This is a genomic window from Chloroflexota bacterium, assembly GCA_011322445.1.
Lineage (GTDB): Bacteria > Chloroflexota > Anaerolineae > Anaerolineales > DRMV01 > DRMV01.
In genome coordinates this window covers 1-40,373 of the sequence record DRMV01000027.1, presented here as the reverse complement: position 1 = coordinate 40,373, position 40,373 = coordinate 1, and the positions used below count along the sequence as shown (strand labels likewise).

Below are 40,373 nucleotides of genomic sequence, written 5' to 3'. Positions count from 1 at the left end.
GCGGAGCCAGTGAAAGCACTGGTGAGTTACTACACCCACAACAAAACGCGGATGCGCTATCGGGAATTTCGGGAAGCAGGGTATCTGATAGGAAGTGGGACGGTGGAAAGCGCATGTAAACAAGTGGTGACTCACCGGCTCAAACGAGCCGGTGCTCGATGGACGCCATACGGGGCTGAAATGACCGCCAAAGCGCGAGCAGCCTGGTTGAGCGATGCTTGGTCCCCCACCACCGGCTGGCCCCTTGCTGCCTGATTCTACAACTTATGAGTGCTCCCAGCCGCACACGGGCAAACCGGCCTACCGGAATTTACGGTAAAATACTCCCATGCCTCCTTTGCCTTTTCGCCCTCCGGCGCAAATGGTGCTGGCCGCCGATGCGCGCCTGACCGACACGCCGCCCGATGACGACCATGTGTGGGCGCTGCACGCCGCGTGGGGGGAGCGCGATGCCCTTGCGCTGGTGACCACTTATGGGTTGCGGGTGCAATCCATGGCCCTTTTCCCCTTTGTGGTGCGGGAAGGCCAGCCCCGTTGGGCCGCGCCGGCTTTTGCCCGTTTGCCCCAGGTGCACGACCTGGCCCCGGCTTACGCCCGCCTGACGTGCGAACCGTTCCCCGATTTGGCGCTGCATTGCGAATATTGGGTGGCGCACCCCAATGCGGTGATTGGCCGCCTGACGCTGGAAAACCGCGCCGCCGCACCCCGCACCGGCACCCTTGGGCTGGCTGCTGTGTTGCGCCCCTTCACCGATGCCGAGCACGGCATGGCACCCCAAGAGCGCCACGCCGTGCATGTTTTGCAGGGGGAAGCCGGGGGGCTGCAACCGGTGGTGTTCCTGACCGGTGGGGCGGAGGCGGTGCTGAGCCCTTTCCCTTCGTTGACGGTGGATTTCGACTTGCCCGTCGAGGGTCGCCGCCGCCTGACCTGGGTGCAAACCGCCCTGGCCGATGCCGAAGCCGGTTTCGAGTTGGCCCGCAAACTGGCAGCGCGCCCCTGGCCCCCTTTCCTTGCCCGCCTGGCCCTGCTGGAAAACCAGCATCCGCGTCTGGAAAGCACGCCGCCCGCGCGCACCTGGGCCTTCCTGCGTGCCCGCCAGACGGCCCAGAGCCTGCTTGCCCGGTTGCCCGGCCTGCCGCGCCCCTTCTTGCTCACCGCGCGTTCCCCCGACCACGGCAGCCCTGCCGACCCGTTGGCCCTCAATCGGGCGGCGTCGGTGCTGGAGGCGTATCACCTCGCGGTGAGTGCCTTCTTGCCGACCAACCCGCAGCCGGTGCAAGGGTGGGTGGCCGCCTTCCTCGCCCGCCAGGAGGCCGATGGTTTCATCCCCTGGAGGCCGGCGCAGCCCGAAAGCCACCGTTTGGCCTCGCCCCTGCTGGTAGAACTGGCTTACCGGGCTTATGCCCACGACCCCGCGGGGCTGGCCGGACTTTATCGCCCGCTGCATCGTTTCATCGAAGCGTGGTATGCCCGGGGTGATGCCAATCGCGATGGCTTTCCTGAATGGTCGCATCCTTTGCAAATGGGGCTGGCCGACCTGCCCGGCTTTGCCCCCTGGCGCCGCGATTCGGTTGGCGCCGATCTCGCCCAGGCCGAAAGCCCCGCGCTGTACGCGCTGCTCTATCGGGCATTGGGGCGGCTGGAAACTCTGGCCGAGGCCGCAGGTGAGACCCCGCCGCCCGACTTGCGCACCCGCCGCCGACGGCTGCGGCAGGCCGTCGCTGCCATGTGGGATGCCCACCGTCGCGCGCCCCTCTACCGCGATTACGAAACCCACGAGCGCCCCCCGCACCTGACGTTGGGCAAACATCGCGGCCCCGGCACGCTGGCGATTGCCGAAACTTTTCCTTTGCCCAGCCGCGTGGTGGTGCATCTTTTCCCCGAGGGGGGGCAGGTGGTGCCTGCCACGGTGACCTTGCGGGGCAGCGACGCCCGCGGCAAGCCGCTCGAAGAGACCCTCAGCGGCGGGCGCATTCGCTGGCACGAAGGCCGCGGGGTGGCGGTTTCCCGCGGGGTGTTTCGCCATCTCGCCACGGTGACGGTGGAAGGCGAGAAACTGCGCAGCCGCAGCCGCTTTGTGGTGCTGACGCCCGACTACACCACGCCCGACATCAGCCTGTTGTTGCCTTTTTGGGCTGAAATGTTGGAAGACGACGCAGCCCAGGCGGTGCGGCGAGCGTTGGTTTCGGCGCGCGAATACGGGCGGCCTTATGGCGCCCCCCTTTCGCCGCGCGGCGGGCAAAAGGCAGCCCCCTGGCGACGCGCCGTGCACATGCCGTGGAATCTCTTTGCGGTGGAAGGCTTGCTTGCCCACGGCTTTGTGGCCGAGGCGGCCCACCTGTTGGAAAGCCTGGCCGCGGCCGCCCAAGGTGCGTTGGCCGCCCAGGGCACGTTTGCCGAAACTTATCACGCCGATACCGGCGAGGGCATGGGCGGGCGCGATGTCCTTGGCGGCCTGTTGCCGGTGGGGCTGTGGCTGCGGACGGCCGGCATCGTCCCTGTCAACCCGCATAGAGTGCGGTTTACCTGGCCGACGCCCTTTGAAGAAGAAATGAGGGTCTCGTTTTGGGGCTGGCACATCCGTCGCAGCCCGGGCCGCACTTTGATCACCACCCCTGATGGTGAAACCCGCACCTTGACGACACCCGAGCCCTGCGAAGTGGAAATCGCGCCGTAGGGCATTCCCGTGCATCGGTTGCCCGGCCATCACGTGCATTGCAGCATCGGCACACCGGGGCATGGCAACATCAACATACGGAGCGTTGCTTCCCCATGTCGTACTCTATCATTTTTCTCGAAGAGGTGGTCATTTCGCTGCTGACCGTGGCGGTGCTGGTTGGCATCTTCAGCCGCCGCCTGCGGATGCCTTATACCCTCGGCCTGGTGCTCATTGGGCTGGCGCTGGCGATTTTCGCCGAGGTGGAAGTTCACATCACCAGCGAACTGATTTTGGGGGTGCTGGTGCCGCCGTTGATTTTCGAAGCGGCTTTCCACATTCGGTGGGAAGACCTGCGCCGCGATCTGGGCTTGATTTTGGCGCTGGCCGTGGCCGGTGTGGTGCTGGCGACGGGGGTGGTTGGCGGCATTGTGCATTATGGTTTGGGCATGCCCCTGGCCGCGGCGCTGGTTTTTGGCGCACTGGTGGCGGCTACCGATCCTGTCGCGGTGGTGGCGCTGTTCCGCTCGCTGGGCGCGCCCAAACGGCTGCAAGTGTTGCTGGAAGGGGAAAGTCTGTTCAACGACGGCACCGCCATTGTGGTTTTCAATCTGCTGCTGGGCGTGCTGGTGACCGGCACGTACAGCATTACCGGCGGCCTGATTGATTTCGTGCGCGTTGCGGGCGGCGGCTTCCTGGTGGGTGGCTTGCTGGGGGCGTTGGTTTCGGCCATCATTGCCCGCGTTGACGATTACCTGCTGGAAACCGCCCTCACCGCGGTGCTGGCTTACGGTGCTTTTCTGGTCGCCGAGCAGGCGCATGTCAGCGGTGTGCTCGCGGTGGTGGCGGCGGGGCTCATCAACGGCAATATCGGCCCTCGCGGCATGTCGGCTACAACCCGCATTGTGGTCGTCAATTTTTGGGAATTCACGGCTTTTCTGGCTAACTCGTTCATCTTTCTGCTCATTGGGCTGCAAATTCGCCCTGAAGTGCTGTTGAGCAACTGGTACGCTGTGCTGTGGGCGGTGTTGGCGATCATCGTGGCGCGCGCTTTGAGCGTGTATGGCCTTTCGTGGATTGGCCGAGACCTGCCCTCGAAGTGGCGGCACGTGCTGTACTGGGGCGGCTTGCGGGGTGCGGTTTCCCTGGCTCTGGCGCTGGGCATCCCCGAGAGCGTGGGGCCGCTGCGCGACCAGATCAGCGTGATGGCCTTTGGGGTGGTGCTCTTTACCCTGCTGGTGCAGGGCGGCTCGATGCCGTGGGTGTTGAAGTGGCTGGGCATTGGCAGTAACGACGAAGAGCGGCTTGAGTTTGAGCGCCGCCATGCGCGTGCGGTGGCCGCGCGGGCCGGCCATGAATACCTTACCCGCGCCTACCGGCAGGGCGTGATTTCGGCGCACACCTGGGAGGTGCTCCGCCCCTTGCTGGAGCAGCGCAACCAGCGGCTTCAGCGGGCCGTGGAGCAGATTTTGCGCCAGCACCCCGCCCTGCAAATGGAAGAGTTGCACAAAGCCCGGCTGGAAATTCTGCGTGCCCAGCGCATTGCGCTGCAAGAACTCTTCCACGCGGGCGTCATCGGCGAAGAAACCTTTGCCACCCTGGCCGCTGAGGTGGATAGCGCCCTCAGCGATACCCTTCCGGCCTGGCCTGGCATGTTGCTGCGCCGCTCGCCCGATGCCCCGCCCATCCGTCATCTGCTGATGGCGATTGTGCAGGAACGCACCCCGCACGCGGTTGCTGAGGCGCTGGGCAAGTTGGGCATTCCGGTGGTGCCGGTGGAAAGCAGCGGTGGCTTCCTGAAGCGCCCCAACATCACCATGCTTATTGGCGTGCCTGAAGGCCAGATCGAGACGGTGGTCGAAATTCTCAAGACCACGTCGCGCCGCCGGGTGGAGTTTGTGGCCGATAAAATCGGTGGGGTGCTGCCCCTGCCGCGCCCCAAGCCGGTGCATGTCGGTGGGGCGACTGTTTTCCTCTTTGATGTGGATGAGTATATTGAGCTTTGAGCCGTTGCCATGACCGAGGCTGAGTGGGTTCGCGCCGCCCAGGGCGGTGACCTGGAGGCTTTCAACCGCCTGGTGCTGGCTTATCAGGATGCGGTTTACAACGTGGCCTACCGCATCTTGGGCGAGCGCGTCGCGGCCGAGGACGCCACGCAAGAGACCTTTCTGCGGGCGTGGCAGCACATTCGCCGTTATCGGGGCGGCTCGTGGCGCGGCTGGCTGTTTCGTATTGCCACCAATGCGTGTTACGACCACCTGCGCCGCCGCAAGCGCCGCCCGACGGTGCCGCTGGAACCCGCCGATGCCGAAGGCGATGCGGTGGAAGATGCCCCCTGGCTGGCTGACACCAACCCCCAAACGCAACCTGAAGCCGAAGCCGAGCGTGCGGCCCTGCGGCGCGCCCTGGAAACCTGCTTCCAGGCGCTCCCTGCCGAGCAGCGCGCCGCCCTTGCCTTGGTGGATGTGGGGGGCTTTCCCTATGCCGAGGCCGCACAAGCCCTTGGTGTGGCGTTGGGCACGCTGAAAAGCCGCCTGGCGCGTGGGCGGTTGCGGATGCAGGCGTGCCTGCGCCGTTTTCCGGAACTTTTGGGCGCTTTGGCGCGTCTAAACCCCGGAGGGCGTTCCTCATGAGCCGCGCAAACCTTTCTGCCCGCGACCTGCGTCTGTTGACCGCTTACCTGGATGGCGAGTTGCCCCCCAGGGAAACGGCGCGTGTGGCCCAGCGCGTGGCCGCCGACCCGGCCTGGCAGGAAGCCTACGCTGCTATGCAGGCTGTCAAGCAGGGGCTGCACACGCTGCCCCGCCAGCGCGCCCCGCGTGCGTTTACCCTGCGTGCGGGCGATGTGGTCACCCAACGGCCGTGGGGGACGAGGCGGGTTTACCGCTGGGCCAGTGCGGCTGCGCTGATGTTGTTGCTTTTGGTATTTGCAGGCGACTTCCTTTCCCACACCATGTTGCTCGGCGCGACGGCTGCTCCGCCGCCGCGTGCGCTTTCGGCTGCGCCGGTGGAGCAGCCGGCCGCCGAGAGTGCCAAGGCTGCTGGCGCGGCGGTGGGGATGGCCACCCCTACCCTTTCGCCGCAACCGCGGGCTTTGGCTCCTGCCCACGTGGAAGAGAACGCGCTCGAACCGGTCACAGCCACCCCCACCCCCACCCCCACCCCCACCCCCACGCCGTTTCCTGTGCCATCGGCGGCGCCCTCTGCGCCGACGCCTTCGCCTTGGGGCTGGCGTCTTGTGGAAGGGGCGTTGGCGTGCCTGGCGGTGGTGCTGGCTTTCTTGGGATGGCGGCGATAGCGCGGCTTGCGCCCGTTTTGAGGTGGGCTGTGCTGGTATGGCCGCTGTGGGCCGTGGTCTGAGGGGGTTCCTGGCTAAGCACACGCGCGGCCGCGCGCAACCTTAGGGCAAAAGTCGCGAGGCACACGCGCGCGGGGGAATTCCCCTAAACCTCCCAAAACCTGGGTGAAAGCCCAATTTTCGGATAGTCCTTCCCAGATATGGGGGTGTGGCGCGAAGGCGCGCCCATAGAAAGGCGCACATTTTTTCGACTTGTCGTGAGGGGGGGCTGACTGCACAGGGCAAGATTTAAAGAACAGTTCCTTAAAAAAGCGGATGTTTTTAAAGTTTCGTAGGTTTCTTCCCATTGCTCCCGCGGCTTTCTCCATGTAGAATAACTCTCGCACAGGGGGCGTTCAGCCGCCGGATGCATGAAAAGCAGGGTCAACAAACTTTGCAGCCTCACCTTCGCCGATGCCCCACCAGGGGGCGTGGGATGCTGGAGCATACGAGGAGGACAGCGTGGAAAAGCAAGCCGTTCAAGTCTGGCAAACCGTGTTGGGCCAGCTCCAGATGGAGATGCCCAAAGCCGCTTTTGATACCTGGGTGCGCGACACCCGGCCAGTTGATTTGCACGATGGCAAACTGGTGGTCGGCGTTCATAACGCTTATGCTCGCGATTGGCTGGAAAGCCGTTTGCGCAGCACGGTGCGCCGCAAGTTGGCCGGGCTGCTTGCCAAGCCTGTGGATGTGGATTTCGTGGTGTGGACGGAGGAATCTTTGACGAGACGGTCGGGGGAAGAAGCCGTGGCCTTGAACCCCAACGGCCATGCTCAGGGGCCGCAGCCGCGCTCGCGCGCCCGCACGGCTGCGCTGCCGCCTTCCCACAGCGCGGCGGCCATCAACCCGCGCTACACGTTCGAGAACTTCGTGGTGGGTTCCAACAACCGCCTGGCCCATGCAGCCAGCATGGCCGTGGCTGAGAATCCTGCCAATGCTTACAACCCTCTCTTCCTCTACGGCGGCGTCGGTTTGGGCAAAACTCACCTCCTCCACGCCATCGGCAACGCCTGCCTCGCCCAGGGGCTGGTGGTGCGCTACGTTTCCTCGGAAGAGTTCACCAACGACCTTATCAATGCCATTCGCATCCACGACACCGAGGCTTTCCGCGACAAATACCGCAAGGTAGATGTGCTCCTCATTGACGATATTCAGTTCATTGCCGGTAAAGAATCCACGCAGGAAGAGTTTTTCCACACTTTCAACACCCTGCACGGCCAGAACAAGCAGGTTGTGCTGACCTCCGACCGTCCTCCGAAGGCGCTGGTGACGCTGGAAGAGCGGCTGCGTTCTCGCTTTGAATGGGGGCTGACCGCCGATATTCAGCCGCCCGATTTCGAAACCCGTGTGGCGATTTTGCGTTTCAAGGCTGAAGAGGCGGGTAAGACCGTGCCGATGGAGATTTTGGAAACCATTGCCCGCTACATGCACACCAACATCCGTGAGCTGGAAGGTGCGCTCACGCGGGTGCTGGCTTATGCCGAGTTGCGGGGGATGCCGCTGACGCCCCAACTGGTGGAAGCCGCCCTGGCCGACATGCTGCCTCGCCGTCAGGAAATTGCCCCCGAGCGCATTTTGCAGGCCGTAGCCGAGGCTTTTGGTGTCAGTGTAGAGCGCCTGCGCAGCAAAAGCCGCGCCCACAAAGTAGCGCTGCCCCGCCAGGTGGCGATGTATCTGCTGCGGGAAGACGCGAAGCTTTCCCTGCCGCAAATCGGTGAACTGCTGGGCGGCCGCGACCACACCACGGTGAAGTACGGCTACGAAAAAATTGCCGATAAAATCGAAAGCGACGAGCGTTTGCGCCGCGATGTGCTGCTGCTGCGGGAAAAACTTTACCGCCGCAGCACGCCGTTGAGGGCGTGAAAACCCCTTTACCCTGTCGGAAGCGCTGCTGCACGCGCATGAGCCTTGCCAGGGGGCTTCCCCGTAGCGGGCGGCTTGGCGGTGTCAGCATTGACAAATATCCCCAGGGTGGCTAAAATTAGCCCCGCACTGCGGGCGTCGCCAAGTGGTAAGGCAGTAGCTTCCCAAGCTACCATTCGCGGGTTCGAATCCCGTCGCCCGCTCTCGGGTTGTCACCCCTTCTTGGGTGTGGTAAAATACCCTCCGCTCCGGGAGGGATGGCCGAGTGGACGAAGGCAACGGTCTTGAAAACCGTAGTGGGCTTACGCCCACCGGGGGTTCGAATCCCTCTCCCTCCGCCTGAACCACAGGCGGGAAGCCCCCAGGGTAGCCCATCCTCCCCAGGGGCGGTTGCACCCACACAATTCGGGGAGGTGCCGGAGTTGGACGATCGGGGCCGCCTGCTAAGCGGTTGTGGGGGCTAAAACCTCCACCGCGGGTTCGAATCCCGCCCTCCCCGCCTGTGAATATCTGCCCTCGTAGCTCAGTGGAGAGAGCACTTGCTTGCGGAGCAAGGGGTCGCGTGTTCGAATCACGCCGAGGGCGCCATACGGGAGCGGCAATCGCCGCTCCCCTTTCGTTTCCATACAATGAACACCGTCGACGTCCTGATCATCGGCGGCGGCCCGGCCGGACTAAGCACCGCCCTTCACCTGTTGCGCGCGGCCCCATCCTGGGCCTCGCGCCTTCTGGTGCTGGAAAAGGCGCATCACCCTCGTCCCAAGTTGTGCGGCGGTGGGGTGACGCCCCTGGGGAGGGACGTTTTGCGCCGGCTGGGCTTCCCCTGGCCGTTGCCGCTGCCCCAGGTGCCGGTTTTCACCAGCCGCTTCAACTACCGCGGCAACGTCGTGACGCTGCGAGGCGCCGAGCCCCTTTTCACCGTCTTCCATCGCCCGGCGCTGGATGCTTACCTGGCTGCCGAGGCGCGTCGCCGGGGCGTCAACCTGCGGGAAGGCGTTCCCGTGCGGCGGCTGGTGCCCGAAGCCGGTGGTTGGCGGGTGTTGACGCCCGCGGGTGAATATCGCGCCCGGGTGGTGGTGGGGGCAGACGGCTCGCGTGGCATGACCCGCAACGCGGTGATCGACCGCCGCCGCCATCACGCCACGGCCCGACTGTTGGAAGCCATCACCCCCGCGGCTGCCGATGACGACTTGCCGCCAGGCACGGCTTTTTTCGATTTCTCGGCGGTGGCGCGCGGCCTGCAGGGTTACACCTGGCGCTTCCCGCTGCGATTGCAAGAGAGCCCTTACCGCAATCGCGGCATCTACGATGCTCGCATAGCCCGCAAAGCGCCCCGGGCCCCTTTGCTTTCCCTGCTGCGGGAAGCCTTCCCTGACATGCCGCAGCCGCAAGGGCACCCCATTCACCTTTTCAGCCCCTTGCAACGGCTGGCGCGGCCTGGCCTGTTGCTGGTGGGTGATGCCGCAGGCGCCGACCCGCTTTTTGGCGAAGGCATTGGCCCGGCGCTGGCCTATGGCGAAGTGGCTGCGCTGACCATTCTGGCGGCTTTCCGGCAGAACGATTTTGCCTTCCGCAATTATCGGTGGCGTTTGTTGATTTCCCCTCTGGGGCGATACCTCACGCTGCGCTGGGCGGTGGCGTGGTGGGCTTACCGCCTGGCCCCGCACCGAGCGCCGATGCGGGTCATCTGGTGGATTGCTCACGCCCTTGCGGCGTATGCTAATTTTCGCACGAGGTAAACCATGCACATTTTGCTTACCAACGACGACGGCATCCGTTCCCCCGGCCTGTGGGCCGCAGCGGAAGCCCTTTCCGAACTGGGCTGGGTGACTGTGGCGGCCCCCCGCGAACAGTCTTCCGGCGCAGGGCGAAGCCTGCCTTCCACTTCTGATGGCATCATCACCGAAGAAACGATCACCGTGCACGGCCAGCGTTGGACGGTGTATGCTGTGGGCGGCACGCCTGCCCAGGCTGTGCAGCATGGCGTGCTGGAAATCATGTCTGAGCCGCCCGACCTGGTGGTGGCGGGCATCAACTACGGGGAGAACCTTGCCACTGGCGTCACGGTTTCCGGCACGGTGGGGGCTGCACTGGAAGGCGCGGCGTTGGGCTTCCCGGCCTTGGCGGTTTCGCTGGAAACCCCGAAAGACTATCACTTTTCCTATTCCCGCGACGTCGATTTCAGCGCCGCGGCGCATTTCACCCGCTATTTTGCCGAGCGGATGTTGCAAACCCGCTTGCCCGACGATGTGTACGTGCTCAAAGTTGATGTGCCCTGGCACGGCACGGTGGAAACCCCCTGGCGGGTCACGCGGCTGGCGCGCAAGCGTTATTACCGCACCGTGCCGCCTAAGCGCCGCAGTTGGCAGGAGCCTGGCACGATGGGGTATGGCCCTGGCGACCCGCCGGAAACTTTCGACCCCCACAGCGATGTTTACGCGGTGCGCGTGGACAAGGTGGTTTCCGTTACTCCCCTGAGCCTGGATTTGACCTCGCGGGTGGATTTGAAGATGCTGGAGCGCCAATTGCGGGGGAATCGGGCGATTGACGTTTAGCGCGTTGCGCTATATCATCAGAGTATGATACGGTCGTTCAGAGATAAAGAGACGGAAAAGATTTTCGGGCGGACGCGCTCGCGGAAATTACCCCCTGTCAGCAAGTGGCTTATCGTAAACTCCGAATGCTGAACAATGCTATGAATCTCAATGATTTGCGAATACCCCCGGCGAACAGGTTAGAGGAACTTAGTGGCGACCGTAAAGGGCAATATAGCATTCGAATTAACGACGGATGGCGTATTTGTTTTGAATGGCATGATGGTGACGCTTATCACGTGGAAATCGTAGATTACCACTAACGTGAGGAAGGACATTTGCAATGGCAACCGAAAAGCTGAAGCCGGTGCACCCTGGTGAGGTATTGTTGGAAGAATTTCTCAAACCCATGGGGCTGAGCCAACATCAATTGGCATTGAGCATCGGTGTTGACGCGCGCCGCATCAATGAAATAGTGCTGGGGAAACGGCGTATTACTGCCGATACGGCGTTGCGCTTGGCACGTTTCTTTGGCACCACCCCTCAGTTTTGGATGGGATTGCAAAGCGATTACGACTTGGATGTAGCAGAAGATAAATTGGGGGATCGGTTAGAAAAAGAAGTACGTGCTTACTCTGTGGCACGGTAAGCGCGCTGTTAGCCTGGCACCCATTGCAGGTGGGCCAGGCCAAAATGGAGCGCAAGGGCATACACCGCCGCGACATAGAGCAGCCAGGCCAGCAGAAAGAGCACGTCGCCGCGGCGGATGACCATTTGCCGGTAATAGGTGCGTTGCGGCAGCGCACCAAAGGCTTTGGCGTCCATTGCCAGCGCGGTGCGCTCCGATTTCCGCACCGCCGCCGCCAGCAGGGGGATAGCATAACGGCGGGTTTTTTCGATCCATCCCCGTAAGCCCTGACCTTCCCCGACGCCGCGCACGCGATGCGCCAGGCGGATGGTTTCGTATTCCCGTTTGAGCAACGGCAGAAAGCGGTAAGAGACCAACACGCCATAGCCGAAGCGGGGCGGTATTTTCAGGTTTTGCACCAGGCTGAGGGCAAAGTCGGTAGGGTCGGTGGTGGCAATGAACAGCAGGGAAGCCGCCACAAACACTGCCACCCGCAGGCCCATGCCCAGGCCGTTCCACAGCCCTTCGGTGCTCAAAGTCCAGATGCCCCAGTGCCAGAGAATGTGAGGATGGGCATAGCGGCTGAGGTCGGTGTAGAGGGCATTGAAAAGCGCAATGGGCAGGGGCAACAGCGCGAGGGGAATGCTCCACCGTAGCATTTGCAAGAAGGGCACCCGCCCCAACCGCCAGGCTGTGAGCCAGAGGGCTATCAGCAACATGGCTGGGATGAAAGGGTCGAATGCCGCGGTGGCTGCCAGCGCTACCACCGCGATGGCGGCGAGTTTCATCGCCGGGTTGAGCCGGTGGAGGGGCGAGGCGTGGGCGAGGTAGGTGAACATAGGGAAGTCAGGTAGTCGGGTAGTCAGGTAGTCAGGTGATCGGGTAGTCGGGGGCGTTATTGGCGGTGTTTTTCCTGGCGGGCTTCGGCTTCCATTTCAAGTAGCACCCGCACGACTTCTTCCAGCGCGATGCGTTGCTTGCGGTAGAAGTTGGCTTCCGAAAGCGCCAGCCGTTGGGCGACTTCCCGCACTTTGCGCCCTTGCAGGAATTTCATTTCCAGGATGTTGTAGAGCAGCCATTCGGTGGTAAAACGCCGCTCGCCTTCGGGGCGCAGCCGCTCGACCGCGTCGCGCAGCACCGAGCGGACGGCTTGCGAAGCGTCTTCGTGGCCGTCTTCCATCGCTTGCTGGATGACCTGGAGCCGTGTGAGGGGGCTGCGGGAGAGTTTGGGCCCGCCCCAGTAGTGGCTGAGTGCATCTTTGACCCACTGCGCCAGTTCCGCCGAGGGGGGCAGTTCTTCAGGGGTGGCGAGCACTTTCTGCTGGTCGTAGCGTGCCACTGCCCGCAAGCGGGGGATGAAGTCGTCGGGGCGGGTGAGGGCTTGCAGGGCGTGGGCGGCGGCGCGGCCCCGGGCGTGGTAGGTCAGGGCCAGGGCGGCTCGCTCGGCCAGGGCGCGCAGGGTGGCGCGGGCTTCGGCGTCCAGGTTGGCGTCGCTGGGGAACCCCAGCACCCCCAGCAGTGCCCCGCTTTCCCGGTGGTGGAGCGGCGTCAGCAGGTAGCCATCCCAGCGCAGCAGCCCTCGCTGGGAGGCCGCTTCGGCCAGCAAGTGCGGCGGTGTTTCGGGCAGCGGCGGGCCTTCCCCTACCGCTACCAACAGGCTGAGGTTGCCTTCCTCCACCACGGCGATGAAGGCGGTCGGCACGCGCAACTGGTCGCACAGGGCGGCCAGCACGGCTTCCAGGAACTGCGCGACATCTTCCTGTGTGAACAGGTGGTCTTCCAGTCGGTGTAGCGCGGCGAGCAGGGAGTTGCTTTGCCAGCCGCCCAACAGTGGCTCCCACAGGGGCGCGGTCGCGCCGATGAGGTGCTCGACCAGCAGGAAACTGAGCACCATTGTCAGCGGCACGAGCACCGTGTAGGGCTGGCCGAGATAGCGCGCACCCATTCGGCGGACGGCGGTGGTCAGTGCCAGGGCTGTGGAAGCCGCCACCGGCCCCCGCAACAGCCAGTGCACCAGCCGCACCCGCACCACCCGGTCGGGCCAGGCCACGCCGAAGAAGGCGACCGCGTAGGCCATCAGCACCAACAGCAGGGTGGTGAAGAGGTTGCTGAGCGTCGCCAGCAGCCAGAAAAAGTGTGGCGCGCTGGCGGTCAGGTTTCCCAGGAAGGTCGCGTAAGGGAAGGCCCCTAAAGTCGGGGCGAGCGCGCCAAGCAACAGGTAAGCCATGCGGCGGCGACTGGCGCGTACCACGGTGCGGCGATAGGCGCGCACGAAATTGACCCACGCCCACGCCATCGTGCCGAGGTAATAAAGGGCAAACAGCGCCGTCCACCGGGTGGCTGTGTGGTAGGGCAGCGGCGCATCGGCGATGAACGGCCCTAACAGGCGGTTGGAACCCAACAGCGCGGCGAACCCACCGGCTGCGGCGTAAAGCAGCCGTACACTGAGCCGTCGCCGCCCGCGCGAGGGGCGGCCGGTGGTGGCCAGAAGCGCGTCGGCAAAGTGAACGTAAGCCGCCGGCAGCAAAATAGCCCCCAGCCATTGCAGCCGATACCACAGGTCGGCCAGGGCAGGGCTGGCCGACGCGCTGCCCAACGATTCTCCCCCAAAGGTGAGCGCCACCGCAAGCAGCACCACCGAATAAGCGAACGTCACCCGGTTGCGCAGGTTGAAGGTAAGCGCGTACAGCCACAGGGAAAGCGCTGTGATGCCGATCCCCGCGGCCAGCACTTGATTGAGGGCGCGCAGGAACGCCGTGAAAGTCATGGGGGCCTTAGTGTATCCTCAAACGAGAGTTAGGCAATTCAGGGGTGCAGTTTTCTTTTGGAGTGCGGCGACGGGTCGCTGCTTTCCAACAGGCTTGATTTTGCCTTAGGTCAGCGGGAGGGCGAAGAACAGCGCGACGTCGCCATTGGGGTAGTAGCCGTACTGAAAGCCGCTGAAGGTGAAGCCGAGGTGCTGGGCAAAGACGATGGCCGGGCCGTTGCGGAAAGAGGCTTCCAGCACCATCTGACGCAGGCCGCGCTCGCTGCCCCATTCCCCCGCGGTCAGCACCAGCGCGCTGCCGATGCCTTTCCGCCGCCAGGGGGCATGGACGACGACGTCGGTCAGCCAGAGGCCGTGTTGCGGGCGGTCGGGTTCGGCAGCCAGGTAGCCAATGGGGAGGCCGTCGTGCACGGCCACCAGCAGCAGCCCCCGCCGCTGCCAGGTATCGAGCAGGTTTTGAGGGTCGTGAGGGTAAGGTAACTTGAGCGGGCGCGGCAACGGCGCGGGCTGGAAGGTGGCTCCCAGCCCGCCGTTTTCTGCCCATGCCATCTTCCACACGGTTTCTGAAACGCTGTGATGGTCGATTTTAGGCAGGTAGGGAATATCGGTTGCCAGGGCGGTGCGAATTTCGATTTGCGGCATGGTCGGTCTCTGGTCGTGGCGGCAATGGGGTGGCGGGGCGTCCCGCCGCGCGGGTTGCAGGCGCTATGAAGGCGGCGCGATGTGGATGCGAATGCGACAGGGCGGCAGGGCTTTGCCCTGGTTGTCCACCACCACCAGTTGCAGCACATAGTCGCCGGGGGGGATGGCCGCTGTATCCCATTTTTCGACCAGCGTGCCTTCTTTCACCGGCGTGTGGCTGGCGAAGATGGTGAGGAAGAGCGCCTGGTCCACGGGGGCAATGTCAACCTTGTAAAAGCCGAAGTTGGGAATCAGCGCCGACCCCTCGATGTTCACCTCCCCGCTGATGGTCTTGCCGTTCTGGGGGGAGGTGATTTCGACCTTGGCGGGCACGCAACCCTCGGGGTTGATGGTCGGTGGCGGGATGGGCGTGGCGGTTTCCTGCGGTGCAGGGGAAGCCTGTGGCGTGCCGGTGCCGGGGGTTGCCAGCACGTTGACGGTGGGGGTGGGCAGCAGCACGGCGCTGCGGTAGGGGGCGACGTAGGTCGCCAGGGAAAACACCACCAACGCAGCCAGGAAGGTCAGCCCCAGGCCCCACAGGTTGCGCCGAAAGCGCTGCTCGGCATGCTGCCGCTCCAGCCCAAAGATGGCATCTTGCAGCCGCCGGTAGGCCTGGGCGGTGCGCAAGGCATAGAGCAGGAATGCCACCCCCAGGAAAAGATAAATGAGCGTTTCGTAAGTTTGCAGGAAGCCCAACAGGGGTTGCATGACGCCTCGGTAAAGGGAGGGGAAGGGGCGTTAAAGCGCTTGCAGCACGCCGCGCAGCAGCGTCAGCAGTTTGGGCACGATGATGCGTCCGGCTTCCAGCACCTCTTCGTGGGTGGTGATGGTGCTGCCGTCGAGGTTGGCTTTGTTGCTGATGCCCGAGATACCGAGCACCCGCGTGCCGCCGTGGCGGGCGACGATGACTTCTGGCACGGTGGACATGCCCACCGCGTCCACGCCGGCCCCGCGCAGGAAACGCAAATCAGCGGGGGTTTCAAAGGAAGGCCCGGCCAGCGAGGCGTAGACGCCTTCCCGCAGCAAGATGCCGGCCTCATGGGCTACCCGCCGCGCCAGGGCTTGCAGTTCGCGATCGTAAGCCTGGCTCATATCGGGGAAGCGGGGGCCGAGTTCATCCAGGTTGGGGCCGCGCAGGGGGTTCAGCCCCGCCATGCCGATCAGGTTGAGGTGGTCAGTAATCAGCATCAGGTCGCCCGGCACGAACTCGGGGTTGACAGCCCCCGCCGCGTTGGTGACGATGAGCGTTTCCACGCCCAGGCGCTGCATCACCCGCACCGGCAGGCCGACCTGCGCCATGGTGTAGCCTTCGTAATAGTGCACCCGCCCTTGCAAAATCAACACCGGTTGGGAAGCCAGCGTGCCCAGCACCAGCCTTCCGGCATGGCCCGGCACGGTGGAAACCGGCCAGTCGGGAATTTCGGCTGTGGGAATGACGGCGACGGCTTCGGCCTCTTCGGCCAGCGCGCCCAGGCCGGAGCCTAAAATCAGCCCTACACGCGGTTGAAAGCCTTGCGCCCGCCGGCGGATGACGTCGGCCAGGGCATCGATGTCTTGCAGTGAGAAGTAGTCGGGTTTTTGAAGCATGGGGAACCTCGTGGCGAAAAGATGATTATTCAGCAGGGGTGTCGAGGGTGGGCAATTCGGCAGGCGGGGTGTTGCCGCAGGAGGTTTGCAGGCGACGCACCAGCAAGGTTGTTGAAAGGGGGTTGGTGTGCCCCAGCGCCATGCCGATGGTTTTCAGGGGCACCTGACGGGCAAGCAGCCGGTGGGCTGCTGTGGCGCGCAGCACACGCGGGGTGAGCGGGGTTTCCAGGCCGGCCTTTTGCCCCCAGCGGCGCAGGCTGTGCCACACGCTCTGGCGAGAGAGCGGTTTCCCTTGTTGGCTGATGAAGAGATGGGTTTCGCCCTCTTTGGGGGAAAGCCCATCGCGCCCCTGTTCCAGGTAGCGCTTCAACGGCTCGAAAGCGCCTTCGAGTTTCCAGGAAAGCATGGTGCCCGAGGGCGTGGGCAGCCAGAGGGCGTGTTGGGCTTTGTCTAGGTGCTGCAGGTGCAGTTCCAGCAGGGCGCTGACGGGGAAGCCCCATTCGACCAGCAAAGCCATCAGCGCGAGGTCGCGCAGGGCCTGCCGTTTGGGGGAAGTCAGCAGCGTTTGCCACAGGCGTTGCAGGTCTTCCGTGCGCAGGCAGGTTGTGGGGCGCGGCGCGCGGCTTTGGCTGAGCGTCTCTTCCAGCAAAAGTTCGGTGGGCATGAAAGGTTTTTCAATGCGGTGGGTGAGCAGCAGGCAACGCTCCAGCACCCGCAGCGAAGCCGTGCGGCGCTGGACTGTGGCGCGGCTGCGCCCCGCGGCCACTTCGTGGGCCAGGAAGCCCACCACATCGTCGGCGCTCAGGCTGGTGGGGGGCACTTCTTTGCCCTCTTCGGCCAGGTAGGCCAGAAAACGGCGAATGTCGCTTGCGTAGGCCGTCGCGGTCGTGGGACTGTAACCAAGCAGCCGTTGCACTTCGTCGACGAAGTTGGGAAGCCAGGTTTCCATGGAAAACTCTCTCGATGTGTCAGGATGGCCAAGAACGGCGCTATTGTATTACATCTTTTGGAAAGATGACAGGTTTTGGCTGCGGCGGGGTGGCTGGCGTTCAGGCCTTGTTCTCCACCAGCGAGCGCAGCGGCGCCACGGCGCCGGGCTCGGCGACGAAGGTCAGCCGATCGTTGGGCAGCAACAGCGTATCGCCGTGCGGGATGAGCAACTGATGCCCTCGCTGAACACGCACCAACACCGCGCCTTCCGGCCAGGGCACTTCGGCCACCGTTTTGCCCGCCACCGGCGCGTCTTCCACAACGGTCATTTCCAGCACGGGCGCTTCGGTGATGGCTTCCAGCCGCATTTGTTCGCCGCGGTGTTCCAGGGAAGCCCGGCGGGCAAGGGCGAGTTCGTAGGCGCGGATGATGGAAGCCCTGTTGATCCAGCCCAGCAGGCGGTCGGGGTGAGCCGGGTCGACCACCGGCAGGCGGCCGATTTCGTGCACACTCATCTTGTGTAAGGCGTCTTTGATGCTCTCTTCGGGGTAAACCACCACCAACCGCTTGCGACAGACTTCGCCTGCCGTGCGCTGAGGGTTCTCTGGGTCTTCGGCCAGGGCGCGTTGCAGGTCTTGCAACGTGATGATGCCGATGAGGCGGCCTTCGTCATCCACCACCGGCAGGCCGTGGGTATGGAACTGGTCGAACATGGCGCTCACGGTGAGCAGCGGCATGTCGGCGCGAATGGTGACCGGCCGGGGTTCCATCACTTCTTTGACTTTGATGGATTCCAGCACGTCGACATCGCGGCCGCGTCGCAGCCGCAGCCCATCGCGCACCAGCCCCAGCGAGTAGACCGATTCGGGTTGGAAGTATTGACTTACCAAAATGCTCACGGTGACCGCGAACATCAGTGGGAGCACGATGTGGTAATCGTCGGTCATCTCGAATAAAAGCATGATGGCCGTCACTGGCGCATGCACCGTGCCGGCAAGCACCGCCGCCATGCCGACGAGGGCGAAAGCCGAAGGCACGAGGTGCAAACTGGGGAAGAGGTGCTCCATCGCCAGGCCATAGGCGCCGCCCAAGGCTGCCCCGAGAAAAAGTGAGGGGGCGAACACGCCGCCGATGAAGCCTGCTCCCAGGCTGAGCGCTGTGAAGATGATTTTCAGGAAGACCAGGATGACCAACGTTCCTAACACCATCTCGCGCCCGTTGAGAATATCTCCCACGGCTTCGTAACTATCGCCCAGAATTTGGGGGTAGTAAAGCCCCACAGCGCCAATGAGCAGGCCGATGAGCACAGGCGAGAGCCATTTGGGGAGTTTGAGGCGATGGAAAAAGTCATGCGTCCAGTAAATGGCCTGGATGTAGAGTAAAGCCACCGGGGCAGCCAGAAGCCCCAGGCCGAGGTAGAAGGGCAGATCCATTGGCCCGTGGTAGGTGTAGAGCGGGATGGGGAAGGCGGGTTGGGGACCGACCAGGGCGCGGGTGAGCACGGCGGCCATCACGGCGCTGAGCACGATCATGCCGAAAGACGAGATGAAGAAATCACCCGAGATGATTTCTACCGCAAAAAATACGCCCGCAATGGGGGCGTTGAAGGCCGTTGCGATGCCCGCGGCGACGCCTGCGCCCACAAACACCCGTGTGCGCTGGTCAGACATGTGGAACTTTTGCCCGAAAAAGGAGCCAATGCTGGCGCCAATTTGCACGCTGGGGTCTTCCGGCCCAACCGACGCACCACTGCCCAACGAAATGGCCGAAACCAGCACTTTGAGGGGCGTTTCTTTGTAGCGCAGGCGGCCGCCTGCCAGCGCGACGGCTTCCATCACCGAGGCCACACCGTGATGGCGTTCTTCACTCAGCCACCACATGCGAATCAGCCCAACAGCCAAACCGCCTACGGCTGGCACCAGTAGCAACACCCAGCGGCCAGTGTGCGGCACCAGCAGGCCGGCCCCGTCTTCCCAAAGCAGGGTGTGGATCCAGCGAATGGTTTGTTTAAAGAGAAGGACGCCCGCGGCGCTGAGCAAGCCGATGATCGTTGCTCCCAGCGCCTGCATGAGATCGCTGTAAGAAGAGGGAAGGGTCCAGAAATCTCGCCACTGTTTGACTTTGGAAACCACGATGCTTCGCCTCACCAGGGAAAAGGATGGAAAAGAATGCGATTAGATTATACCGCCTTTGGACATAAATCGTTGTATAATGGATTTCGGTTTGTCTGCAGTCGGTCTGCTTTGTGCTCGGCCAGAGGTGGGGCGTGAGACGTTCCCCTGGAATTTTGCTTCGAGGAGTGCATTTTGCAGGAAACCCCTTCATCGTTCGCTCGCCAGATGGTGTGGGAGCGTGTGCTCGATCGGGTGCACGCTTCGGGCATGATAGCCTGGTTACTGTTGGCTGCGCTCATTGGCGCGGGAACTGCTGTAGGAGCCGTGTTCTTCATTGAGTTGATCTCGTGGGTAGAGCGGCTTCTTTTCTTTCACTTGCCCAAAGTGTGGCCCGATTTGGGGCGCGGCTGGTACATCATTGCCCCGGTGATTGGGGGCCTGGTTGCCGGGCCGATTATTGCCTTTTTTTCGCCCGAAGCCAAAGGCCACGGCGTGCCGGAGGTGATGGAAGCGATTGCGCTGAAGGGCGCGCGCATCCGCCCGCGGGTGGTGGTTGCCAAGGTGGCCGCCTCGGCAGCCTGCATTGGCTCGGGCGGCTCGGCAGGGCGTGAAGGGCCGATTGTGCAGGTAGGCGCGGCTTTCGGCTCGACGTTGGCGCAGTGGTTCCGCCTTTCGGAAAGCCGCACACGCAACCTGGTCGCGGCAGGGGCGGCAGCGGGGATTGCCGCTACTTTCAATGCTCCCATCGCGGGCGTGTTGTTTGCCATTGAAGTCATTTTGGGCGAACTGACCCTGCGCGACTTGAGCAGCGTGGTGCTTTCGGCGGTGACGGCCAGCACCATTGCCCGCAGCATTTTGGGCGACCGCCCTGCTTTTGGCATTCCTTTCTATGCCACCCGCAGCGGCTGGGAAATTTTGATTTACCTGTTGCTCGGCGTGTTGGGGGCGCTCATCGGTGTGGCGTTCATTCGGGCGCTCTATTTCACCGAAGACCTGTTCGATAACTGGGATTTCCCCGCCTGGCTCAAACCGGCGGTGGGCGGTTTGTTGCTCGGCACGATGGGCTACCTTTACCCCCAGATTTTGGGGTTGGGCTTCGTGCCTGCCGACGAATTACGTCTGGGGGTGCCGCTGCACCAGGGGTTGCCCCATGTGTTTGGTTCCGGTTTCCCCGTCATTGAAGATGCTTTGCTGGGCAACCTCTCGCTGACTTTGATGGTGGTGTTGGTGGTGCTCAAACTGGCGGCGACTTCGTTGACGCTGGGGGCGGGCAATTCGGGCGGTGTGTTTGCACCTGCCCTGTTCATGGGGGCAATGACCGGCGGCACTTTCGGGTGGGTGGTGCACAAAACGTTGCCCACCATTGCTGCCGGGGCTGGCTCTTACGCCACCGTGGGCATGGCAGCGGTGTTTGCCGCCGCGGCCCGTGCGCCGCTCACGGCGATTATGATCGTCTTTGAACTTACCGACGATTACCGCATTTTGCTCCCCCTCATGGCCGCTGTGGTGGTGAGCGTGGTGGTCGCTGAGCGCATGGAGCCGGAATCCATTTACACGCTCAAACTCGTGCGGCGGGGCATTCGCCTTTTCCGCGGACGCGATATGGATGTGCTGGCCTCGGTCAAAGTGGCGGAGGTCATGGATTCCAACCCGGTTACCGTGTCGCCCGACATCCCGGCGGCCAGCCTGGGCGGCCTGTTTTTGCAGACCAACAGCCATGGCTTCCCGGTGGTGGATGAGCATGGTAACCTGTGGGGCATTGTCTCACTGGCCGATTACCGCCGCGCCATTGAAGGCCGTCGGGGCAACGACCCCAATTTGAAAGTGCGCGATATTGCCGTGCGGTCGGTGGTGGTGGCTTACCCGGACGAAACCCTGCGCGATGTGGCCCAGCGAATGGCCCCGCGCGACATTTCACGCTTGCCCGTGGTGGACCGCAAGAACCCGCGCAAACTGCTGGGCGTCATTCGCCGCAATGACATCGTGCACGCGTACGAACTTGGCATGGTACGGCGCGGCTTTGCTGTGGGGGAACTCCCTGGGGTGCCTCCGGGCACGGCAGAGGCGCGATTTGTCGTGCCTCCCGATTCGCCCCTGGTGGGCAAAACGTTGGCCGAAGTGCATCTGCCGGAAACGTTCCTCCTCATCCACATCGATCGGGGTGGGGAAACCGTCTTGCCCCACGGCGATACTCGCTTGCAGAGCGGCGACATTCTCACGCTGTTGGCGCGGGAAGGCGACGTGGAGGCATTGGAACGCTTTTGGGAAGCGATCAACACGCCGCCGCAGGAACAGGAGGAAGAGGAACAGGAACAGGCCTCCTGAGGCTTATTGCGCGACATGCTGGAATTGACCTGCCGCCCCTGGTGCCCGGTAAGGGTCCAGGGGCGTATTTTATCGGCCCCGAGGGCCTCTTCCTGCCCCTCTTTTCGCGCACCCTGGGATAGAATAGAAACACCCTTGCATTTCATCTCACTTTTGCCGAGGTGTTTATGGCCGCTTCTCCGTTTATTCAGGATTATTACCCCGACGATCTGGCCTGGTGCTACGGCTGCGGGCGTTACAATGCCCACGGCCACCATTTCCAGACGGCCTGGGATGGCGACGAAACGGTAACCCGTTTCACGCCTGAACCGTATCACATTGCTATTCCCGGGTTTGTGTATGGTGGTTTGCTGGCTTCGCTCATTGATTGCCACAGCACGGGCAGCGCGGCCCTCGCTGCGTATCGCGCCGAGGGCCATGAGCCCGGCGACGGCGCCCCGGTGCCGCGCTTTGTGACGGCGGCATTGCACGTCAATTATCTCAAACCCACGCCGCTGGGTGTGACGTTAGAAGCCCGGGGTCGCATCAAAGAAGTCAAGCCCCGCAAAGTGGTCGTCGAAACTACTGTGTACGCCGACGGCGAAGCCTGCGTCACCGGCGAGGCCGTGCTTGTGAGAATGCCCGAACACATGGTGCCGACCGACCTTCCCACGCCACCCCAATCGTAACTCGCGCGCCGCAAGGCGCGTTTTTTGTTTCTCCATACCCGACCAGCACAGGAGGACACCATGGATTTTGCCCTTTCCCCCGAATTGAAAATGTGGCGCGATGCCGTGCACAACTTCGTCGCCAGGGAAATCAAGCCACTGGCAGCCGAATACAACGAGCGGGAAGAAACCATGTGGCCCGCTTTGCAGAAGGGCGGTGAGCAACTTGGCCTGATGGGGATGAGCGTGCCGGAAGCCTACGGCGGCAGCGCGGTGGACCCTTTGGCTTTTGCCATTGCCATTGAAGAACTCGGCTGGGGCGATGGCGGTACGGCGTTGGTGGTCGCGGCGCACAACGGTTTGGGATGCATGCCGATTGTCATGTTTGGCAACGAAGAACAGAAAAAGCGCTTTTTGCCGCGAGTGGTTAGCGGCCAGCCGGGGCGCCTCGCTGCCCTGGCCCTGACCGAGCCCGACGCGGGTTCCGACCTCAAAGGCGTCAAAACCCGCGCCGAACTGGAGGGTGACCACTGGGTGATCAACGGCAGCAAGATGTGGATTACCAACTCAGGCGACGCCGATTACATCGTGACTTTGGTGCGCACTTCGCCTGAGCGTAGCAGCCACAGCCTCAGCCTGATTGTGGTGCCCACCAACACCCCTGGGCTGCACGTGGGCCCGCCGGAGAAGAAGATGGGGCTGGGCACCACGCATAGCCATGCCATTACTTACGAAAACGTCCGGGTGCCGCGCGAAAACCTGTTGGGCGATGTTGGCCAGGGAATGTATCAGACGCTGCAGGTGTTGGATGGTGGGCGTATCAGCATCGGCGCGCTGGCGTTGGGTATCGCCCAGGCCGCCTTCGAGGAAGCCGTCGCGTATGCCCAGCAGCGGATGGCTTTTGGAAAGCCCCTGGCCGCCCGTCAGGCCATCCAGTTTATGCTGGCCGACATGGCTACCGAAATCCACGCCGCTCGCCTGATGGTGTATCACGCTGCCTGGCTCAAAGCCCAGGGCAAGCCTTTTACCCACGCGGCGGCTATGGCCAAACTCTTTGCCTCGGAAATGGCCGAGCGCGTCACCCGCAACGCCATCCAGATTCACGGTGGCTACGGTTACAGCCGGGAATACCCTGTCGAGCGGATGTATCGTGACACCCGCTTGATGACCATTGGGGAAGGCACCAGCGAAATTCAGCGCCTGGTGATTGCCCGGCGGGTGTTGAGCACCATGGCGCCGCTCTTCTGAGCGCCCCTTTGTTGAGATTGCAGCGCGCTTCGCGCGGCTTTCGCAAAAGCAACCGGCCTGCCCTGGATTGAGGCAGGCCGGTCTCGTTTTGGGAAGCGCCCTATTTGCGGGAAAGGTACCACTTGTAGAGGTAATACCAGATCACGGCCAACACGGCGCTCAGCCCCCAGATGGGGAAACCGGCTTTGATTGCCAGCCACCAGTTGCGGTTGCTGAAGATGCCGATGTAGGCCGTCACGGCGGCGAAGACGATTACGGACGTGCCGAACAGCCAAAAGCGCATCAGGTTGAGGAGTTTTTCTTTTTCGTCCATGGGTTGCTCCTTTCGCAGAGAAAGCAGGGTGGAAGTCAAACCGTTCTTAGTTTAGCACATCTTGGCAAGCGTGGGGCCGAGCAACGTCACGCGAGGCAGATGGCTTCCCGCCTGCCCCGCAGAGACACATTGCTCAGGGATTTTGGATCGGTGCTTAGCCTGAATAGCGGCTAACGCCAGGGGATGTGCATTTTGGCTGCGGTTGCTTTGCAATCTCCGCGCGGCACGCTCATTTCGGCGGCTGCGGTTTGCCGTTTTGGGCCAGCGAAAGCGCCCGTTCATAGGCCGCCCATACGGCGCGCGAGATGGCCGTGCGAAAGCCCGCTTTTTCCAAATAGTAGAGCGCCGATGCCGAGGTGCCGCCCGGCGAAGTGACCTGATTGCGCAAATGCGCCAAGTGTACTTCGCCCTGTTGTCGCTCATAGTAGGCTGCCGAGCCTTTGACCGTTTGCACAACCAGCTGCTCGGCCACCCGCCGCGGGAAACCGAGGTGCACACCCGCGTCGATCAGGGCTTCCATGAACAAGAACACATAGGCCGGGCCGGTGCCGGAAAGGGCGGTGGCCATATCCAGATACACCTCGTCTTCCATGAAAATTTCGTCGCCGAGGGCTGTGAGCACACCGCGCGCGGTTTCCCGCTGAGTGGGGCTGACAGCCTGCGCCGCCGTCCACACGGTGATGCCCATGCCGATTTGGGCGGGGGTGTTGGGCATGGCGCGTACCACCGCCGGGTGTTGCAGGCCATGGCTCAACCGTTCCATCGTGGCACCGGCCACGATGGAAAGCACCAGCGCCTCGGGGCGGATTCTCCCTTTCAACTCGGGCAGCACTTTGGAAAGCACCTGCGGTTTGACCGAGAGTACGACCACATCGGCCTCAGCTGCCGCGGTGGCATTCTCGCGCGTGGTGCGAATGCCGTAGCGCGTTTCCAGCCGTTCCAGCCGCTGCTGACGCGGCCCGGCCGCCACGATGCGTTCCGGCGACGCGACGCCTTCCCGCAGCAGGCCGGTGATCATCGCCTCGGCCATCGTGCCCGGCCCAATGAAGGCTATCGTAGTGTTGGGGAGGGAAACAGCCATGCTACTTCCGGGTGTTTTCCTCGATGTCCACCATGATTTCCAGGAAGTAGGCGATACCTTCCATCACCACCACGGCCATCACCAGCGAAACAAAAGCCAGATATTGCATCAGCAGATTGCTCCACGCGCTCTGGCCGGTCATGGAAGCGTTGTGAACGACCTGGTACGTGACATAACCCAGCCCCACGACGATGAGGGCCAGCAGAATGCGAGCGGTGACGCGGGCAATGACGGCAAAGCGGAGCACTTTGGCGGGGTCGTGCCAGGTAGCCGGGGTTTCGCTTTCGGCTTCGGGGGCGACGATTTCGCTTTCGGGAAGGGTGTTGCTTTCTTCAGCCATAACAGAACTCCAAAAAGGGGAATTAGCGGCTCAGAGATTGAAGCGCCAGCCGCAGGCGCGTTTCCACATCGGGGGGGGCATCGCCCGGCAGGGACTGGATGGCGGTTTGGGCTTCCACCACGCTGTAGCCCAGGGCGATGAGGGCTTCCAGCACTTCGCCGTCGGCATCGGGCAGAGCGGCCACGGCAGTGAGGGTATCTTCGGGGCGCAGGCGGTCTTGCAGGTGCAACACGATTTTCTGGGCGGTTTTCTTGCCCACGCCGGGCACCCGCTGGAAGACGTCGGCCTGTTCCTGGAAAACGGCGCGCCGCAGCGCCGCCGGGGTAAGCGCCGAAAGGATGGCCAGCGCCAGCCGCGGCCCCACACCGTTGACGCCCAGCAGCAGGATGAAGAGGTCACGCGCTTCGGCGGTTTCGAAGCCGTAGAGGGTGAGGGCATCTTCCCGCACCACCAGGTGCGTGTGCAACGCCACGGGCTGCCCCACCGTCAGCCGCTCGGCCAGGGGGCGGGGCACGAACACCCACAGTCCCATCGCGCCGATTTGCACGGTCAGTCGGTCTTCGTGGCGGGCGGCGAGGGTGCCTTCCAGGAAGGCAATCATGGCTGCCTCTCGGCAAGGTGGGTTTGCCAGCGGAGGTGCTGGGCGTGGCAGAGGGCGACGGCCAGGGCGTCGGCGGCGTCGTCGGGGCGAGGGGGGCTTTCCAGCCCCAGCAGCATTTGCACCATGCGTTGCATTTGGGCTTTTCCGGCGCTGCCGTAGCCGGTCACGGCTTCCTTGATTTCGTTGGGCGTGTATTCGGCCACGGCCAGTCCGGCCTGGGCCAGCGCCAGCAGCAGCACGCCCCGCGCCTGCCCCACGCTCATCGCCGTGGTGACGTTTTTCTGAAAGAACAGTTTTTCGACCGCCGCACCATCGGGGTGGTAACGCTCCAGCAGCCCTTGCAGCCGGTCGTAGAGCATGTGCAGGCGCTCGGCCAGGGGTGTTTTGGCCGGTGTGAGGATGACCCCGTAGTCTATGGCCGTCATGGCGCCGTCGGCGGCGGCTTCTACCAGGCCGTAACCGGTGGTGGCGGTGCCGGGGTCAAGTCCAAGAACGAGCACAGGCTGCACCTATGAAAAGGCCACCGAGGCAACCACCGCTGTGCGGCTTCCCGCTTGCCGCGCATGCAGCGCCTCAGCGGCCTGAAAAGTGCTCCCGCGAGCCGCGCTCAGGCGGCTTCCATCTTCGCGAGGGCTTCTTCGCTGATGTTGAGGTTGGAATATACTTCCTGGACGTCGTCCAGTTCTTCCAGGGCTTCGATGACCTTGAGCACCTGGATGGTTTCATCGGGGGAAAGTTCCATTTCTTGCTTGGGGATCATTTTCAGCCCGGCTTCGTCGGGCTGGATGCCCGCCTGGCGCAACTGGTCGCCGATGGTCTTGAAAGAATCGACCGGCCCGAAGATTTCGATCAGGTCGTCGTCGAATTTGACGTCGTCGGCACCGCCTTCCACGGCCAGTTCGAAGATGGCGTCGGGGTCTTGCCCTTCGGCGGGGATGGCGAAGTAGGCCATCCGCTCGAACTGCCACGCTACCGAGCCGCCCTCGCCCATGCTGCCGCCGTACCGGCTGAGGATGTGCCGGACGTCGGAGACGGTGCGGTTGCGGTTGTCGGTCACGCAGTAAATCATCAGCGCGACGCCGTGGGGGGCATAGCCTTCGTAGTAGATTTCCTCAAAGTTGCCGCTTTCTTTGTCTTCGCCGGTGCCGCGCTTGATGGCGCGCTCGATGTTGTCTTTGGGCATGTTGGCGGCTTTGGCGCGCTCGATGGCCAGCCGCAGGCGGACGTTGGCTTCCGGATCGCCGCCGCCTTCCCGCGCCGCTAAGGTGATTTCCCGCGCCAGGCGGGTGAAGATTTTACCGCGCTTGGCATCTTCGGCGGCTTTCTTGCGCTTGATGGTTGACCACTTGGAATGACCGGACATACAAAACTCCTCTAACACGAAATCGCAGCGCGGGGTAGCCGCGCGCGCTCGGATTGCTGCTACCCGCTGTGTTTTCCATTATACCATCGCCTGCTGGGAAAAGGGCGGATGCGCGTTTTCCAGTAAGGTCATCACCCTGCCGCCCTGGGAGCCATCCTTTCAATTTCAACGCGTTTCGGTTCCGCCGTTCCTGCTGCTTTAATGCACTCGTTTTTCGCAATGGTATAATGGACGCGCTTAACGCACGGTAAGCCTATTCCCTTGCAGGAGCCTGTGTTTTGTTTAATCCAATCAGTTGGCTGCTGAGTTTTTTTGCGCTGGATATCGGCATCGACCTGGGTACAGCCAATACCCTGGTTTACATCCGTGGTAAAGGTATTGTGGTGAATGAGCCTTCCTGGGTCGCGGTCGACAAGCGCACCCGCCAGCCCTTGGCCGTGGGTAGCACGGCCAAGCGAATGGCCGGGCGTGCGCCTGCCAACGTCCTGGTCATCCGCCCGCTGCGCGATGGTGTGATTTCCGAGTTCGACATCACCGAAGCCATGTTAGAGCACCTCATCGGGAAGGCGCACGAACAGAGCATCGTGCCCGCACCTTACCCCCGGGTGGTGATCGGCGTGCCTGCCGGCGTGACCGAGGTGGAAATGCGCGCCGTGTACGACGCGGCCATGGCGGCCGGGGCGCGAGAAGCCCACCTTATTGAAGAGCCGGTAGCCGCAGCCCTCGGTGCCGGGTTGCCCATTGGCGATATTCAAGGGCACATGATTGTGGATATTGGCGGCGGCACCACCGAGGTGGCGGTGCTTTCGGTGGGACGCACGGTGGTTTCCCGTTCGCTGCGGGTGGCAGGTGATGAAATGGATGAGGCCATCGTGCAATATCTGCGCAATAAGTATAATCTGCTCATTGGTGAGCAGATGGCTGAGACCATCAAAATCCAGATTGGCTCGGCGCATCCCTTGCCGGAAGAGAAAACCACGGTGGTGCGCGGCCGCAATCTGGTCACTGGCTTGCCGGAGGCGGTAGAAGTCTCTTCGATTGAGATTCGGGAAGCCATTGCCGGGCCGGTGCAGACCATCATGGATACCATTCGCGACACCATCGATGAAGCCCCCGCGGCCATCATTGCCGATTTGATGGAGAGCGGCATTACCTTAGCCGGCGGCGGGGCACAGTTGCAGGGATTGGCCGAGCGCATTACCGACGAACTCAACCTGCGTGCCTGGGTGGCCGACGACCCACAAAGTTGCGTGGCCCGCGGCGCAGGCATGGTGTTGGAAGACTTCCGCACCAACGGCCAGTTCCTCGTCGATATGGAGAATATAGCCTGAGGGCGGGATTCCCCGCCTTGCGCTTGCGATGAAATTTTCCCCTCGCACTTTACGGGCGTTGGTGATTGCGTTGGTGGTCATTGGGCTGCTGGCGCTTTCGTTGGGGGGCTATCTGACGCCGCTGACACGCTTGAGCACCCAGCCAGTTTTGTCGGTGCAGGCGTGGTTGGCCCGGGCTTATCAGGGCATCCGGGCTTATCTCAACGCGCCTAAAGACGTCAACGCCCTGCGCGCCGAAAACCAGCAACTCAAAGCCGAGGTCAGCCGCTTGCAAACCGAAGTGGTGACCTTGCAGCAGCAACTGGCCGAAGCGGAATTGCTTTCGGCGTTGTTGGATTTTGCCCGCGCCCATCCCCAGAACGAATACAAGGCCGCTCAGGTCATTGGCCGTGACCCCAGCCCCTTTTTGCGTTACATCATCATCAACCGCGGCTCCGACGATGGCTTGCGGGTGGGCATGCCTGTGGTGAGCGCCGAGGGGCTGGTGGGGCACATCACCGCGGTGATCCCCAACGCGGCCCGCGTGCAACTGATTACCGACGCCAACTCGGCGGTGGATGTCGTGGTGCAGCCTTCCCACACCAACGCCGTGCTGGTCGGTAGCCTGACCGGTGAGCTTTCGCTGGATATGGTTTCGTTGGATGCCAAAATCAAGCCCGGCGACCTGGTGCTGACTTCGGGCCTGGGGGGGCGTTACCCCCCTAACATTCTCGCCGGGCAAATCGTGAGCGTGCGCAAGCTTTCGTATGCGCTCTTTCAGGAAGCCGCGGTTCAGCCGGTGGTAGATTTCCGGCGCTTGCAGATCGTGCTGGTCATCGTCAACTTCCGCCCGGTGGATGTGACACCCCTGACCAAACCGCAAGGGGGCACGCCATGATGGCTTCGCTTTCTGGCCTGGTGGTGCTGGCGCTGGCAACCGCGTTGCAGAGCGCCGTGTTTAGCCAGATTCACCTCTTGCAAGGGGCAGCCGATGTGGTGCTGTTGACCCTCGCAGCGTGGTATATGCACGAAGACGCTCCCGCTTCGTGGGTGTGGGTGGTGCTGGCCGGGCTGATGGTTGGCACGCTTTCGGCGCTGCCGTGGTGGCTGTTCGTGATGGGCTATGGCATGGTTGCAGGTTTTGCCATGCTTTTGCGGCGAAAACTGTGGCGGGCTTCCTTTTTTGCGTTTTTCACCGTGGTGCTGGTCGGCACCCTGGTGACGCAGGGGCTGGCGTGGGGCTATTTGCGCTTTGTGCTGCGCAGCCCTTTGCCCCTTGGGGAAGCCCTCAACCGGGTGGTTTTCCCCAGCCTGTTGCTCAACCTGTTGTTCGCGCTGCCGGTTTATAGCCTGATGGATGAATGGGCGGCCTGGTTCTTTCCGAGCAAAGAGGTGCATGTATGAACGGCGAACCTGAAATCACCTCTGCGCTGCTGGAAGGCTGGCGGCTGGGCGTTACAGCAGCCGTGATTGGGTTGGTGCTGCTGGCATTTGTCGCGCGCCTGTTCGACCTCCAGGTGCTGCGTTACGACGAGTGGATTGCCCGCGCCAATGCCAACCGGGTTGAGGAACTCAACATCCCCGCGCCGCGCGGCGCAATTTACGACCGTAACGGCGTGGTGCTGGCGCGCAATGTGGCTTCCTACACGTTGGTGATTACCCCCGCCTACCTGCCCGACGACCCCGGCAAGGTGGATGCCATCTACCGGCAACTCTCGGCCCTTACCGGCGTGCCGGTGAGTTATGGCACGGTGGATAAGGAGCACCCCTACGTGCCCTGCCGCTCGGAGCAAGGCATTCGCCAGATTGTGAATTTCGGCGAAACCTTTGCCCCGTACCGACCGGTGAAAATCAAGTGCGATATTCCGCGAAAAACCGCCATGGTCATTCGCGAACGCGCCGCCGATTGGCCGGGGGTGGGCATCGAAGTCGACCCCATCCGCGATTACCCCACCGGCTACCTGACGGCCGACGTGGTTGGTTTCCTGGGGCCGGTGCCCAAGGCGCTGGTTGATTATTACAAAAACAAAGGGCTGGTGCCTAATCGCGATAAAGTGGGCTATGCGGGGGTGGAACTTTCTTACCAAGACCTGCTGGCCGGCACTAACGGCCACCGCACGGTGGAAGTCGACGTCGCCGGGCACATTTTGCGCGACTTGAAGGAACCCCAGCAGCCCAAGCCGGGCGCAAATCTGGTGCTGACGATTGATACCCGCCTGCAAGATGCGGCCTATCACATTCTGGTCAACCAGATCAAGTATGTGAACGAGCGCTACCCGATGCCCGATGGCGCGCCGCGCACCCAAAGCGGGGTGGTCATTGCCATGAACCCCAAAACTGGCGAAATCCTCGCTATGGTTTCGTACCCCACGTACGAAAACAACCGCATGGCGCGCTTCATTCCGGCTTATTATTACCAGCAACTGGCTGCCGACCCCGAGAACCCGCTCCTCAACCACGCCATTTCCGGTGAATATGCCCCCGGCTCGACGTTCAAAATCGTCACCGGCACCGGCGCAATGAATGAGCACATCGTTACCCTCGATCAGATTATCGACGCGCCGGGCATCATCACCCTGGCGAACAAGTATTACGCCAACGACCCTGGTAAGGCCGAAAAGTTCTACGACCACAACTACCAGGAGGGCGGGTTTGGCAAAATTGACTTTCTGCACTGCATTGCTTATTCCAGCAATGTGTGCTTCTACAAACTCGGCGGTGGCTACGACGATGAAATCAACCCCGGCCTCGGCATTTGCCGTTTGGGCACTTATGCCCACGCCTTGAGCTACGGCGACCGCACCGGTATCGACCTGCCTGGGGAAGCCACCGGCCTGATCCCCACGCCGACCTGGAAGCGTATCTACAAGGGCGAAAACTGGTCCACCGGCGACACCTACCTTGCCAGCGTGGGGCAGGGCTATGTACTTGGCACGCCCTTGCAGGTGCTCATGTCGGCGGCCACCATTGCCAACAATGGCGTGCAAATGCAGCCCACGGTCCGCTACGAAGTGGTGGATGCGGAAGGCAAGGTCATCGAACCGTTCAAGCCCAAGGTGCGCTGGGATATTACCACCGACCCCATCATCAAGATTTATCGCAACCCCGGCGGCATTGGCCGGTGTAAATGGACCGGCGAGTTGAAGACGGTGGACCCGTGGGCCATCGAACAGGTGCAGCGGGGGATGCGCCTGGCCGTGACCGACGGTATCCACGGCACGCTGCACCGCGTGTTCCAGGGCTTTCCCATCCCTGTGGCGGGGAAGACCGGCACCGCGGAATATTGCGACAACAAAGCCCAGCAGCGGCACCTCTGCCGCCGCGGCGACTGGCCGACCCACGGCTGGACGGTGGCCTACGCCCCCTATGATGATCCGGAGATTGTTGTGGTGGCTTTCCTCTATAATGGTGGGGAAGGCGCGGTGGTGGCCGGCCCGATTGTGCGGCGGGTGATGGAAGCCTATTTTGCCCTCAAAGCTGCCGACGCCGCGCGTTAGGACATTGTGCTCAAGGAGACGGATATGCCTTACAATGGTGTCATCTCTCGTTACCGCCCGTGGCTCGACTTGCCCGCCCATACGCAGGTGGTTTCCCTGCTGGAAGGCGAGACGCCTCTGGTGCCGGTGCCTCGGCTGGCGGCGCGCCTCGGCGGCGGCTTCCAACTCTTCGTGAAATACGAGGGGCTGAACCCCACCGGCTCGTTCAAAGACCGCGGCATGACCGCCGCGGTGAGCGAGGCCATCGGGCGGGGGGCGCAAGCCGTGATTTGCGCCTCCACAGGCAACACCGCGGCCTCAGCGGCAGCCTATGCTGCCCGCGCCGGCGTTAAAGCGGTGGTGCTGATTCCCGAAGGCAAGGTGGCGCTGGGCAAACTGGCCGGCGCGCTGGCTTACGGGGCGCAGGTGGTGCAGGTGGAAGGCTCTTTTGATGACGCCCTGCGCCTGGTGGTGGAAATCAGCCGCAAGCATCCCCTCGCGCTGGTCAATTCCATCAACCCCTACCGGCTGGAAGGCCAGAAAACCGCGGCCTTCGAGATTTGCGACACCCTCGGCCATGCCCCCGACTGGCTCTGCCTGCCCGTGGGCAACGCGGGCAACATCACCGCCTACTGGATGGGCTTTCGCCAGTACCACGAAGCGAAGGGTACCGGCCTGCCCCAACTGCTGGGCGTGCAGGCGGCGGGCGCGGCGCCCTTAGTGCTCGGCCATCCCGTGGAGCACCCCGAAACCGTGGCGACGGCCATCCGCATTGGCCGCCCGGCCCGCGGCGAGCAGGCGCTGGAAGCCGCGCGGCAATCGGGCGGGCGCATCATCGCCGTGAGCGACGACGAAATTTTAGCCATGCAGCGCCTGCTGGCCGAAGAAGAAGGCCTGTGGGTGGAACCCGCTTCGGCGGCGGGGCTGGCCGGGCTGGCCGCCGAAATCCGCGCCGGCCGCTTCGACCCCGCGGGCAAAACCATTGTGGCCGTTTGCACCGGCCACGGCCTGAAAGACCCCGACGCGGTCATCCGCCGCGCGCCCGAACTCGCCACCGTGCCCCCTGAACTGGCGGCGCTGGAGGCGCTGATCGTGTAAGATATATGGTGCAGCCTTGGTGAAGAGAAACCGCAGATTGCGCAGATTTCGTGGAAAAACCTACCGATTTCGTAACTGCCTACGCTGTGGTGCTCTCCATGCGTCTTGATGTGCTGCGCCTTTGTCATACCCTTCCCCTGGCTCCCCTCCCCGCGTGCGGGGAGGGGACGGGGGTGGGGTCAACGCAGCGGCGGCGGTGCCAAAGAAAAACACGGTGGGAACACAAGCCCAGGGTTGCCGTCGTCGCGATCTGGGTAGGTAATTACCCGATTCCACAGAGAGGAGCCGTTTATGCCCAAACACCCCCCTGAACCCTTCCGCATCAAAATGGTGGAACCCATCCGCCTGCCCGACCCCGCCGAGCGGGAAGCCGCGCTCAAGCGCGCTGGCTACAACGTCTTCGGCTTGCGGTCGGATGAGGTGTTCGTTGACCTGCTGACCGACTCCGGTACCGGCGCGATGAGCCAGCACCAATGGGCGGCCATCATGGAAGGCGATGAATCCTACGCCGGGGCGCGTTCCTTCTTCCAGTTAGCGGAAGCCATCCACGAGATTACGGGCTTCCGCTTTTTTGTGCCCACCCATCAGGGGCGGGCTGCCGAAGGCATTTTGGCTGAAATCATGCTCAAGCCCGGCCAGTATGTGCCTTCCAACATGCACTTCGACACCACCGAAGCCAACATCCTCGCCCGCGGCGGTCGCCCCGTCAACCTGGTGGTGGACGAGGCCTTTGACACCACCCTCGACGCGCCCTTCAAGGGCAACCTGGATGTGGAAAAACTGCGGGCGTTTATCAAGGAAACCGGTCCCGAAAACATCCCCTTTGGCATGATTACCGTCACCAACAACAGCGGCGGCGGCCAGCCGGTGAGCATGGCCAACATTCGCGCCGTGAGCGAGATCTACCACGAATACGGCATTCCGTTTTTCATTGATGCCTGCCGCTTTGCCGAAAACGCGTGGTTCATCAAGCAGCGGGAACCCGGCTATGCCGACAAAACGCCGCTGGAAATCGCCCAGGAGATGTTTTCCTACGCCGACGGCGCGACCATGAGCGCCAAGAAGGACGCCATCGTGAACATCGGCGGCTTTCTGGCGATGAACGACGAAGACGTTTACCGCCGCGCTGCCAACGCCCTTATCCTGCGGGAAGGCTTCCCCACCTACGGCGGGCTGGCGGGACGCGACCTCGCGGCGATGGCTGTGGGCCTGCGCGAAGCCCTGCAGGAAGACTACCTGGCCTACCGCACCGGGCAGGTGCGTTACCTGAACGAGCGCCTGAAGGGCCTCGGCGTGCCGGTGCTGGAACCCGCGGGCGGCCATGCGGTGTATATCGACGCCAAACGTGCCCTGCCGCACATCCCGCAGGCGCACTTCCCCGGCCAAGCCTTCGCGGTGGAACTCTACCGCGCCGGCGCGGTGCGAGGTGTGGAAATCGGCTCGGTGATGTTTGCTCACCCCGACCCCGAGACCGGCGAAATGGTGTACCCCCAACTGGAACTGGTGCGCCTTGCCATCCCGCGGCGGATGTACACTCAGAGCCACATGGATTGGGTGGCCGAGAGCGCCGCGGAGGTGATGGCGTTAGGCGAAAAAGTGCCCGGCTACCGCTTTACCTACGCCCCCGAACTGCTGCGGCACTTCACCGCGCGCTTCGAGCCGGTGGCGGGTGTCGGTTAGTCGCTTGGTCGGTTAGTCGGGTAGTCTTTCCTGACCCCCTGTCTGCCTATCCGTCTATCCAACTTCCAGCCCTCCCGTCATTCGCAATTCCTCATTCCCTCAGGAGCTTCCTATGCCCCTCCACACCATCACTCCCGAAGACCTGTACCGCTTCCGCCTGATTCAGGACTTGCGCATTTCCCCCGATGGCGAGCACGTCGTGTTCACCGTGCAGCGGGTTGACCGCAAGACCGAGAAGAAATACACCAACCTGTGGCTGGTTTCCACCCGCCACGGGCGCAGCCGCCAATTCACCAGTGGGGACCAGAACGACACCATGCCCCGCTGGTCGCCCGATGGCAAGACCATCGCCTTCGTTTCCAACCGCGATGACGAAAAACAGCCGCAAATCTACCTCATCCCCACCGACGGCGGCGAAGCCCGCAAACTCACCGACCTCAAGGGGCGCATTTTCAGCCTCGCATGGTCGCCCGACGGCAAGCGCCTGCTGATTGGCTTCCGGGAACCCGACCCCGAAGTGCTGGAACGCGAAAAAGACCCCCGCAAGAAGGATCTGGGGCCGGTGTTCTTCCACCTGGCGCGGCTGCACTACAAGGCCGACGGCATGGGCTTGTTGCCCAAGCGCACCCAGCACCTCTGGCTGGTGGATGTCCGCACCGGCAAGGCTACCCAACTCACGCCCGACCACGAAATTTACGAGGAATACGGCGCGGTGTGGTCGCCCGACGGCAGGTGGATTTATTACCTCAGCAACCGCCAGCCCGACCCCGACCTTGCGCCCGAAGCCATCGACATCTTCCGCATTCCTGCGGAAGGGGGCGAGCCGGAGCGCATTCCCACGCCCGTGGGGCCCAAGGGCAACCTGGCGGTTTCCCCCGACGGCAAGTGGCTGGCTTACCTCGGCAGCGAGGGGCTGTTCGAGTGGTGGCGGGCGACTTCCCTGTGGGTGATGCCCGCCAACGGCCGCGGGGAAGCCCGTAACCTGACCGCCGCCCACGGCCTGCACGCCGCCGCCGACGTCATCAACGACCTCATCGCAGCCATCACCACCACCCCGCCCCAGTGGACGCCGGATTCCGCAGCCCTGTATTTCCACAACGCGACCCACGGCAAGGTGCAACTTTGCCGCATCAGCCGCGACGGCGAGCGCCTGGAAACCCTGATTGACGAAAACGGCGCGGTGGGCGCGCTCTCGCTTTCCAAAGACGGGCGCACCCTGGCCTATTTCTACGGCGACCTCACCGACCCGGGGCAAATTTACCGTTTGGATACCGCCACCGGACGCCGCCGCCAACTCACCCGCGTCAACGCCTGGCTGCGCCGCACCAATTTGGGCGAAACCGAGGAAGTCTGGTTCACCAACCCCGAAGACGGCTACCGCCTGCAGGGCTGGATTCTCAAGCCGCCCGATTTCGACCCTGCCAAGAAATATCCGCTGATTCTGGAAATCCACGGCGGCCCGATGACCCAGTACGGCTTCCTGATGATGCACGAGTTTTACGCCTTTGCCGCGAAGGGCTACGTGGTGGGCTTCTGCAACCCCCGCGGCGGCACCGGCTACGGCGAAGCGCACACCAGGGCCATCTGGGGCAACTGGGGCGACCGCGATTACAGCGACATCATGGCCTGGGCGGACTACCTCGCCGCGCTGCCCTACGTGGACAAAGAGCGTATGTTTGTCACCGGCGGCAGTTACGGCGGCTACATGACCCTTTGGGTGGTGGGGCACACGGGCCGGTTCAAGGCCGCCGCCGCGCAGCGGTCGGTTTCCAACCACATCAGCATGTGGGGCGCCAGCGACATGAACTACCTCACCCAGCACCTCATCGGCGTGGGCAAGCCCCCGTGGGAGGCGTTAGACGACTACTGGCGCATGTCGCCTTTGCCTTACCTGCACAAAGCCACCACGCCCACCCTCATCATCCACAGCGAGCAGGATCTGCGCTGCCCCATTGACCAGGGCGAGCAGGCCTACGCGGCGCTGAAATACAGTGGTGTGGAAACCGAATTTGTGCGCTTCCCCGGCGAACCGCATGGCCTTTCGCGCACTGGCCGCACCGACAAGCGCATTGCGCGGCTGGAGCATATCGTAGGATGGTTCGAGAAGCATCTCTAAGCCCATTTCGCCTTTCCAAATCAAAACGAAGAGGCCCAAAGGTTTGGGCCTCTTGCGTTTGTGTGGGCTGGAAGCCCACGGTGTGAGGAGAAGGTGCTACGGAGCAGGGGTGGCGGTGGCATCGCAATTGCCGTGCGGGCCGCCAGCGCCGTGACCTGTCTCGCCGCCGCCGTGCCCCATGCCTCCGGGGCCGCCCGGCGTGCTTTCCAGGATGTGCTGGTACTCTTCAACGGAGATGAACTGCGGCGAGTAGTCGGCGCCGTTGGCCTGCAGGTTGCTCACGAAGGCTTTCATATGGTGGTAGGAGCCGGTGCGCAAGCGGTCGTACACGGTCTGAATGTCGGCGTGCGTGGTGCGGGCGATGGCTTCGTCAAGGTCTTTGATGTCCAGGTCTTCGATGGTGGCACCCACGGTGAGGGCGTCAACGAGGGAAGTAGAGCCTTTCTCTACCAGTTGGTTGTAGAGGTCTTGCAGTTTGGGGTCGCTGAACACGCCGCGCTTGTCGCCGGTTTGGGCTACGGGGTCTTCCAGGCCGTAGGTCTGGAGCAAGGTGCCGACGGCGTCCATGTGCATTTGTTCAGAGCGGGCGATGTTGCCGAACACCTGTGCTCCCCATTTGTCATAGAGGGTGAGGTAAACGTCGCGGGCCAGTTTTTCTTCCTCACGCATGTGAAGCAGGTCGGCCTTTTCGGCGTCGGTGAGGTTGGTGTCGCTGGGGGTGGGAATGTTTTCGGCAGGGTTCATGCCCTCCGGCGGGCCGCCGTGCTCGTCATCGTGGCCTTCCTGGCCATACATGGCGCCCTGGCCGGCACCTTGCCCGGCGCCTGCGGCGGGGCCGTTACCCATCGTGGGCATGGCCGTCGTCACCGCGGTGGGCGCTTCGGTTGTGGTTTGTGCCGGCGCTGCGGTGGGCGTTGCCTGGCAGGCCACCAGCCCCAGAGCAAAAACTAAAACGCCGATAAACGGCAGGATTTTCTTCAACATGGTCGAACCTCCAAAAGTCGGAATGTTGCGAGGGTGTTGCCCTCGAGCGATGCTTGTGCATTCAAGCGCCTGTAGTGTAGTCGCAAAGGGGCGTTCGCGCCTCATCCCTTAAGGATGAAAAACGGAGGAGACGCGAGGATTTCCGAAGAAACGCAAGGGCACACGGTAGTGCGCCCTTGCGGATTTGGAAGATGAAGCGGCGTTTCGCCCTTTCACCCCAGGACGAGCACTGCGGCCATGACGAACAGGCCAAGCAGGAAAAACCAGGGGAAGCAACCCCACCCGCGGCGCCGCCAGGGGCGCCACGGGCGAGGAGCGAAAGGACGAGGGCCGCCAAATCCACGATGTCCGCGGGGCATATCAGCCTCCTTTCGACTGCTGCTGCGTGGGTACAGGCTCCTTGACTGGCATGCTGCGCACGGCCAACAGGCCCCATCCGGCCAGGAAGGCTACCAGCAGCCCCACAGCGGCCTGCCAGTTGGCAATGGCGGTGATCTGCTGGGCTTCGATTTGAGCCTTGAGGGTTTCGCCGAAGTCCGCGATGTCGGCAAACACCGGCCAGGAAAGCACCGAGCCAGCGAAAACGGCTGCGGTCAGCGCGGTGGCTGCAGCGAGTTCTTTGCGGTAGCGCACCGTCCAGGCCAGGCCGCGGCGCAGGTAGCCGCGCAGCACGCGCCAGTTGAAGTAAATGTGCAGGGAAACCAGGATGATGAAGAGCAACGAGAAGTTGATGTGAATGGCTTCCCAGCCGCTCTTGGTAATCGAGAACACGCGCCAGTCAGTCCAGTTGGTGTAGCGCCCTGGCGGCGCGATGTAGAGCACGATGCCGGAAACGGTGAGTACCAGGGCAATGAAAACCAGGACAAATACCGCGAAACCGCGGGTGTAAAAGCGGGATTGTTTGCGTTTGCTGGTCATGAGATGCCTCCTGAAAACAGGGGTAAGCAAGTGGGCATAGTCTTTAGTGTTCTTCGCCTCGCCAGACGGGGGAGCCGTCGGCGTTGCGCAGGGTAATGCTTTCGCCCGTGGTCAGGTTGAAAATTTCTGCCGGTTCGAAAGAGTCGGTGTAAAAACCCTTGATGCGGACGGCGTCGCCGGGATGGAAGGCGATGCCGTTGGCCAGCCAGTAACCCAGCGGCCCTAACTCGACTTCCAGGCTGGTGCCGTCGTTGGTGTTGATGACCAGGGTGTTATCTTCGTAATGTGCCACGGTGCCTTCGATTTCTATCCATTCGTCCGAGGGAGCCCAGGTGTCTTCCACGCTGGTGGGGGTGTTGGCAGCCTCGGCGGTGGTTTCTTGTGAGGGCTTTGTCAGGCGCAGGTTGGCGCCCGCCCAAAGGAGGGAAAGGATGAAGACGGTCAGGAAAGTGGCGGTCAAGGTTCGGCGCAGGAGCATGGTCATGATGGCCTCCTTCTAAAGTCTTTTGGAAGTGAGGAGGGTTTGCTTCTTCCATGCAAACCCTCCTCTCAGGATATTTCAGGACATTTTAGTGGTTGGGGCCACCACGTCGGCCTTGCCCGCCTGCGCCCTGGCCTTGGCCGGGAGTGCTTGCCAGAATGCTCTGGTATTCGTCTGCGGAGATGTACTGCGGGGTGTAGTCAGCACCGTTGGCCTGCAGGTTGCTGACGAAAGCCTGCATGTGGTGTTCGGAGCCCAGGCGCAGACTCTCGTAGGCGCTCTTGATGTCGTCGTGTGTGGTGCGAGCGATGGCTTCGTCAAGGTCTTTGATGTCCAGGTCTTCGATGGTGGCGCCCACGGTGAGGGCATCGACCAGGGAGGAGGAGCCTTTCTCGACCAGTTGATTGTAGAGGTCTTGCAGGTTAGGGTCGGTGAACACGCCGCGCTGGTCGCCGGTTTGAGCAACGGGGTCGTCGATGCCGTAAGCGTTCAGCAGGGTGCCGATGCGGTCCATGTGCATCTGCTCAGAGCGAGCGATGTTGCTGAACACCTGTGCGCCCCATTTGTCGTAGAGGGTGAGGTAAACGTCACGAGCCAGTTTTTCCTCTTCGCGCATGTGAAGCAGGTCGGCGATTTCTTCATCGCTCAAGTCGGCTGCGGTGGCGTCGGGCGGGGTGGTGACTTCCAGCAAGCCTTGGCCTGCGCCTTGTGGGCCACCCTGGCCTTGCCCACGCCCTTGACCTGCACCTTGCGGGCCGCCCTGGCCCAGGACGGTGTTGGCTTCAGCGGCGGGGGCAGCGGCTGCGGCTGTCGTCGCGGCGCTGCAGCCAGCCAGAGCAAGCGTTGCCACGAGGGCCAGTACACTCACGATGGGTAAGAGTTTTCGCATTTTCTTGAACATGGTTGATCCTCCGATTGGGAAGTTGTTGTCGTTGAGGGGGGCAGAAGTGTGCCCATTGCTTCCTCGTTTGTACGCTTGCAGTATAGCGGTTTGGCATGGTTTCCGCCTCATCCATTTGGGAGGAGTTTTGATGGAATTTGGAGGAGGAGAAGGAAGCCCTGTAAGTTGGGAGCAAGGAGGACACGGTGGCACAGAGGGGTGCAAAGGCGCGGAGAAAGGTGTAAAAACTCTGTGCAATCCGCGAAATCGGTGGTGGTCTCCCCCTCCCCCGCCGTCCTTCGACTTCGCGCCCTGCGGACGCTCCGCTCAGGACGTCTTCGACTTCGCGCCCTGCGGACGCTCCGCTCAGGACGTCTTCGACTTCGCGCCCTGCGGACGCTCCGCTCAGGACGTC

35 protein-coding genes, 4 tRNA genes and 1 pseudogene are annotated in these 40,373 nt (G+C 62.8%); 23 read left to right on the top strand and 17 right to left on the bottom strand.

From position 1 onward, the window contains the following. Nucleotides 1-328: 328 nt before the first annotated feature. From ENJ54_04845 to higA, 13 genes and pseudogenes are all read left to right on the top strand, one after another. Nucleotides 329-2,677, top strand: coding sequence for a hypothetical protein (locus tag ENJ54_04845; GenBank protein HFC09168.1), 2,349 nt, complete (start codon nucleotides 329-331; stop codon nucleotides 2,675-2,677). Nucleotides 2,678-2,772: 95 nt separating this feature from the next. After that, nucleotides 2,773-4,662, top strand: a complete 1,890-nt coding sequence (locus ENJ54_04840) for a Na+/H+ antiporter (GenBank protein HFC09167.1) — start codon at nucleotides 2,773-2,775, stop codon at nucleotides 4,660-4,662. A gap of 9 nt (nucleotides 4,663-4,671) precedes the next feature. After that, a complete protein-coding gene (locus ENJ54_04835; protein HFC09166.1) occupies nucleotides 4,672-5,289 on the top strand; it encodes a sigma-70 family RNA polymerase sigma factor in 618 nt (205 codons plus the stop codon). Next, the gene (locus ENJ54_04830; GenBank protein HFC09165.1) at nucleotides 5,286-5,954 is read left to right on the top strand and encodes a hypothetical protein; all 669 of its coding nucleotides are present in this window, start codon (nucleotides 5,286-5,288) and stop codon (nucleotides 5,952-5,954) included. Before ENJ54_04835 ends, ENJ54_04830 begins: the two co-directional genes overlap by 4 nt. A 453-nt stretch (nucleotides 5,955-6,407) precedes the next feature. After that, nucleotides 6,408-7,856 carry a chromosomal replication initiator protein DnaA gene (gene dnaA, locus ENJ54_04825; protein HFC09164.1) on the top strand — a complete coding sequence of 483 codons (1,449 nt, stop codon included), beginning with the start codon at nucleotides 6,408-6,410 and terminating at the stop codon, nucleotides 7,854-7,856. A 131-nt stretch (nucleotides 7,857-7,987) separates the two neighbouring features. Then, nucleotides 7,988-8,059, top strand: a tRNA-Gly gene (locus ENJ54_04820). A gap of 48 nt (nucleotides 8,060-8,107) precedes the next feature. Then, nucleotides 8,108-8,197 (top strand) — tRNA-Ser (locus ENJ54_04815). A 66-nt stretch (nucleotides 8,198-8,263) separates the two neighbouring features. After that, nucleotides 8,264-8,358, top strand: a tRNA-Ser gene (locus ENJ54_04810). A 10-nt stretch (nucleotides 8,359-8,368) separates the two neighbouring features. Next, nucleotides 8,369-8,444 (top strand) — tRNA-Arg (locus ENJ54_04805). 41 nt (nucleotides 8,445-8,485) lie between these two features. Further along, nucleotides 8,486-9,595: a hypothetical protein gene (locus ENJ54_04800; GenBank protein ID HFC09163.1), complete on the top strand. Its 1,110-nt coding sequence runs from the start codon at nucleotides 8,486-8,488 to the stop codon at nucleotides 9,593-9,595. A 3-nt stretch (nucleotides 9,596-9,598) separates the two neighbouring features. Beyond that, nucleotides 9,599-10,411, top strand: a complete 813-nt coding sequence (surE, locus tag ENJ54_04795; protein ID HFC09162.1) for a 5'/3'-nucleotidase SurE — start codon at nucleotides 9,599-9,601, stop codon at nucleotides 10,409-10,411. A 24-nt stretch (nucleotides 10,412-10,435) separates the two neighbouring features. After that, nucleotides 10,436-10,713 (top strand): annotated as a pseudogene (locus ENJ54_04790) (type II toxin-antitoxin system RelE/ParE family toxin). Between the two features lie 20 nt (nucleotides 10,714-10,733). After that, a complete protein-coding gene (gene higA, locus ENJ54_04785; GenBank protein HFC09161.1) occupies nucleotides 10,734-11,039 on the top strand; it encodes an addiction module antidote protein, HigA family in 306 nt (101 codons plus the stop codon). Nucleotides 11,040-11,047: 8 nt separating this feature from the next. On the opposite strand, the gene ENJ54_04780 is transcribed toward higA, so the two are convergent. From ENJ54_04780 to ENJ54_04750, 7 genes are all read right to left on the bottom strand, one after another. Next, nucleotides 11,048-11,857, bottom strand: a complete 810-nt coding sequence (locus ENJ54_04780) for an energy-coupling factor transporter transmembrane protein EcfT (GenBank protein HFC09160.1) — start codon at nucleotides 11,855-11,857, stop codon at nucleotides 11,048-11,050. A gap of 56 nt (nucleotides 11,858-11,913) precedes the next feature. Next, entirely contained in the window at nucleotides 11,914-13,785 is a 1,872-nt protein-coding gene (locus ENJ54_04775; protein HFC09159.1) for a hypothetical protein, read from the bottom strand. Nucleotides 13,786-13,890: 105 nt separating this feature from the next. Further along, nucleotides 13,891-14,427 carry a GNAT family N-acetyltransferase gene (locus ENJ54_04770; GenBank protein HFC09158.1) on the bottom strand — a complete coding sequence of 179 codons (537 nt, stop codon included), beginning with the start codon at nucleotides 14,425-14,427 and terminating at the stop codon, nucleotides 13,891-13,893. Nucleotides 14,428-14,490: 63 nt separating this feature from the next. Beyond that, a complete protein-coding gene (locus ENJ54_04765) occupies nucleotides 14,491-15,174 on the bottom strand; it encodes a hypothetical protein (GenBank protein HFC09157.1) in 684 nt (227 codons plus the stop codon). A gap of 30 nt (nucleotides 15,175-15,204) precedes the next feature. Next, a complete protein-coding gene (locus tag ENJ54_04760; GenBank protein HFC09156.1) occupies nucleotides 15,205-16,053 on the bottom strand; it encodes a purine-nucleoside phosphorylase in 849 nt (282 codons plus the stop codon). Nucleotides 16,054-16,078: 25 nt separating this feature from the next. Next, nucleotides 16,079-17,002: a hypothetical protein gene (locus tag ENJ54_04755; GenBank protein ID HFC09155.1), complete on the bottom strand. Its 924-nt coding sequence runs from the start codon at nucleotides 17,000-17,002 to the stop codon at nucleotides 16,079-16,081. 100 nt (nucleotides 17,003-17,102) lie between these two features. Further along, nucleotides 17,103-19,130: a CBS domain-containing protein gene (locus ENJ54_04750; protein ID HFC09154.1), complete on the bottom strand. Its 2,028-nt coding sequence runs from the start codon at nucleotides 19,128-19,130 to the stop codon at nucleotides 17,103-17,105. Between the two features lie 159 nt (nucleotides 19,131-19,289). On the opposite strand from ENJ54_04750, the gene ENJ54_04745 reads away from it, so the two are divergent. The 3 genes from ENJ54_04745 (at nucleotide 19,290) to ENJ54_04735 (ending at nucleotide 23,317) form a co-directional block, all read left to right on the top strand. Further along, nucleotides 19,290-21,422, top strand: coding sequence for a CBS domain-containing protein (locus ENJ54_04745; protein HFC09153.1), 2,133 nt, complete (start codon nucleotides 19,290-19,292; stop codon nucleotides 21,420-21,422). A 167-nt stretch (nucleotides 21,423-21,589) separates the two neighbouring features. Then, nucleotides 21,590-22,090, top strand: a complete 501-nt coding sequence (locus ENJ54_04740) for a PaaI family thioesterase (GenBank protein HFC09152.1) — start codon at nucleotides 21,590-21,592, stop codon at nucleotides 22,088-22,090. A gap of 60 nt (nucleotides 22,091-22,150) precedes the next feature. Then, the gene (locus ENJ54_04735) at nucleotides 22,151-23,317 is read left to right on the top strand and encodes an acyl-CoA dehydrogenase (protein HFC09151.1); all 1,167 of its coding nucleotides are present in this window, start codon (nucleotides 22,151-22,153) and stop codon (nucleotides 23,315-23,317) included. 100 nt (nucleotides 23,318-23,417) lie between these two features. Here the strand turns inward: ENJ54_04735 and ENJ54_04730 are convergent, their stop codons facing one another. From ENJ54_04730 to ENJ54_04705, 6 genes are all read right to left on the bottom strand, one after another. Further along, nucleotides 23,418-23,630 (bottom strand): hypothetical protein, encoded by a 213-nt coding sequence (locus tag ENJ54_04730; GenBank protein ID HFC09150.1) that lies wholly within the window; start codon nucleotides 23,628-23,630, stop codon nucleotides 23,418-23,420. Between the two features lie 229 nt (nucleotides 23,631-23,859). Continuing rightward, on the bottom strand, nucleotides 23,860-24,711 hold the full coding sequence (locus tag ENJ54_04725; GenBank protein ID HFC09149.1) for a pyrroline-5-carboxylate reductase: 852 nt from the start codon (nucleotides 24,709-24,711) through the stop codon (nucleotides 23,860-23,862). Nucleotide 24,712: 1 nt separating this feature from the next. Next, the gene (locus ENJ54_04720) at nucleotides 24,713-25,051 is read right to left on the bottom strand and encodes a hypothetical protein (protein ID HFC09148.1); all 339 of its coding nucleotides are present in this window, start codon (nucleotides 25,049-25,051) and stop codon (nucleotides 24,713-24,715) included. 22 nt (nucleotides 25,052-25,073) lie between these two features. Further along, on the bottom strand, nucleotides 25,074-25,652 hold the full coding sequence (gene ruvA / locus ENJ54_04715) for a Holliday junction branch migration protein RuvA (GenBank protein ID HFC09147.1): 579 nt from the start codon (nucleotides 25,650-25,652) through the stop codon (nucleotides 25,074-25,076). After that, the gene (ruvC, locus tag ENJ54_04710; GenBank protein ID HFC09146.1) at nucleotides 25,649-26,152 is read right to left on the bottom strand and encodes a crossover junction endodeoxyribonuclease RuvC; all 504 of its coding nucleotides are present in this window, start codon (nucleotides 26,150-26,152) and stop codon (nucleotides 25,649-25,651) included. Before ruvC ends, ruvA begins: the two co-directional genes overlap by 4 nt. 107 nt (nucleotides 26,153-26,259) lie before the next feature. After that, nucleotides 26,260-27,015: a YebC/PmpR family DNA-binding transcriptional regulator gene (locus ENJ54_04705; protein ID HFC09145.1), complete on the bottom strand. Its 756-nt coding sequence runs from the start codon at nucleotides 27,013-27,015 to the stop codon at nucleotides 26,260-26,262. 278 nt (nucleotides 27,016-27,293) lie between these two features. Between ENJ54_04705 and ENJ54_04700 the strand changes: the two genes are divergently transcribed. The 7 genes from ENJ54_04700 (at nucleotide 27,294) to ENJ54_04670 (ending at nucleotide 36,695) form a co-directional block, all read left to right on the top strand. Continuing rightward, on the top strand, nucleotides 27,294-28,346 hold the full coding sequence (locus tag ENJ54_04700) for a rod shape-determining protein (GenBank protein HFC09144.1): 1,053 nt from the start codon (nucleotides 27,294-27,296) through the stop codon (nucleotides 28,344-28,346). A 28-nt stretch (nucleotides 28,347-28,374) separates the two neighbouring features. Beyond that, the gene (gene mreC / locus ENJ54_04695; protein HFC09143.1) at nucleotides 28,375-29,223 is read left to right on the top strand and encodes a rod shape-determining protein MreC; all 849 of its coding nucleotides are present in this window, start codon (nucleotides 28,375-28,377) and stop codon (nucleotides 29,221-29,223) included. Further along, nucleotides 29,220-29,729 carry a hypothetical protein gene (locus ENJ54_04690; protein ID HFC09142.1) on the top strand — a complete coding sequence of 170 codons (510 nt, stop codon included), beginning with the start codon at nucleotides 29,220-29,222 and terminating at the stop codon, nucleotides 29,727-29,729. Before mreC ends, ENJ54_04690 begins: the two co-directional genes overlap by 4 nt. Next, the gene (mrdA, locus tag ENJ54_04685; protein ID HFC09141.1) at nucleotides 29,687-31,822 is read left to right on the top strand and encodes a penicillin-binding protein 2; all 2,136 of its coding nucleotides are present in this window, start codon (nucleotides 29,687-29,689) and stop codon (nucleotides 31,820-31,822) included. Before ENJ54_04690 ends, mrdA begins: the two co-directional genes overlap by 43 nt. A 24-nt stretch (nucleotides 31,823-31,846) precedes the next feature. Further along, the gene (locus ENJ54_04680; protein ID HFC09140.1) at nucleotides 31,847-32,899 is read left to right on the top strand and encodes a threonine synthase; all 1,053 of its coding nucleotides are present in this window, start codon (nucleotides 31,847-31,849) and stop codon (nucleotides 32,897-32,899) included. Nucleotides 32,900-33,190: 291 nt separating this feature from the next. Then, nucleotides 33,191-34,579, top strand: a complete 1,389-nt coding sequence (locus ENJ54_04675; protein ID HFC09139.1) for a tryptophanase — start codon at nucleotides 33,191-33,193, stop codon at nucleotides 34,577-34,579. A gap of 112 nt (nucleotides 34,580-34,691) precedes the next feature. Further along, nucleotides 34,692-36,695 carry a S9 family peptidase gene (locus ENJ54_04670; protein HFC09138.1) on the top strand — a complete coding sequence of 668 codons (2,004 nt, stop codon included), beginning with the start codon at nucleotides 34,692-34,694 and terminating at the stop codon, nucleotides 36,693-36,695. Between the two features lie 96 nt (nucleotides 36,696-36,791). Here ENJ54_04670 and ENJ54_04665 read toward each other — a convergent pair whose 3' ends face one another. The 4 genes from ENJ54_04665 to ENJ54_04650 form a co-directional block, all read right to left on the bottom strand. Beyond that, nucleotides 36,792-37,490: a DUF2202 domain-containing protein gene (locus ENJ54_04665; GenBank protein HFC09137.1), complete on the bottom strand. Its 699-nt coding sequence runs from the start codon at nucleotides 37,488-37,490 to the stop codon at nucleotides 36,792-36,794. 549 nt (nucleotides 37,491-38,039) lie between these two features. Then, nucleotides 38,040-38,597 (bottom strand): DUF4405 domain-containing protein, encoded by a 558-nt coding sequence (locus ENJ54_04660; protein ID HFC09136.1) that lies wholly within the window; start codon nucleotides 38,595-38,597, stop codon nucleotides 38,040-38,042. A gap of 43 nt (nucleotides 38,598-38,640) precedes the next feature. Continuing rightward, on the bottom strand, nucleotides 38,641-39,081 hold the full coding sequence (locus ENJ54_04655) for a hypothetical protein (protein HFC09135.1): 441 nt from the start codon (nucleotides 39,079-39,081) through the stop codon (nucleotides 38,641-38,643). Nucleotides 39,082-39,166: 85 nt separating this feature from the next. Further along, nucleotides 39,167-39,967 carry a DUF2202 domain-containing protein gene (locus tag ENJ54_04650; protein HFC09134.1) on the bottom strand — a complete coding sequence of 267 codons (801 nt, stop codon included), beginning with the start codon at nucleotides 39,965-39,967 and terminating at the stop codon, nucleotides 39,167-39,169. Nucleotides 39,968-40,373 lie beyond the last annotated feature (406 nt).

Bases quoted from the DNA above. Each gene is read 5' to 3' on its own strand.
- ENJ54_04760 (HFC09156.1), bottom strand. From the start codon at position 16,053: ATGCTTCAAAAACCCGACTACTTCTCACTGCAAGACATCGATGCCCTG.
- mrdA (HFC09141.1), top strand. From the start codon at position 29,687: ATGGGCGGCCTGGTTCTTTCCGAGCAAAGAGGTGCATGTATGAACGGC.
- surE (HFC09162.1), top strand. From the start codon at position 9,599: ATGCACATTTTGCTTACCAACGACGACGGCATCCGTTCCCCCGGCCTG.
- ENJ54_04780 (HFC09160.1), bottom strand. From the start codon at position 11,857: ATGTTCACCTACCTCGCCCACGCCTCGCCCCTCCACCGGCTCAACCCG.
- ENJ54_04765 (HFC09157.1), bottom strand. From the start codon at position 15,174: ATGCAACCCCTGTTGGGCTTCCTGCAAACTTACGAAACGCTCATTTAT.
- ENJ54_04725 (HFC09149.1), bottom strand. From the start codon at position 24,711: ATGGCTGTTTCCCTCCCCAACACTACGATAGCCTTCATTGGGCCGGGC.
- mreC (HFC09143.1), top strand. From the start codon at position 28,375: ATGAAATTTTCCCCTCGCACTTTACGGGCGTTGGTGATTGCGTTGGTG.
- ENJ54_04720 (HFC09148.1), bottom strand. From the start codon at position 25,051: ATGGCTGAAGAAAGCAACACCCTTCCCGAAAGCGAAATCGTCGCCCCC.
- ENJ54_04835 (HFC09166.1), top strand. From the start codon at position 4,672: ATGACCGAGGCTGAGTGGGTTCGCGCCGCCCAGGGCGGTGACCTGGAG.
- ENJ54_04830 (HFC09165.1), top strand. From the start codon at position 5,286: ATGAGCCGCGCAAACCTTTCTGCCCGCGACCTGCGTCTGTTGACCGCT.
- ENJ54_04755 (HFC09155.1), bottom strand. From the start codon at position 17,002: ATGGAAACCTGGCTTCCCAACTTCGTCGACGAAGTGCAACGGCTGCTT.
- ENJ54_04650 (HFC09134.1), bottom strand. From the start codon at position 39,967: ATGCGAAAACTCTTACCCATCGTGAGTGTACTGGCCCTCGTGGCAACG.
- ENJ54_04840 (HFC09167.1), top strand. From the start codon at position 2,773: ATGTCGTACTCTATCATTTTTCTCGAAGAGGTGGTCATTTCGCTGCTG.
- ENJ54_04770 (HFC09158.1), bottom strand. From the start codon at position 14,427: ATGCCGCAAATCGAAATTCGCACCGCCCTGGCAACCGATATTCCCTAC.
- ENJ54_04680 (HFC09140.1), top strand. From the start codon at position 31,847: ATGCCTTACAATGGTGTCATCTCTCGTTACCGCCCGTGGCTCGACTTG.
- ENJ54_04675 (HFC09139.1), top strand. From the start codon at position 33,191: ATGCCCAAACACCCCCCTGAACCCTTCCGCATCAAAATGGTGGAACCC.
- ENJ54_04800 (HFC09163.1), top strand. From the start codon at position 8,486: ATGAACACCGTCGACGTCCTGATCATCGGCGGCGGCCCGGCCGGACTA.
- ruvA (HFC09147.1), bottom strand. From the start codon at position 25,652: ATGATTGCCTTCCTGGAAGGCACCCTCGCCGCCCGCCACGAAGACCGA.
- ENJ54_04665 (HFC09137.1), bottom strand. From the start codon at position 37,490: ATGTATGGCCAGGAAGGCCACGATGACGAGCACGGCGGCCCGCCGGAG.
- ENJ54_04690 (HFC09142.1), top strand. From the start codon at position 29,220: ATGATGGCTTCGCTTTCTGGCCTGGTGGTGCTGGCGCTGGCAACCGCG.
- ENJ54_04735 (HFC09151.1), top strand. From the start codon at position 22,151: ATGGATTTTGCCCTTTCCCCCGAATTGAAAATGTGGCGCGATGCCGTG.
- ENJ54_04670 (HFC09138.1), top strand. From the start codon at position 34,692: ATGCCCCTCCACACCATCACTCCCGAAGACCTGTACCGCTTCCGCCTG.
- ENJ54_04655 (HFC09135.1), bottom strand. From the start codon at position 39,081: ATGACCATGCTCCTGCGCCGAACCTTGACCGCCACTTTCCTGACCGTC.
- dnaA (HFC09164.1), top strand. From the start codon at position 6,408: ATGCCCCACCAGGGGGCGTGGGATGCTGGAGCATACGAGGAGGACAGC.
- ENJ54_04660 (HFC09136.1), bottom strand. From the start codon at position 38,597: ATGACCAGCAAACGCAAACAATCCCGCTTTTACACCCGCGGTTTCGCG.
- higA (HFC09161.1), top strand. From the start codon at position 10,734: ATGGCAACCGAAAAGCTGAAGCCGGTGCACCCTGGTGAGGTATTGTTG.
- ENJ54_04705 (HFC09145.1), bottom strand. From the start codon at position 27,015: ATGTCCGGTCATTCCAAGTGGTCAACCATCAAGCGCAAGAAAGCCGCC.
- ENJ54_04775 (HFC09159.1), bottom strand. From the start codon at position 13,785: ATGACTTTCACGGCGTTCCTGCGCGCCCTCAATCAAGTGCTGGCCGCG.
- ENJ54_04730 (HFC09150.1), bottom strand. From the start codon at position 23,630: ATGGACGAAAAAGAAAAACTCCTCAACCTGATGCGCTTTTGGCTGTTC.
- ENJ54_04845 (HFC09168.1), top strand. From the start codon at position 329: ATGCCTCCTTTGCCTTTTCGCCCTCCGGCGCAAATGGTGCTGGCCGCC.
- ENJ54_04740 (HFC09152.1), top strand. From the start codon at position 21,590: ATGGCCGCTTCTCCGTTTATTCAGGATTATTACCCCGACGATCTGGCC.